Raw genomic sequence first — 57149 nt, forward strand, 5'->3', positions numbered from 1 at the left:
TGGGTCACCACCACCTATACCCTGGAGGCCGGCAGCGACCGGATCGGCCTCGAGACACGGCTCGAGAACGCCGGCGAGGCGCCGCTGACGGCGATCCGATCCGGCTTCACCCTGTGGCCGGATACCGGCTTCCTGTTCGGTGTGCCGGGCCTCGGCGAGGCCAAGGAGAGCGTGGCCGACGAGGCGCTCACCGATCGCATGGTCGCCTATGACCGCGACTGGGCGATCGCCCTGCACGCTCCCTACTTCGATCGCATCAACTACGAAGGCCAGGACATGTACCTCGAGCATGATCTGGCACCGGGCGCGAGCCGCACCTTCACCGGCTCGCTGCAGGTGGTGCCGAAGGGGGACCTGGCGCCGGTGGTGGCCCACGAGATCGAGCGCACGGCGCAGGAAGCCGGGCGGATTGCCGGTACCCTGGACACTGACGACGGCGAGGCTCCGGAAGACGGCCTGGTGATGGTCGAGAAGCAGGGACACCCCTATGCCTGGACCCTGGCCGAGGGTGGCCGGTTCGCGATGGATCTGCCCGTTGGCGACTATCGGGTCTATGCCACGGCCATGGGCCATGCCAACAGCGCACCCCGCGATATCAGCGTGGCCGCCGATGGTGAGCAGTCACTCGCTTTCGAGGGGCTCGAGGGCCCGGGAACCCTGGCCCTCGAGGTGGTCGAGGCCGGCAGCGGCGTGCCGCGGGATGCCCGCCTGACCATCGTCGACGGCCAGCAGCCGCCGGTGGAATTCCTCGGCAAGCAGACCTTCTTCACCGTGCTCGACCCGGCCGGTTCCGCCGAGCTGTCGCTGGCGCCGGGCGACTACCGCCTGGCGGTAAACGCCGGGGCCGGCTTCACTGCCAAGGGCGAGACCCTCGAGGTGAGCCTGGCATCCGGCGAGCGCGTCGAGCGCATCGTCGAGATCGAGCGCCTGGCCGAGCCCAATGGCCGCGGCTGGTATGGCGCCGACCTGCACCATCATGCCAACGTGCTGGAGGGCACTACCCCACCGGAGACCGTGGTGCGCGCCCAGCTCGCCACCGACCTGGACCTGACCTTCGTCAGCGACCATGACTCCACGGCCAATCACGCGACCTTCCAGGCGCTGTCCGACAGCCGCGGCGTGCCCTTCATCCCGTCGGTCGAGATCTCGCCCTCCTGGGGGCACATGAACCCCTTCCCCATCGCCCTGGGCGGTGAACTGAGTGTCGATCCGGGCACCGATGCCGTGCAGGCCATCCTTCAGGATGCCCGTCGCCTGGGGGCCGAGGTGATTCCGATGAACCACCCGTACAACGACTACGGCTACCTGAGCAACCTGTCCAGTGACAAGGTTCCGGGCGGCTTCGCCCCGGGCTTCGATCTGCTCGAGCTCAACGCCGAGGTCGACAACGCCAAGACCGTCGAGAGCGCCCATGCGCTGTGGGATGACGGCACGGCGATCTACTTCACCGCCGGCACCGATACCCACGATGCCTGGAACGACCTGACCGGTCGCATCCGCATGATGGCGCGGGTCCCCGGCGAGTTGTCGCCGCGGGCCTTCGCGCGTGCCCTCAAGCAGGGCCACGGCTATGCCACCCAGGGGCCGCTGCTGTATCCGCAGAACGCGCTGTTCGGTGACACCCTGCGCCTGGCCGGCGACGAGCAGGCGACCTGGCGGGTCGATGTCGCGGCGGTGGACGGTCTGGCCGAGGCGCGCCTGATCGGTCGCGGCGGCGAGGTCGTCGCCACCCGCGAGCTCGACGGCCAGGCCGCCACGCTGGCCTTCCCTCTGGACGCCGAGGTCGACGGCTGGGTGGCCCTGGAGGTCGCGGATGCCGACGGCGACCGGGCGTGGAGCAATCCGCTGTGGATCAAGCGTCAGGACAGCTCGGCCTATCTCTCGGCCGCCGCTGACTGACTCCCCGGTGGGCTCGACGGCGATGCTGAGGCGGGGCCGGCCATCTCGGCCGGGCTCGTCCCGTATCGCTGGCCCCACGCGGCCGCGCCCAGGCGCGGCCGCGTGCCGTTCGGCAGTCGATGCCGCTGACCCGTCAGACGACGCCTGCAGTCTCTCCCATCCCGCACGCCTCAACGTTCCGTCACGCGCACACCGTCACTGAGCCGGTCATTGGGATAGAGCACCACCCGCTCGCCGGCGGCGAGCCCGTCGCGGATCTCCACCTCGAGGCTCGAGCGCTCGCCGACGGTCACGGTCCGTCGGCGCACCTCGCCATCCTCGACGACGAACACCGCCCAGGCGTCGTCCGGGGTGGCAGCGTCCTCCGCTGGGCGAAACAGCGCGCCCTGGGGCAGCTTGAGCACCTCCTCGTCGAACAGGATCACCCGCACGTCGACCCGATAGCCATGGCCAAGCCGCGCCCACCGCTCGGGCGGGTCGGTGAAATCCAGCAGCACGTCGACGCGCTGCTCCTCGATGCCCAGCGCCGAGACCCGGGTGTGGCCCAGCGGCTCGATGCGCCGCACCCGGGCCGCCAGGGGCGGACCGCCCCAGCCGACGATCCGTGCCCGCTGCCCCGCGGCGATGCGTACCGCGTCCTCGGACAGCAGGTCGACGATGATCTCCAGGTCTCGTGGGTCACCGACCTCGAGCAGCGGGGTGCCGGCGTCGACGACCCCGGCGCTCTCCCGCAGCACGCGCAGTACCACGCCATCGACCGGGGCAGTCACCGGCAGGCATTCGCAATGTTCGCTGGCACCGGCGATCTCCTGGCGGGTCAGCAGCCTCGAGCGCGCCTGGGCGAGCTCGTGCTCGCGCATCTCCAGCGCCGCCCGGGTGCGGGCCAGTTCGGCACGGGCCACCCGGTGCGCCCGCTCGGCATCGTCCAGGCTGCGCTGAGCGATACTGCCGGCGCGCCGCAGGCGCCGGGCCCGTGCCAGCTCACTGGTGGCGAAGGCCAGGTCGGCCTCGGCCCGCTCGCGCTCGGCGGCGGCCAGATCCCGGGCCGCCTCGGCGGCCTCGATGGCGGCGCGCTGCTCGGCTTCGCTGCGCACGTCGAGAAAGGCCGGGGTGGCGGGCTCGATGCGTGCCAGTTCGGTGACCTCGGCCTCGACGGGGTCGCCGGCCTCGGTGCCGATGCGCAGCAGGTGCCCGGCCAGCGGCGCGTCCAGGGTGTAGACATCGCGCACCCGGGTCTCGCCCTCCTCGTCGATGGTGACCGTCAGCCGACCCTGCTCGGCGACGGTCAGGTCGACCGGCACCGGCTGGGGGAGCAGGGCATAGCCGAGGCCGGCCACCAGCATCAGGATCAGGCTGCCCCACAGCAGCATTCGCCGTCGCTTGACGTCCATGCACTACTCCCGTGTCTTGAGGACCGCGATCAGGTCCAGATGATCGAGCCGGCGGCGCACGATGGCCGCACAGGTTACCGCCGCGGCCAGGGCGATCAGGCTGGCCTTGGCGTAGGTGGCATTGTTGATCACCAACGGGACCCGGAACAGTTCGGTGGCGAAGGCCGCGGTCAGGTACCAGGCCAGGCCGAAGCCGATCATGCAGCCCAGCGGGATGGCCAGCCAGGTGAGCAGGCCGATCTCGCCGAGCAGCAGGTAGGAGATTTCCCAGCGACTGAAGCCCAGCACCCGCAGGGTGGCGAGTTCCCGGGCGCGCTCGGAGAGGGCGATGCGGATCGCATTGTAGGTCACCCCCGCCGAGAGGGTGGTGGCGAAGGCGATGAAGAAGCCGACGAAGATGTACAGGAATTGGCCCAGGGTCTCGTAGAAGGTGTCGATCGCCGCCTGACGGAACTGGATGGCCGAGACGTCCGGCAGTGTCTTGAGGCGGGCGAGCAGTTCGGCCTGCCGTGCGGGATCGACGGCGATATGCATCCCGCCCACCACCCGGCCGTCGCCCAGGTGGCGGTTGAGGGCCGCGAGGTTCAGGTAGGCCGGGGTGCCGAGGTGGGTCTCGAAGAGCCGCACCACCGGTAGTCGGAGCGTCGGGCGGCGCCCCTCGAGGACTTCCACGGTCACCCGGTCACCGACCCCGGCGTCGAGCCGCTCGGCCAGCGTGCGCGACAGCAGCAGGCCGTCCTCGGCCACCGACACGCGCTGCCCCTGGCTGTCGATGACCGGACTCAGGGTGGCGTCCGTGGGGACCCCGCTGAGCCCCTGGCGCTTGTGGTGCAGCCCGTGGGAGAGGCGGGCGGCGACCCCTCGGAAGGGTTCGGCGGCCAGCACCCCGGGCAGGTCCTCGACCGCTTCGATGCTCGACCAGGGCGTCACCTCATAAAAGCTCAGGGTGGCATCCTGGTGCTGGCCGCCGATGAAGACGCTCTCGACCATCGAGTCGATGGCGTCCAGCCACTGCAGGGCCGTGATCAGCACGGCCACCGACATGGCGAGCCCCAGGCTCGCCATCAGTGCGCGCAGCGGCCAGCGGAGCAGGCGGCGCACGATCATCCGGGTAGGCTCGTCGATCCACCGGGCCATCGCCGAGCGCGACAGCCGGGTACGCTCGTAGACTGGCGGCGAGGGGGGCAGCATCGCCGCCGCCGGGGGCAGGGCGATGGCCTGGCGCACGGCCGAGAGGCTGCCGGCCAGGGCCGCGGCAAGGCTCACCCCGGCGGCGATGACGAAGCTCGCCGGCCCCGGCTGGTAGAGCAGGAAGGGAAAGCGGAAGAAGTCCGCGTACAGGCGAGTGTTCCAGTGCCCGAGCAGGCCGCCGAGCACCGCGCCGAGACTCACGCCGAGGGCGGCGATGACCAGCACCAGCTTGGCGTAGTGGATCCCGATCGCCAGGTCGGTGTAGCCGAAGGCCTTGAGCAGGCCGATCTCGTGACGCTCGGTGGCGATCAGTCGAGCCATCACCATATGGGTCAGGAAGGCGGCCACCGCCAGGAAGATGCTCGGCATGATCCGCGACATGTTGCGCTGCATGGCGATCTCGTTCTGCAGGAACCAGTTGGAGACCTGGTCGGCGCGGGCGATGGCCCCGGTGCCGCCATAGGGGGCGAGCAGGCCATCCAGGCGCAGAATCGCCTCCTCGGCGCGAGTGCCGGTCTCGAGGGTCAGGGCGACGCTGTTGAAGGCGCCCTGCATGTCGTAGGCTGCTTCCAGGGCCGCGCGGTTCAGCCACAGGATGCCGTAGCGGGTATCGTCCGGCATCAGCGCCCCCGGGGCGATGACATAGACATACTCCGGGCTCAGCGCGATGCCGACCACCTGCAGGGTGCGCTGGCGTCCCCGCATCACCGCCACGAAGGTGTCTCCCGGCGCGAGGCCATGGGCCTCGGCGAAGGCCTCGCCGACCACCACCTCGTCGGACCGGTTGGCGGCGGGGCGGCGTCCGGCCCGCAGCGTCAGCACGTTGAGCACCTCGGGGCCGGCCTCGGGCAGCGACAGCAGGCGGGCGGTCACTGGCTCCGCCAGGCCGGGCATGTCGAGGATCGCCCCCTCGCTGATGCCGGTCTCGACCAGGCGCACCCCGGGCAGAGCGGCGATTTCTCGGGCCAGGGCGTCGGGGGCGCGCTTGGCCTGGGCGAAGACATCGGCGAAACGGGAGCGCTCGTAGTAGGCGTGGGTGGTGTCCTCCAGGGCCTCGATGGTGGTCAGCGCCATGACCAGCAGCGCCGTGCCCGAGGTAATCACCAGGGCGATGGCCAGCACCTGGGCGCGCAGCCGCCAGAGGCCGCGCAGGAGCTTGCGGTCCAGGGCGCTCATCGGCTTACCAGACCAGCTCGGCCGGTTCGCGGCGGCTGGCGTTGACCCGGACCTCGACGAGGCGGCCATCGGCGAAGTGCAGGACGCGATGGGCGATGTCGGCGATCACCGCGTTGTGGGTGATCAGCACCGTGGTGGTGCCGAGCGTCCGGTTGACGGTGAGGATCGCCTCCAGCACCAAAATGCCGGTGGCACTGTCCAGGGCACCGGTGGGCTCGTCGCAGAGCAGCAGTGCCGGGCGCTTGGCGATGGCCCGGGCGATCGCCACCCGCTGCTGCTCGCCGCCCGAGAGCTGAGCGGGAAAGTGATCCAGGCGCTCGCCGAGGCCGACCATGTTCAGGGCCTCGGTGGGCGTCATGGGGTCCCGGGCGATCTCGGTGACCAGCGCCACGTTCTCCCGGGCGGTGAGGCTGGGAATCAGGTTGTAGAACTGGAAGACGAAACCGACGTGCTCGCGACGGTAACGGTTCAGGGCGCGCTCGTCGCCGGCGGTGAGGCGTCGGTCATGGAACCACACCTCGCCGCTTGTCGGCACGTCGAGGCCGCCCAGCAGGTTGAGCAGCGTCGACTTGCCGCTACCCGAGGGGCCGAGCAGCACCACCAGCTCGCCCTCGGCGAAGTCCACATCGACGCCGCGCAGCGCCTGGACCTCCACCGCGCCCATGCGGTAGGTCTTGGTCAGGCCGCGGGCCCTGAGCGCCGTCGGCGGGGGGCTGCCGTTCGGGGATGTCGTCACCTGGTCCCTCTCGGTCATGGCTACACGGAAAGGGGGCACCGCGAAGGTGCCCCGCGCCTGCAGTATAGCGATTGGCCCGGACGCGGCCGGCCCGCGGCCCGTCGTTGTCGCCCGAGGGCTTTGCGTTCCGGGCCGGGCTGCCGGACACTGGTCCCCACGCCACCGAGAGTGAAGAGCACCGCTCCCATGCATCAAGTCCACGACGGCGAGCCGCTGTCTATCGGCTTCGTCCTGTTGCGTCGGTTCACCATGCTGCCTTTCGCGGCCTTCGTCGACTGTCTGCGCCTGGCGGCCGACGAAGGCGATCGCAGCCGCCAGCTGCGCTGTCACTGGGTCTTCATGACCAGCGCCGGCCAGGACGCCATCTCCAGCTGCGGGGCGGCCGTCACCCCGTGCACGGCCTTCCGCGACCCGGCCGAGTTCGATTACATCGTGGTCATCGGCGGGGTCCAGGACGAACATGACGCGGTCGACGAGACGGCCATCGCCTATCTGCGCCGGACGGCCGACGCGGGCGTGCCCCTGGTGGGACTCTGTACCGGCGTCTTCGCGCTGATCCAGGCCGGACTGATGAACGGCCGGCGCTGCTGCGTCAGCTGGTACCACCATGGCGACCTCACCCGGCGCTTTCCCGATATCGAGCCGGTGGCCGACCGCCTGTTCATCGATGACGGCGACCTGCTGACCTGTGCGGGGGGCATTGCCTCGGCCGACCTGGCCGCGCACCTGGTGGAGCGTCACCTGGGCAAGGCCTGGGCCATGAAGAGCCTGCATATCATGCTCATCGACGAGGCCCGCCGCGGCGAACATCCCCAGCCTCAGCCAGTGGTCTTCGACAAGGTCGAGGACCGGCTGGTGCGCCGCGCCATCGCCATTCTCGAGCAGCACCTGGGCGAACCGCTCGGCGTGGATGCCCTCGCCGAGCGCCTCGGCACCTCGCGGCGCAATCTGGAGCGGCGTTTCCGCGAGGCACTGGGGGTGGGGCCGCGCAAGTTTGCCCGGGACCTGCGCCTGCGCTACGGCCTGTGGCTGCTGCACTACACCGCCAAGAGCGTCACCGAGATCGGCGAGCGCTGCGGCTTTGCCGATACCGCCCACTTCTCGCGACACTTCCGCGAGACCTTCGGCGCCACCCCGTCGGCGGTGCGCAAGTCGGCGGGGGAGAGCGATGGCGCCGCGGTGGATCCCTTCTTCCTGCATATCAAGGCCCGTCCCGCCAGCCGCTAGGCGGTGGGGCAATCGGCGGGCCAGGGGCCGGCGCTGGGGTGTCGGCCCTTTTTTGGCGTGAGAGTCGGAAAAAATACAAAACCCTCTGAAAATATAATTCCTTTATATACATGATGTTATATTTGAATGTCGCGAACATCATGTGAATGTTGTCGCAAACGTTCAATCTTCATGGGGCGGGATTGGCTATCAATGACAGCCAAGGTGAGAGCGCGGCGGGCAGGACGGACCGGCCAGCCGGCGGGCTGTCTTTTGCGATGATGTCGGTGTCGTTTCCAGGATGCCGCGCGTTTCACTTTTTCTTAACGTTGTGAAGCCAATCCCCAGGGTGACGAGATGAACGCCAACAACCTTACAACGACCGATCCCCAGATCGCCGCCGCCATCGCCGATGAAGTGGCACGCCAGGAAGCCCACATCGAGCTGATCGCCTCGGAGAACTATGCAAGCCCGCAGGTCATGGAAGCCCAGGGGAGCCAGCTCACCAACAAGTATGCCGAGGGCTATCCCGGCAAGCGCTACTATGGCGGCTGCGAGCACGTTGACGTGGTCGAGCAGCTGGCCATCGAGCGCGCCTGTGCCTTGTTCGGCGCCGACTACGCCAACGTCCAGCCCCATTCCGGCGCCCAGGCCAACGCCGCGGCCTTCATGGCCCTGGTCTCGCCGGGCGACACCGTGCTGGGCATGAGCCTGGCCCATGGCGGCCACCTGACCCACGGCGCGGCGCCGAACTTCTCCGGCAAGTACTACCATGCCGTCCAGTACGGCCTGAACCCCGACACCGGCGAGATCGACTACGACGAGGTCGAGCGCCTCGCCCACGAGCACCAGCCCAAGCTGATCATCGCCGGCTTCTCGGCCTACTCCCGGGTCATCAACTGGCGCCGTTTCCGCGACATCGCCGACGCCGTGGGCGCCTGGCTGCTGGTCGACATGGCGCATGTCGCCGGCCTGGTCGCGGCCGGCCACTACCCGAGCCCGCTGCCTCACGCCCATGTGGTCACCACCACCACCCACAAGACCCTGCGCGGCCCCCGCGGCGGCCTGATCCTCTCCGCCAGCGGTGACGAGGCGCTGTACAAGAAGCTCAATGGCGCAGTCTTCCCGGGCCAGCAGGGCGGCCCGCTGATGCATGTCATCGCCGCCAAGGCGGTGGCCTTCCGCGAGGCCATGAGCCAGGACTTCGTGCGCTACCAGGCCCAGGTCATCGACAACGCCCGGGCCATGGCCAGCGTCTTCGTCGCGCGCGGCTTCGACGTGGTCTCCGGCGGTACCGACGACCACCTCTTCCTGGTCTCGCTGATCAAGCAGGGCGTGACCGGCAAGGACGCGGATGCCGCCCTGGGCCGGGCGCATATCACCGTCAACAAGAACGCGGTGCCCAACGACCCCCAGAGCCCCTTCGTGACCTCGGGGCTGCGCATCGGCACCCCGGCGGTGACCACCCGCGGCTTCGGCCAGGCCGACTGCGAGGCCCTGGCCGGCTGGATCTGCGACATCCTCGACGCCCTGGGCGCGGAGGCCGACAGCGCCGCCGTCGAGGCCGAGGTGCGCGGCAAGGTCGCCGAGCTGTGCGGCCGCCACCCGGTCTACGGCCAGGCCGCCGCCGAGATCGGCGAGACTTCCTACGCGTGAGCCCGACCCCGCCGGCAAGTCGGCGGGGCCCTCTGAGGAGATTCCTATGCAACGTTATTCCGGCTTCGGGCTGGTCAAGCACGCGCTGAGCCACCACGAGAACTGGCAGCGCCAGTGGCGCAACCCCACGCCCAAGAAGGCCTACGACGTCATCATCATCGGTGGCGGTGGCCACGGCCTGGGGACCGCCTACTACCTGGCCAAGGAATTCGGCATCAAGAACGTCGCCGTGATCGAGAAGGGCTGGCTGGGCGGCGGTAACACCGCCCGCAACACCACCATCGTGCGCTCCAACTACCTGTGGGACGAAGCCGCGGCCCTCTACGAGCACTCCATGAAGCTGTGGGAGGGCCTGTCCCAGGACCTCAACTACAACGTCATGTTCTCCCAGCGCGGCGTGCTCAACCTGGGTCATACCCTGCAGGACATGCGCGATATCCAGCGCCGGGTCAACGCCAACCGCCTGAACGGCATCGACGGCGAGGTGCTCGACGCCAAGGGCGTCCAGGAACTGGTGCCGATCATGGACTGCTCGAAGAACGCCCGTTACCCGGTGATGGGTGCCTCCTGGCAGCCGCGCGCCGGTGTGGCCCGCCACGATGCCGTGGCCTGGGGCTTCGCCCGTGCCGCCGATGCTCACGGCGTGGACATCCTCCAGCAGACCGAGGTCACCGGTTTCAAGATCCGTGACGGCCAGGTCTACGGGGTGCACACCAACCGCGGCGACATCGAGGCCAAGACCGTCGGCTGCGTGGCCGCCGGCAACTCCGGCGTGCTGGCCGGCATGGCGGGCCTCAAGCTGCCGCTGGAGTCGCATCCGCTGCAGGCGCTGGTCTCCGAGCCGCTCAAGCCGGTGCTCGACACCGTGGTGATGTCCAACCACGTGCACGGCTACATCAGCCAGTCCGACAAGGGCGACCTGGTCATCGGCGCGGGCATCGACGGCTACAACGGCTACGGCCAGCGCGGCAGCTACCCCACCGTGGAGCACACCCTGCAGGCCATCGTGGAGATGTTCCCGATCTTCTCCCGGGTGCGCATGAACCGTCAGTGGGGCGGCATCGTCGACACCTGCCCGGACGCCTGCCCGATCCTCTCCAAGACCCAGGTCAAGGGGCTGTACTTCAACTGTGGCTGGGGCACCGGCGGCTTCAAGGCCACCCCGGGGTCGGCCCACGTGTTCGCCGCCAGCCTCGCCAAGGGCGAGATGCATCCGATCGCCGAGCCGTTCTCCATCGACCGCTTCAACACCGGAGCGCTGGTCGACGAGCACGGCGCCGCCGGCGTGGCCCACTAAGGAGATTCCGCCATGTTCTACATCCACTGTCCCTACTGCGGCGAGCTCCGGGAAGAGGAGGAATTCCATCCCAAGGGCCAGGCGCATATCGCCCGCCCCGCGGATCCCGCGTCCTGCAGCGACGAGGAGTGGGGCGACTACCTGTTCTTCCGCGACAATCCCCGCGGCATCCACCACGAGCTGTGGGTGCACGCCGTGGGCTGCCGCAAGTTCTTCAACATCACCCGTCACACCGTGACCTACGAGATCCTCGAGACCTACAAGATGGGCGAGCAGCCGAGGTTCACCGCCGAGTATCCCGAGGGCCGGCCGTCCCGGGATCGCGTCGAACCGGCACCGCTTCGTGAAGGAGTCCGCGCATGAGTCAGCTCAATCGTCTCGCCCGCGGCGGGCGCATCGACCGCTCCCGCAAGCTGAGCTTCACCTTCAACGGCAAGCGCTATCAGGGCCATGCCGGCGATACCCTGGCATCGGCGCTGCTCGCCAATGGCGTCGACATCGTCAACCGCAGCTTCAAGTACTCGCGTCCCCGCGGCATCGTCGCCGCCGGCGCCGAGGAACCCAATGCGGTGGTCCAGCTCGGCAAGACCGAGGCGGGCCAGGTGCCCAACGTGCGGGCCACCCAGCAGGCGCTGTTCGACGGCCTGGAGGCCTGCAGCACCAACGGCTGGCCGAACGTCCAGCGCGACATGATGAGCCTGGTCGGCAAGCTGGGCGGCAAGTTCATGCCGCCGGGGTTCTACTACAAGACCTTCATGGCCCCGGCCTCCATGTGGATGACCTACGAGAAGGTCATCCGCAAGAGCGCGGGCCTGGGGCGCAGCCCCATGGAGAACGACCCGGACATCTACGATCACCTGCACCAGCATTGCGACGTGCTGGTGGTCGGCGCCGGCCCGGCGGGCCTCGCCGCGGCCCTGGCCGCGGCGCGCAGCGGGGCGCGGGTGATCCTGGTCGACGAGCAGGAGCAGATGGGCGGCTCGCTGCTGGATACCCGCGAGCTGCTCGACGACAAGCCGGCGGACCAGTGGGTCGCCGAGGCCCTGCAGGAGCTGGCCGGCCTGGACAACGTCACCTTGCTGCCGCGCACCACCGCCAACGGCTATCACGACCACCACTTCGTGACCCTCCACGAGCGGCGTACCGAACATCTCGCCGAGACGGCCCCGCTCAAGGACGGCCGTCGCCAGGTGCGCTCGCGCATGCACCGCGTGCGCGCCGGCCGGGTCGTGCTGGCCACCGGCGCCCACGAGCGCCCGCTGGTCTATGGCAACAACGACGTGCCGGGCAACCTGCTGGCCGGCGCGGTCTCGACCTATGTGCGTCGCTATGGCGTCGTGCCGGGCAAGCGGCTGGTGCTCTCCACCAGCAACGACCATGCCTATCGCGCTGCCCTGGACTGGCTGGAGAACGGCTGCGAAGTGGTGGCCATCGCCGACGCCCGTGCCAACCCGGACGGCGAGCTGGTCGAGCAGGCCCGGGCTCAGGGGATCCGCATCATCACCGGCAGTGCGGTGATCGAGGCCAAGGGCGAGAGCCGGGTCAGCGGGGCGCGGGTGGCAAAGGTCGACCTAGATGGCTTCCGGGTGGCCGGTGCCGTCGAGACCCTGGACTGCGACACCATCGCCAGTTCCGGCGGCTACAGCCCGGTCATCCACCTGGCCTCCCACACCGGTGGCCGGCCGACCTGGCGCGACGACATCCTCGGCTTCGTGCCCACCCTGGTGAAGGGCGTGAGTGCGGCCGGCGGTGCCCAGGGCGTCTATGCCACCGGCGAGGTGCTGACCGACGGCGTCGCGGCGGGCCGCCAGGCGGCTGCGGAGGCCGGCTTCGAGGCGGCCTCGGTGAGCCTGCCCCAGGTTGCCGCGCGTCGCGACGGCGCGGCCTGCGCGCTCTACCAGGTGCCCCACGAGAAGCCGACCCTGCGGGCGCCAAAGCAGTTCGTCGACCTGCAGAACGACGTCACTGCGGCGGGCATCGAGGTGGCCACCCGCGAGGGCTTCGAGTCCATCGAGCACGTCAAGCGCTACACCGCCATGGGCTTCGGCACCGACCAGGGCAAGCTCGGCAACATCAATGGCATGGCCATCGCCGCCCGCTTGCTGGGGCGCTCGATCCCCGAGGTCGGCACCACGGTCTTCCGGCCGAACTACACGCCGGTGACCTTCGGCGCCATCGTCGGCCGTCACTGCCGGGAGCTGTTCGATCCCGAGCGCTACACCGCCATGCACCAGTGGCACGTGGAGCACGGCGCCGAGTTCGAGGACGTGGGCCAGTGGAAGCGCCCCTGGTACTTCCCGCGCCAGGTCGACGGCAAGACCGAGAGCATGTTTGATGCGGTGGCCCGGGAGTGCCGGGCGGTGCGCGAGGCGGTGGGTATCCTCGATGCCTCCACCCTGGGCAAGATCGACATCCAGGGTCCGGATGCCCGCGAGTTCCTGGGTCGGGTCTACACCAACAAGTGGGCCAAGCTGGCCCCGGGGCGCGTGCGCTACGGGCTGATGTGCAAGGACGACGGCATGGTGTTCGACGACGGCACCACCAGCTGCCTGGGCGAGAACCACTTCCTGATGACCACCACCACCGGCGGTGCCGCGGGTGTGCTGGAGTGGCTGGAACTGTGGCACCAGACCGAGTGGCCGGAGCTCGACGTCTACTTCACCTCGGTGACCGATCACTGGGCAACCATGACCGTCACCGGACCGGAGGCGCGCAAGCTGATGTCGGAAGTCACCGACATCGACCTGGACAAGGAAGCCTTCAAGTTCATGGACTGGCGCGAGGGCAGCGTGGCCGGCGTGCCGGCGCGGGTGTTCCGGATCTCCTTCACCGGCGAGCTGGCCTACGAGATCAACGTCCAGGCCAACTATGCCCTGCATGTCTGGGAGACGCTGTTCGCCCACGGCGAGAAGTACGGCCTGACGCCCTACGGGACGGAAACGATGCATGTCTTGAGGGCGGAGAAGGGCTTTATCATCGCCGGCCAGGACACCGACGGCTCGGTGACGCCGGAGGACCTGGGCATGCACTGGGCGGTCGGCTACGATAAGCCGTTCTCCTGGATCGGCCAGCGGGCGCTGACCCGGCCGGACACCGCGCGCACCGACCGCAAGCAGCTGGTGGGCCTCAAGCCCAGGAACGCCAAGGTGGTGCTGGAGGAGGGCGCGCAGATCGTCTTCGACCCGAAGCACGCGATCCCCATGCCGATGGTGGGGCACGTGACCTCGAGCTACTACAGCCCGACCCTCGACTCGGGCTTCGCCCTGGCGGTGGTCAAGGGCGGTCAGCAGAAGATGGGCGAGACCGTCTATCTGCCCATGGCCGACGGCCAGGTCCATGAGGCCGAGATCGTCAGCCCCATCTTCCTCGATCCCAAGGGAGAGCGTCAGAATGTCTAACGTCGCAACCTTCGATACCCGCACCGAGGCCAAGATCCCGGTGGAATCGCCGCTGACCTACTCCTACCGCCGCTCGGGGGCCCCGGCCCCCACCGGCAAGAGCCGGGTGGTGCTGCGCGAGCGGCCCTTCCTCGGCCACCTGATCCTGCGCGGTGGCGCCATCGTCCTCGACGAGGCGGTGCGCGAGGTACTCGGCGTCTCGCTGCCCGGCGAGCCCCAGGGCCTGGTGCAGGACGCCGACGGCGAGCGCAGCGTCCAGTGGCTGTCGCCGGACGAATGGCTGGTCATCGTGCCCGGGGGCGAGGAGTTCGAACTCGAGAACCGGCTGCGCGCGGCCCTGGGCGATGCCCACTTCGCCATCAGCAACGCCAGCGGCGGCCAGACCCTGGTCGAGCTCGAGGGCGAGGCCGCCCGGGAGCTGCTGATGAAGTCGGTGATCTACGACGTCCACCCCAGCCACTTCCCGGTGGGCAAGGGCGTGACCACGGTGTTCGCCAAGACCACCGTGATCCTGCGCCGGCCGGCCGAGGACCGCTGGGAACTGGTGGTACGCCGTAGCTTCGCCGACTACACCTATCGCTGGCTGCTCGACGCCGGCGAGGAGTACGGCATCGGCGTCGAGCGCTGATCCCGGCCTCTTCCCTCACGCGCGTTTCCAGGCCGGGGCTTGCCCCGGCCTGCTTCGTCAGGAGACATCCCATGAGCCCCATGAATCGTAGTGTCGATATGAGCGCCGATACCTGGATCCTCACGGCCCAGTGTCCCAGCCGGCTGGGCACCGTGGACGTGGTCACGCGCTTCCTCAAGGAGAGCCGCTGCTACATCACCGAGCAGCAGTCCTTCGACGACCGCCATGCCGAGCGCTTCTTCATCCGCACGGAGTTTTTCCCCCAGGACCCCGGGTTCGATGCCGAGGCCTTCCAGGCCGCCTTCGCCGCCCGGGCGGAGGAGTTCGAGATGGACTTCGAGCTGACCGCCCCGGACGCGCGGATGCCGGTGGTGATCATGGTTTCCAAGGCCGACCACTGCCTGAACGACCTGCTGTATCGCTACCGTACCGGTCAGCTGCCCATCGACATCCGCGCGGTGGTTTCCAACCACCCGGACCTCGAGGCCCTGGCCAGCTGGCATGGTCTGGCCTATTACCATTTCCCGATCACCGCGGACACCAAGGCCGAGCAGGAGGCCCGGGTCTGGGAGGTGATCGAGGAGAGCGGCGCCGAGCTGGTGATCCTGGCCCGCTACATGCAGGTGCTGTCCAGCGAGATGTGCGAGAAACTCGCCGGCCGGGCCATCAATATCCACCACTCGCTGCTGCCCGGCTTCAAGGGCGCCAAGCCCTACCACCAGGCCTACGAGAAGGGGGTCAAGCTGGTCGGGGCCACCGCCCACTACATCAACGACGACCTCGACGAGGGGCCGATCATCTCCCAGGGCGTGGAAGCCGTCAGCCATGCCGACTACCCGGAGGACCTGGTCGCCAAGGGACGTGATATCGAGTGTCTGACCCTGGCCAGGGCAGTGGCCTACCACGTCGAGCGGCGCGTCTTCCTGCACAAGCGCCGTACGGTAGTGTTCAGCCGCTAGACAGCGGGAGTCGGCGGGAGGCCTGCTGGCCCCTGCCGCCCGCCGCCAGGCGGGGGCCACCAAGCGGCATGCAGCTAGGGGCTGGCCCGGCGGCCGCGCACGGTCATGACGACGCCGGCGATGGCGATGGCCATGCCGGCCAGCGAGATGGCCGGGAGCCGCTCATCGAACAGCCACCAGGCCTCCAGGGCGGTGGCCGGTGGCACCAGGTAGAAGAGGCTGGCCACCCGGGAGGCCTCGCCGCGCTCGATCAGGGTCATCAGCAGCAGGATGGCGCTGATCGACAGCACCAGTACCAGCCAACCCAGCGTCAGCAGGAAGGTTGGTGTCCAGTCGATCGTCCGGGTCTCGAACATCAGGGCACCCAGCCCCAGTACCGCGCCGGCGCCCAGATACTGTGCCACGGTCCCCCCCAGCAGCGGCATGCCGGCGCAAAAGCGCTTCTGGTAGAGCGTGCCCAGCGAGATGCCCACCAGCGCCACCACCACGGCCCCCAGCGCCGTGACTCCGAAGCCCTGGAAGAGGGTGGCTCCCGGGTCCAGCTTGCCGCCCAGCACCAGGGCGACCCCGACCAGCCCTACCAGCAGTCCCAGCCACTGTCGCGGGGCCAGTCGCTCGCCCAGCAGCGGTCCCGAGAGGGCCGCCGTCAGCAGGGGCTGCAGGCCCACCAGCAGCGAGGCCAACCCCGCCGGCATGCCCAGCTCGATGCCGTAGAAGACCCCGCCCAGGTAGGCGCCATGCACCAGCAGGCCGGACACGGCGGCATGCCCCCAGAGCACAGGGCCACGCGGCCAGTCGCCGCCCAGCAGCATGACCAGCGGCACCAGCAGCAGCAGTGTCAGGACGAAGCGCACGGTCAGGAAGGTGAAGGGTTCGGCATAGGGCAGGCCGAACTTGGCCCCGATGAAGCCGGTGCTCCACAGGACGACGAACAGCAGGGGCATGGCGGCCAGCCAGGCTCGCCGGTGACGTTCCATTGTCATGAGAGGCACTTGGCGCTAAGGGCGAGGGAGCATCATCGCGGACTTTCCCGCCCAATGCCAACCCGGGGCATTGTTCAATGGTCGTAGATTTTGCGCTCCGCCAGATTGGTCAGACCATCGGTTCCCGCCTGGGGAACAAAGGGTTATCAGTTTTCACAATAAGGTAAGACCAATTATGCCAATGGCCATGCGTTGAAAGTATGTATTGGCCAGTTCGAGGGTTTTCGCTACTTTTATTCGTGGAAGAGATTTCCAAAGACATGGAGTGTGCTGTCCATGCCATATGCGAGCCGACGTCATATTGGTCGGTCAACTTGTCCAGTGGCATGGAGTGAGACCAGGAGTGACTACAACAAGACCCCGTCGGCGCTTGGTGCGAGACGGGCACAACACCAACGAGGAGTCCTCGCCATGCAAGACGACAAGCAGCTCTCGCGCACCCCGTCCGATGTCGAACCGTCGGTCTCCGACGCCGGTTTCCGGACCCCCAGTCGTCGCAACTTCCTGAAGGCCGCCGCCGTCGGCTCCGCGGCGGCCGTGGCGACCCCCTGGGTGGGCAATGTCCAGGCCCAGCAGGGGATTCGCATCCGCATGCAGTCCTCCTGGCCGCCGGGCACCCCGGGCTATCGCATCTTCGAGGAATGGGCCAAGGGGGTGGCGGAGGCGACCAGCGGCGAGGTCAGCATCGAGCCCTTCCCGGCAGGCGCCGTAGCCGGGGCCTTCGAGGTCGCCGATGCCGTGCGCAACGGGGTGCTCGACGGCCAGAACTGGTTCACCGTTTACTGGCCGGGCAAGATGCCGGCGGGGGTCTTCCTGACGGCCTACCCGATGGGCCTGTCCCTGCCGCACCAATGGGACGTGATGTTCGGCGCCTACGGCGGCTTCGGCCTTGCCAAGGACCTGTATCGCAAGCAGGGCCAGGAGCTGCTGGGCTATGTCCACCATGACATGAACCTGATCCACTCCAAGAAGCCGCTACGCAGCTTCGATGACTTCCAGGGCGTCAAGCTGCGCATGCCCGGCGGTATCGTCGCCGAGACCTTCGCAGCTGCCGGGGCCCGCACCACCCTCTTGCCGGGCTCCGAGGTATATCCTGCGCTGGAAAAGGGCACCATCGATGCCGCCGACTACACCGGCGCGGCCAACAACTACGAGCTGGGTTTCTGGCAGGTTGCCGACTACATCATCATGGGGCCGCCTTCCACCCCCTGCCTGCACCAGGCCGTCGACCTCATGGATATCTCGGTCAACCGTCGCGTCTTCGAGCGCATGTCGCCGCAGACTCAGGATCTCATGCATGACCTGGTGGCGGCCTACTCCCGCGAGCATTACGCGGCGATCCAGAAGGCCAATGCCGAGGCCTGGCCCAAGTACCGCGAGAAGGGCATCGAGATCATCCATCTCTCCGAGGAGGATGCCGACCGCTTCCGCGAGGTTGCCGTGCCGCTGTGGTTCAAGTGGGCCAACAAGGATCCCGATGCCGCCCGGCTGTTCAAGGCGCATCTGGACACCATGATGGACCCCGCGATTGCCCTGATCACCGAAGAGGACATCAAGGACTACGAGCTCAATCTGTAAGTCTTTCGCGCCCGCCCGGGACCAGAGCCGCGGGGCTCTGGTCTGCGGGCCGGGCGCCATTAACCCGTCATCCCGATCCCCTCGACGCATTGTTCCGTTGCCATCACCCCCGGCTGATGGTGCTGCGGAGGAGTCCCCATGAATCTCGAGATCAATTTTGTCCTGCCGCACTGGTTGTACTGGTCGGTGCTGCTGTTGCTTCCCCTGCTGGTGATGTTCTTCGTCGAGCGCAGCTTCCGGCGCGGGGGAATCGTCGACGGCGGCGATACCGCCGAGGTGCCGGCCGGCGAGGAGCCGGCCGTCGTCGCGGAGGCCCCGGGCAACCTCTTCACTGCCATTGTCGACCGTATCTCAGGGTTCGCCGGTCGCTATGTGGCCTACTGGGCTCTGATTGCCCCCTTCGCCTTCACCTACGAGGTGGTGGTGCGCTATGCCTTCAACTCGCCGACCAACTGGGTCCACGAGTCGATGACGCTGATGTTCGGCATGCAGTACCTGCTCGCCGGGGCCTTCGCCCTGCGCGAAGGAGGGCATGTCCGCGTGGACATCCTCTATAGCCGAGCCAGGCCGCTCAACAAGGCTGCCCTCGACCTGGTGACCTCGGTGTTCTTCTTCATCTTCACCATCGCCCTGATGGTCACCGGCTGGAAGTTCTTCTCGCAGTCGGTCAGCGATGCAGTCTTCTTCGGCTCCAGCTATGCCAATGAGGTGTCCTTCACCGAATGGGCGGTGCAGTACTACCCGGTCAAGTTCATGCTCTTCTTCGGCGCGGTGCTGCTGCTGCTGCAGGGGATCGGCCAGCTGATCCGGGACTTCCAGGTGTACCGCCAGCACTGGCAGGCGGACAATGGCGGTCGCGCCTTCGCCATGGTGTTGCTGGGCCTTGGGGTGGTGCTCGCCGGCTGGACCCTGTTCGAGATGGTCAACGTCGCCGTGACCGATTACGACAGCCTGGCGGGCAGTCTCGAGAACAGCCTGTACGGCATGAGCATCGGTGGCCTGACGCTGGTGATGTTCGGTTCCCTGATGGTGGTGCTGGTGGCCGGCCTGCCGCTGGCCTTCGTCACCGGCGGCCTGGGCGTGGTGTTCCTCTACCTGGTGGGCGACCAGGCGATGCTCAACCTGATGCCATCGCGCATCTTCCCGATGATGACCAACTACCAGCTCTCGGCCATCCCGCTGTTCATTTTCATGGCTTCGGTGCTGGAGAAGGCCGGCATCATCGAGGAGCTCTTCGATGTCGTCTACAAGTGGATGGGCGGGCTTCGGGCGGGGTTGGCAATCGCCACCATCATCGCCTCCACACTGCTCGCCGCCATGGTCGGCGTCATCGGCGCCGCGGTGGTGACCATGGGCCTGATCGCGTTGCCGGCGATGCTCAAGCGCCACTACAACCCGGAGATCGCGATCGGCTCGATCATGGCCGGCGGCACCCTGGGCATCCTGATCCCGCCGTCGATACTGGCCATCATCTATGGCGTCATCGCCCAGCAGTCGGTAGGGGAGCTGTATCTCGGTTCACTGATACCCGGCCTGCTGCTGGCCACGATGTACGGCCTCTACTGCTGGCTTCGCGGTACCCTGAACATCCGCATGGCTCCGCCGATGCCCGAGGAGGACCGGGTTGGCATGGGCGAGAAGCTGCGGCTGCTGCGCAACATGCTGGCGCCCATCGTGCTGGTGCTGCTGGTGCTGGGGATCATCTTCACCGGGGTGGCGACTCCCGTGGAAGCGGCCGGCATCGGGACCTTCGGTGCCCTGGTGGTGGCGGCGATGCACCGCCGCCTGACCTGGCCCAACCTGCATGCCGCCTGCATGACCACCCTGGTCGCCACCGCGATGGTGATGTGGATCATCTTCGGCGCCAGCATCTTCGTCGGTTTCTATATCCTCCAGGGCGGCCAGCAGTTCGTGCAGGACCTGATCACCGGTGCCGGTCTCGGTCCCTATGCGGTCCTTGGGGTGATGATGGTGCTGCTCGTCGCCCTGGGCATGTTCCTGGACTGGGTGGGCATCCTGCTGCTGGCGGTGCCGATCTTCGTGCCGCTGATCCAGGGCCTGAGCTTCGACGGTGTGTTCGGGCTGCCCGGCGTGGCTCCTGCCGACGTCTCGCTGTGGTTCGGTGTCATCTACCTGGTGAACATGCAGATGTCCTTCCTCAGCCCGCCGTTCGGCTATGCGCTGTTCTACATCAAGGGGGTGTGCCCGCCACACATCACCATGGCGCAGATCTTCAAGTCGTCCTTCCCGTTCCTGGGCATCCAGGCCCTGGGGTTGATCCTGGTCATCCTCTTTCCGGCCCTGGTGACCTGGCTGCCGAACCTCGCCTACGGCTAGTCGGCGGCCCCGTCACGGCCCACAACGCTCCCGAGGGGGAGCGTTGTCTTTTCAAACTGTTACACGATCATGGTGAACCCTCGGGGGCAATACCCGTCACAGGGAGGCATTCACCGACGCATCCCAACGTATTTTTGGAGGTATTCATGCAACGATTCACCGCCCTGTTCTCTGCGGCCCTGCTCAGTGCCGGCCTGATGGGCTCCATGGCCCATGCCCAGGAAGACACCGCCGCTGCCGCCGAGCAGGCGCCGGCCGAGGCCCAGGCGCAGAACTTCTCCGACGCCCAGCTGCAGAAGTTCGCGGATGCCTCCAAGGAAATCGCCGTGATCTCCCAGGACTACACCAAGCAGCTGCAGGAAGCCGAGGGCGACGAGGCCCAGCAAGAGGTGCGCCAGGAAGCCAATGACAAGATGGTCGAGGCAGTGGAAAACAGCGGTCTCGAGGTGGATACCTTCAATGCCATCGGTCAGGCGATCCAGCAGGACCCCGAGCTGATGCAGCGCGTGCAGAAGATGGCTCAGGGCAGCGCCGAAGGCCAGGGATCCTGAGACGAGCCACCTGGCTCGCTGTAGTCTTCAAGAAGGCCACCCCCGGGTGGCCTTCTTCGTGTCAGGGACTGTCCGAGGGAGAGACGCGCCTCGGGCCGGGCCCGAGGCGCGTCGCCAGCCGACCAGGGTATGGGGTGGACTCCCACCCACCCACACCGGTGCTGCCGCATCACACAGGTGGGGGAGGGGGAGCGGTACAGGGCGGAAGACCATAGGCTGTGGGACACCATGGCCGCCGCACCTTCCCGATCAACAGGAAATATCTATTACCTTGACAGTACAGTTCGCGGTCACCTGACGGTCAGGCCAACTGACGCCTTGCCGCGCGTGTCGTATTCAAAAGCAGACAGGCGATGGTCATCGGGCCCACGCCGCCCGGCACCGGGGTGATGGCCCCCGCAATCTCGGAGACCGAGTCAAACGCGACGTCACCCACGAGCTTTCGTTTGCCATCCACTTCGATGGCATTGATGCCAACATCGATGACCGTGGCACCAGGCCTGATCCAGTCAGCATTAATGAGCTCCATGCGGCCAGCGGCGGCTATCACAATGTCGGCGTTACGACACAGCGACTCGATGTCCTTCGTGCGTGAATGCGCAATAGTGACGGTACAGTTTGCCTGTAGCAGCAGCGCTGCCATCGGCTTGCCGACGATGTTGGAGCGACCCACCACCACGGCATTCTTGCCGCTCAGGTCCGGGTGGACCTGACGCAGCATGATCATGCAACCCTGGGGCGTGCACGGTACCAGCGATGCCTGCCCGGCAGCGAGTGCCCCGACATTGACCGGGTGGAAGCCATCGACATCCTTGGCCGGGTTGATGGCGGCGATCACCTGTTCCTCGTCGAGGTGCGACGGCAGCGGCAGCTGCACCAGGATGCCGTGCACCTGAGGGTCATTGTTCAGCTGATCGATCAGCTGATTCAGGTCACCCTGGGTGGTTGCGGTGCCGAGGCGGTGTTCAATGGAGCCCATCCCCGTCTCTTTCGCCCGCTTCACCTTGTTCCTCACGTACACCTGGCTGGCGGGATCCTCACCCACCAGCACCACCGCGAGCGTCGGCACTACGTCATGCTCGGCCCTGAGCTGCTCGACTTCGGAGGCAACCTCCTGGAGCACCTGGTTAGAGAGCTGTTTTCCATCGATTAATTGAGCCATGGTCGCCTCCGCTCCTACTTGAAAATGACGGTCTTGTTGCCAGACAGGAAGACCCGGTGCTCGGCGTGAAGTTTCACTGCGCGTGCCAGCGCGACCGTTTCGGTGTCCCGGCCCAGGGCAACCAGCTCTTCCGGGTAGTAGGCGTGATTCACGGGTTGGACGGACTGCTCGATGATCGGACCTTCATCCAGGTCGGCAGTCACATAGTGTGCGGTGGCCCCGATAAGCTTGACGCCGCGCTCGAACGCTTGGTGATAAGGTTTGGCGCCCTTGAAGCCGGGCAGGAAGGAGTGATGGATATTGATGGCGCGCCCATGCAGCTTCTCGCAGAGATTGTCGGACAACACTTGCATGTAACGCGCGAGCACCACCAGCTCGGTTCCGGTCTCGTTGACGATGTTGAGTAGCTCGGCTTCCTTCTCCGGCTTGGTCTCCTTCGTCACCGGGAGGTAGACGAAGCGAATGCCTTCGCGCTCGGCGATCGGTCGAAGGTCCAGATGATTGGATACCACCGCGGCGATCTCGATGTTCAGCTCACCCTTGCGATGACGATAGAGAAGATCGACGAGACAGTGGTCGAATCGAGATACCATGATCAAGACCTTGGTCGGGCGGTGGGCATCATGCATGGCCCACTCCAGGCTAAACCTTTCTGCGATATCCACAAAGCCGGAACGCAGCTCTTCAAAAGAGTGGCAAGAGTCCGGAAGGATGCTGAAAACGCTCCTCATGAAGAACTGGCCAGTGACCTTGTCGTCGAATTGTGCCAGCTCGACGATGTTGCAGCCACGATCCGACAGGTAAGAGGTGATGCCGGAAACGATGCCGGGGCCGGTTTCGCAGCTGACGGTAAGGACGAATTGATTGTTCTTTTCCAGGGAAGTGTTCATGGCAGGAAGCCCTATGTGGTAATGGTTGTTTTCCGATGCTCTAGACAGTCACCTCAGCCCGCTTATCTGATCGCAAGGGCCTTGGAGTCAATTGCTTGGCATGTCGTTAGGTTTGTCATTCGCAAGTGCACGTCCACCCTCATGCGTAGTCCCTCTCGAGAGTGGGTTCGCTGAAGGGGGGCCATGGCTCACGATCGCCCAGCACTCCGGATCTCTCGATGATGTCTGCGACGGAGGATTCCTGGCGATGGGCCATGACGTGTACGCCACTGACTCCCTCGATCTCTCGCAGTTGCTGGATCAGTTCGATGCAGATGTTTCGGCCTTCCGCCTTCTGATCCTTGGCACCTTCCAGTCGCTTGATGATGTCATCCGGAATGTGAATCCCCGGGACATTCCTGCGCATCCAGTCCGCCGTTCTTGCCGAGGCCAGCGGTCCCACCCCGGGCAGGATGAAACACTTATCCAGCAACCCTAGATCCCTGGAACGGGCCATGAACGTCCGGAAACGTGGCAGGTCGAAACAGTACTGTGTCTGTATGAACTGCGCGCCCGCCGCAATCTTCTTCGCTAACCGATGAGGGCGGAAATCGTAGGGCGGCACGAACGGGTTTTCTGCCGCACCGAGAAAAACCCTCGGTGGATCACTGAGCTTTCTCCCGCTGGCGAAGACATGCTTGTCTCGTAACCTGGCGACCGTCTCCAGCAACGACATGGAGTCGAGATCGAAGACCGGCTTGGCTTCCGGATGATCTCCCACCTGTACACCATCCCCCGTCAAGCAGAGGATGTTGTTGATGCCCAGTGCTGCCCCTCCCAGCACATCCCCTTGAATGGCAATCCGGTTCCTGTCCCGGCAGGAGATCTGCATCACCGTTTCATAGCCCATTCGTGACAGCAGCGCACACATCGCCACGCTAGACATATGACAGTTGGCCCCGGAGCCATCGGTGGCGTTCATGCTGTCCACGTAACCGTCGAATACACGGGCCCGGGCGTAGACTTCTTCCGGGTTCGCCGCATCGGGTGGCGCGAGTTCGGCGGTGACGGCAAAGTGCCCGGACCTCAGCACACGCTCCAGCCGCCCGGCGGAGCTATAGCCCAGTGTATCGGATGCCAGGTTGCCATGATCGGCCCCAACGATAATGCTCACTTTGAAGCCTCCTTATGCCCTGCCTTTTGATCCGATGCCCCACGGGCCACGCGCAGCCAGGACGAGCTCCCTTTCAGGCGGTGATCCACCGGAAGTTGCACCACCTGAATCGTGTCGCCCCCTTTCATCTTCTGACTTCCCTCCCAAGCTTCGACCCAGACACAACGCTTCTCGGGGTAAACTTCGCAATTCCCGTTCTGCATGACGCCTCCACAGGGACCATTGCGCATGGTCTTGGGGCAGTTCATGGAACAGGACATGCCGGTAGAACTGAGGATGCACTGACCACACATCTGGCAGTCGAACAGCAGCCCCTTGCTGAGCTTCTCCAGCTTGCCCATTGGCTTTTCTGCACGCTGGTAGCCTACCGACTTCCACAGCGGATGCAGCTTGACGATCACCGGTTCGAATGCTCGATAGGTGAGCTCAAACAATCTCGCGTGCCGTGCGGCCCATAGACGAACGGAATACACAAGCCTCTCCTGCCACGGCACACCACCGTGGAGCCAATCGTTGCTTCCTGGATTCACGAGACATCTCTTGAAAATCGTTCGCCATGAATCAGCCAAGATCTGGATGGCTTCATCAAAGAGGTGCCATTTGACGAGGCATCCCATTGACGGTCATCGATTTTCCACTAGCTCCCATGAATCCAGGCATTGTTAGGGAAATCGACAGCTGTGATGGCCCGCGATCGATTCTAGAGCGTCTCGACCGGCGATCCCGGGCCACCATTCCCCACGTCGCAGTGCTTGCGCACTGCCCCCAGCCCCTTGTGCAATAGGCCGGCGTTCAAGCGGATGCCGCGATCTTCTTCTTGGGGTCGAAGAACGGCTTTTCGACCACCACAGCCTTCGCCGGACCCGACAGAGTTTGCACTTCCAGCTCGGTTCCGAGCTGAGCATGTTCAATGCCCACCATGGCCAGCGCAATATTCTGTTCCAGGCGCGGGGAATAGATCGCAGACGTCACCTTGCCGACGGTCTCGCCTTGATGGCTAAGCGGCCAGAAGGAGGTGTTCGGTCCCTTGAGGGGCGCCCCGTCGATGCGTAGGCCGACCTGCTTGCGGCTCACGCCGTTCTCACGGATACGCTTAAGCGCGGCCTTGCCGATGAAATCGGCCTCCATGTCCGGTTTCACCAGACGATCCATCCCCAGTTCGTAAGGGTTGGTACCGATGTCCGCATCGGCGTGATAGGAGAGCATGCCACCTTCGATGCGGCGGATGGAGGAGGTATGACCGGGCTTCAGACCGAAGGGTAGACCTGCCGCCATGATTTTCTCCCACAGCTCGTCGCCGCGGGAGCCGTCTTGAAGATACAGCTCGTAGCCCAGCTCGCTCGACCACCCGGTGCGCGAGACGATCAGCGGAATACCGTCGAGCTCGAGCTCGCGAAGCCAGTAGTAGCGCAGATCCATGATGTCGTCTCCGAAGAGACTCTTCATGATCTCGCCTGATTGCGGACCTTGCAGCTGCAAGGGGGAAACATCGGGTTCGCGGATGGTGACATCGAGCCCGGAGTTGAGCGCGACTCCCTGTGCCCACAGCAGGATGTCGCTGTCAGCCAGTGAGATCCAGAAATGATTCTCTGCCAGACGCAGCAGGATGGGGTCATTCAGGATACCACCGTCGGCATTGGTGATCAGGATGTACTTGCACTGACCGGCAGCCATCTCCGACAGGTCGCGCGGGGTCAGGCTCTGCATAAACTTCGCCGCATCGGGGCCGGTGATTTCCACTTGACGCTCAGCGGCCACATCGCAGAGGATCGCATCGTTAACGAGGTTCCAGAAGTTCTGTTCCGGATCTCCGAACTCGCGCGGGATATACATGTGGTTGTATACTGAAAATGCTGTTGCGCCCCAACGTACTGTCGCGTCAAAGTAGGGAGACTTGCGGATCTGGGTGCCGAATCCAAACTCAGCTTTTTTTTCCATTTGGACTACATTGCTGGGCGAAACGTTTGTCATGCTGATCACCTTTGTTGTGATATAGAATTCATTGTGCTGCGCGAACTCATTTATTCGGCACGGCTCACTATAGCCCCACATGACCTTGGAACGCGGCCTAAAAGCACGCCAAAACTAGCATGAACAGGCCAATTATTGGCGGTGCGCAGACCGTTTGGTCCGGCGCCGGCGAAAGCCTGCCGCGCCCCCGGCGGAACCCGCCCGCGTGACCAGCCGCCACCCGCAGGGAGTGACAAGCGAGGGCCACCCGAGCGCGCCCGAGCCGCGCCGCGACAGGCCACGGCTGTCGGGGATATCCCGACAGGCCAGCTCTCGCCCACCGGGGCGCGACCTGGACCCCGGCGAGGAGCAGGGCGGGATCGCAGAGGCCCCGCTCAGGAGTGGGGGCTGGGAGGGTAGTGCAAGCGATACGGCCCCACCGGGTGCGGAAGGGCTGGCGGAGGCACGTGGCCGCCGGGCTTACGGCCTAGAGCCGGAGGCCCACGAGAGGAGGTGGGCGGGGCGGCCAGACCGGTTACCCGTGGGCACAGGCTGGACGACGACAGGTGGCCATGAACCGAATCAGGTGCCTGCTTAGTTATCAGGGTCGGTAATCAGATTGGCCAGGTTGACTTGAGTCGACTTGATCTCTCGGGTGGCGATGTACGTCATGTAGCGCTCAATCCCCAACTCCGCTGAAAGCAGTTGATCCATTACGTGCTGAAAAGCGGAAAGGCTGGGAGTCACGACTTTCAATACGTAATCCATTCCTCCTCCCGTGGCCATGCATTCGACGATCTCATCAACTTGATCGACATATTCCATAAAGCGGTCGAAATTCGCTTTGCTATGTTCCTTGAGTGAAACGGTAACAATCACCTTCGTGGCATTCGCGATTTTATCGAGCGCGATATCCGCGTGATACCCACGTATCAGGCCGGCATCCTTTAACCGGGTGAACCGAATCCAGCATGGCGTCGGGGAAAGGCTGACCAGCTCTGACAACTTGGTTTTGCTGAGCTGCCCGTGCTGTTGCAACGCGCGAAGAATGCGGATATCCGCAGCATCAACAGCAATTTTCCTCTTTTTCTCAGCCTTCATTGTAATCCTCAAGGGTGTGACTGATTCAGGAGTGAGGCGTAACATTTCTTGGTGCTATACATGGCGTGTGGAGATCTAGCCACAGGCGATGTTGCGATTGACAAAATAGAATAACCGCAACCATCCAGGGGCGGTCCGTGGGTCATCTGTCGCTAGCTTCCGAAATGGTCAGGCATAAGGGGGAGGCAGGCCAGCGACGGACAACCACAGCAGACGCTGCTATCAGCCGGCTCAAGGGAAACAATATCATATTGACGTGCGCCGTAAAGCACGAATCCCATGGCGAGAAGTCCGGCCGGGATTGCGGCATGCCGCCCTGGGACAGGCAACAGGACGCGCAGCTGGGGAAGGTCACCGAGCGATGCCTGCCTTGATGAAAGGGCAAGGATCCGCGGAAAGGACGTGATCGGATGTTCCGTGCCCATGCCTGCATCCTGTCCGGGGTGCGATGTGGCGGCGGAGTCGGGGGCCGCACTCTGCATCAACTCCTTGTCGGATATGACGTTGTTCCATCTGAATGACTTCGCATCGAGGATACCTGCCCGCCAAGTGCTTGCTGACGTTGCAGAGCGTGATGGTCACCATGTGTACCAGTGGGTGAGAAGGCGGTGAACGGCCCGGGGAAGTGGAGCAACTGCTGTCGCTAGCCTTGGGCGTTTCCTCATCCGCTATATCCCGCAGGTGGACATCATCAAGTCCATTCGAGCTGTTAGAAATATTGAGTGCCTGGGCGCGCAGTGGTTGGTTTGATTCTCGGCACGCTTGGAAACCGGTCGGCAGCCTGCCAGCGCAAGCGGCTCGACTGGATGGACCATCGGGTTCATGTGATCCAGCTGTGGGCCTATTCACCCGAGTTGAGTCTTATCGAAATCGTCTGGTGGCAAGTCAATGATGCCTGGTGGCTGATTGAAGCGACAGCCTGCGAGAGCTTTGCTCACTTGACCCGTACGGTAAAGTGGCTCCTGACCATCTGCGATGGCAAGACATATGCGATCCCTCTTGCGTAGGTGCTTAGATGCTGTGTGGCTGATGACGACGCATCTCGTTCAGGAAGCGGAGCTCCTTGATTCGATGCTTGCAGGCTGGTGTTTGCCTAAAGTCGTGCCTCTGCTGCCTCTCGGCGAGTGGGGAAATGTGCCAGAATTATTCTAGAGCCTGGTGGCTGATTACTGGAGATATGATAGCAGGAGCAAGAAGGTTCAGCACTGGAGTAGAAAAACCCGGCACAGACAACCATGCCGGGCTTGTCATGAAAGTGACACTATGCCGGTGACAAGAAAGGAAACAGAAAAATGTAGTGCTGCTAATCCTCAGGGATGGGCTGGCCAGAGATTTTTGACTGTCGGCCTAGCTCCGCCATGAGATTAATTGCTGTATCCAATCCGCGTCGAGCGTTCTCATCATTATTCAATCGCCTGATGCTTTTCCATAGCGTCGGGGGAACTTCTCCCTCTCCCGCTTGAACGGATGCATATTGCAAGGCATTCGTGATCGTCCAAACACCCCCGATGCTTTCCTCGTAGAGTGTCATGAGTTTCTGCACCATGGCATCATCTGTCATTTCAATGACATCGGATACTGCGGCCAGCAAGTCCACTATATTATGCAATCGGCGACCTTGAAGTAAGGGCGAAATTTTTTCTATTAAGTCGGCAACGCCTTCTAAAGTGGCTTGATTTTGCAAGGCAGGAGAAGATTCAACCACCTTCGCAAGTGACTGTATGGATGCAGTCGCACTTTCATTGCTCATATATGCCTCCCTTGTTTAAATCAAGCCGCGAGCTACGGACCAATACACGCCACGATTAAAACCCTTTCGCATGAGGCCGCCAATTTTGGTTGGTGGTGTTGGTTTGACATCCTCATCATAGTCGTACCAGAGTGGCATGCCTGCCTCCATACCCATTTGAGCAATGGCTTGTACTTTGCCATCGTATTCATCGACTGTTTTTCCTGTGCGCATCAAGCCTGCAATGTTGTTGCAAATAACCGGGGACTGGTTGTGACAACTCCCCCCGGCTTTGCTGATGGGCAAATCAACAGTGTCGCCCATTATGAACACGTTCTCAAAGCCTTCAAGTTGCAGTGACTGGCGATCGGTAGGTAACCAGCCTTCATTATTAGGTGACTGTGAAAAACCCGAGTCAAGTACTGCATCTACAGCACGAATGGGTGGAGTCTGCATCAAGATATCAAAATTTTCTTCTGCACCTTCTTCTGAAATAGCCACATTCCTTTCAGGATCGACGCTGGCCAAGGTAAAGCCTCGCTTATGCTTGATATTTTTTGAGTCAAATATCGATGGCAATACCTCGCCGGTTCTCTCCTGCAGGAACAGACAATTACGAGTTAGCTGCGCAATGGTTGGATACGTGTACACGATCTCAACTTTATCACGCACGCCTCGTTGGCGTAAGAATTCATCCAGCATCAATGTGGTTTCTATCGGCGCAATACCGCACTGATGGGGTACGTTTGGCGTTTTGGGAAATGTCACACCAATAAAGATACGACCTTTTTCGATGGTCGAGATTTTGTCAAACAGTTTACGCGCCGGAGCATGCTGGTAGAAGTGATCTCCCGCTTCCTTCAAACCTTCTATACGCTCCGGGGCGGGGATACAACCTGTGGAGACCACCAAGTAGTCGTAATCATGCACATCGCCTGAACGCATTTTCAAGCGACTGCTTTTAAATTCAAACCCCTCGACTCTGTCCAGTACAAAATTGATTTCTGGGCGCAGCAGCGATGCCTGAGGGCGCCTTAGCTCATCCTTGAAGAATTTGCCAAATGCCACATACATGAATGCTGGCTTGTAGTAATGCCAATAGCTGTCAGAAATCAAGGTGATGCGTGCCTTTCCGCCATTGATCTCGGGATAGATCTTTCGGACCAGGTTGTTGGCGGTCATTGTTCCGCCAATACCACCACCAACGACAATGATATTCTTTACCATGTTATTCCTCCTGATACACTCTTGCCTACGCCAAGCGTCCTGGGACTGTTTTTCAAACCTTGCTTGTAAGCGTTATCCCCCCATGCTCAACAGCTCTCTCAAGGCATGAAATGGCAGCAAGGCAACTGCATGGCGTGACGGCATGGCTGCTGCATTTTGCAACATCATTAAATCTGGCCAGATCAGCGATTCGGCCTCCGGTGGTTTTTCCTTCAGGATCTGCTCTATCTGCTGCTCAATGTCAGAGAGTTCCTTCATGCCTAGGCCAATGGCTCGTTCAGCAACGAGTGCCGTAGTGGCTTGTGCCAGTGAGCAGGCGCGAACCCGATATCCAATCTCCTGGATAATGCCATCATCAATTACTGCATCAATGGTGACGCTATCCTGGCTTTCTGACTGACTTGTGAGGGTGATCGTGCGAACCGTACTGCCTTGGAGTCGTCGGTCACGACGCACTCGAGAAGCATATTGTCTAAGCTGAACAATGAAGTCGGGCCGCGCTATATCACCATACATGCTTTCCAATCTACACCCCGCGAAACAGTGAATACGACTTCACAAAAAACCAGTCCCTAAGCCTGCTTGCCTCATTACGGTGATCGCCGCGTGAGGGCAGACCTTCTCGGCGATACCTGCCCAGTGATTGCCGCTATCAGTCTGAATGGCGCGTAACTGATAGCCTGTAACTCTAGCTCCTGGCATCTCTAGTTCTTCATTACATCATGCGGATTTGGATTGATCGGTCGGTTTCCCCACGGAGGTTCCGATCAGGAAGATCATCGCATGAAGTTGGCCTCGTTCTGGTAAGTAAAGTGTTCCTGGCCGCCGCTGGCGGCCTAAGAGGGTTTCCACCGTGACCAGCGAGTGGAGTGGATCCTGTCAATCGACATTGGCAAGGCATATGCAATTCCTTTCTCATGGATGCTTGCTTGCCCTAGGCCGATGATGCAAGGGACATTTCCTTGGCTGCGTGGCTTCTGCGCTTTTTCTGGGCGTCGATCAACACATCTCTCAGCAACTCTTCGGCACTGGGATGGTAGATGGGCATCTCCAGCACCTGCTCTGCCGTCATGCCATGTGTGATGGCCAGGGCAAGCAGGTGTGCCAGGTGCTCGGCCTGGTATCCCAGCAACTCGGCGCCCAGGATGGCGCCGCTTCGGGCGTCCAGATAGACCTGAATATGCCCTTGCACCTTGTTCCAGACCACATGGCGGGGGCTGGCAAACGGCAGCTCGCCAATGACAATCTCCCGGCCTTGAAGTCGCTGGAAGCTCTGTCCGACGATGGCGATCTGAGGATCGGTGAAGAACACCATCAATGGCGGTCTGCGCGCTGCGGGCGCCGCGTCCGGGTAGTTCAGCGCATTGTCGGCGGCGATACGGCCCTCGTCGTAGGCTTCATGCCACACCGGTAGGTGATCGGTCGCATCGCCGGCAATAAAGATGGGATGGTGAGAGCAGCGCATCGTCTGCGGATCGAACCGTATCGCACCAGTGTCGCTGGACTCCACGTCGGCATGCTCCATGCCCAGGCGGTCCACGTTGGACACCCTCCCCGTGGCGACCAGAACCCTGTCGAACACCTTAGTGACCCGCTCGCCATTCGACTGCTCATACTCGATCCAGGCGCCTTCAGCGTCCTCCCATGTGCTCCGTACCTGGCCGCTGGCGTGGATATCCAGTTCGGTGGCGAGGACATCGAGCGCTTGCCGCTGCATGGCGGGGTGGGTGAGGGCGTTGATCTTCCCGGAGCGGCCGTAAATGGTCGTCGCGACGCCCAGTCGATGGAGTGCCTGGCCCAGTTCCAGCGCAATCACTCCCATGCCGATCACGGCTATCGAGCGGGGCAGGTCTTCCAGCTCAAATACCGTATCGCTGGTGAGGACGCGGGCCATCACAGGCTCGAACACCTCGCTGATCGCGGGCCTGGAGCCGCAGGCGAGGATGAACTTCTTCGCATTGACCTCGATCCCTTCGCCCACCATGAGGCGGCCCGGCCCGATAAACCTGGCGCGCCCCTCAAGCTTGTGATGGGCCGGAATCTTGTCGACGTAGCCGAGATTGCGGGCGACAAATCGATCATCTCGCTCTCGGCGCAACCGTTCCAGGACTTTGCGGCCCTCCACGCGGCCCGAGGCAGGCACCCCGAAAAAATCGCTGGTCTGCAAGTGGTGGGCATGATCGGCCGCTGTGATCAGCAGTTTGCTGGGCATGCAGCCGACCCGTGCACAGGTGGTGCCGTAGGGGCCGTCCTGGATCATCACCAGGCTGTCGGTCTGGCGGCTGATCCTCGAATAGGCGCCCAGTCCGCTGGTGCCGGCGCCGATGATCGCGTATTCAACATTCATGGTCTTCATGGCAGACTCGCTCCTGCGCCCACGCTGCGAATGGGCATTCATGCTGTTGTTGGTGACCGGCGATTGGCCGGCTCGGCCAATCGCCGGTGGAAAGCGTTAAAACGAGGTCAGGTATTGCCGAAGTCGGCGGCCTTTTCCTCGATATGTATAGGCTCCTCGGGTTCCTCCCCGACATGTTCGGCCTGCGCTTTCTTGCTGCGCTTTTCGATGATGAGATAGAGGATGATCCCGACACCCAGTCCCCAGGCGGCGCCGTAGACCGCCAGCACGACCCCCATGGTGCCGGCGACCCCCATGGCGGTGGCGTTCTTGACCTGCTCTACCCCCACACTGATGCACAGGTAGCCGGTGATCAGCAGGGTGATGGACAGGGCGATCGGCAGCACCGGCTTGAACAGGGTGACCAGGGGCAGCAGGAACAAGGCAAGAAAGCCGACGATCCAGAACACTCCCGCGCCGCTGTAGATGGTGTCCATGGCCGAGCGACCGTAGCGGTAGCGCTCGGCGATGGTGGCCATGGCACCGGTGAACAGCGGGCCGGCGAGGCCAGGGTAGGGGGCGAACAGGCTGTGAAGGAGGTTGCGGATGCCAGTGATGATGTGCACCCGGTCGACATTGACTTCGATCTTCTCGTCGGGGCGCAGGTGATCCACCCGATCGAGCAGACTCTGGCCAACGATGATGTCACCGAAGGCGATGATATAGGCGATGATCGCGGTGGGAATCGCCATCCACAGGATGTCCAGGCCGGGGAAACCCACCGTGAACGGCAGGTAGTTCCACATCTCGCCGAAGGCGGGAGCGGAAAGGCCGAACTCGATGTCGGGCAGCGGATACTCGCCGATCAACCAGCCGATCCCCATGGCGATCAGGGTCCCGGGGACCATGCCGTAGCTCGAGATGATCTTGGCCCAGCGGTGCTTCTCGATCAGATCGCGGAAGGAGAGGGAGAATAGCATGTAGGCGGTGACGGCAAAGCCGATGCTCAGCGCCCAGGGGGTATTGGCCAGGCGGCCGCCCTCGGAGATCTCACCGGTAATGGCAGCGATGCCGGCGCCGATCAGGATGCCTGCCTTCATGGAGCTTGGGAAGAGGTTGACCAGCTTGGTGCCCAGGCGGGTGATGCCGAGGAAGAAGAAGATGAACGTCATCACCAGTTGCAGCCCCACCAAGGCCCGGATGGCCTCGGGACCAGGTTCGAATTGACCGATGAACAACAGGACCACCGGGATGGCGGGGGTAATCCAGCCGGGGACGAAGGGACTTCCCAGCAGATTGGGCAGCATAAAGCCGACACCGCAGACGACAACGAACGCCAGGGCCACCTCGTAGGGCAGAGCCAGGTATTTCTCCAGTAGCGGGATCATGGCCATGGCGACCACGAACATGATCAAGGCCTGGACGGTTTCCGCGGTTTCCCAGCGATAGTGGATGAAGGGTAGACGGATCTTGAAAGGGCCAGCCGACCAATAGGGATGTTCCTCTCCGTACTTGCGACTAATCAAAGACATCATGGACTCCTCGCCTTTTTATAGATTGTTTTGTTTTTGCGGATGTTCCTTGTTGAGTGGGAGTTTCGGGGTTGCTTGATTGCTGATCAAGTCCATCGGGCTGGTGGTTTGATATTAAATGCTCGTGCTGTTTTAATAGCCATGGCTCAAATGGCGTCACGCCAAATGCAGGCTATCCGGAGCCCCATGAGGGGGTAAAGTGATCGTTCCTAAGCATTTGGGTTATTTTTTGTCATTCAGCCCTGCCTTGCTGCCCTCGTCGACCTATCGTATGTTGCTGACCTTTCTCCGATGGCGGGCCTGGCGGCTGGCTTTCACATTAGCTGGACTAACCCTCCTGGTTAGCAATCGTCGTTTTACGGATGTTTCTCGGATCACTTAGGCTGCGGCTATGCTCAGGAGGTTTGTCTATGTCAGTTCATCAGTCCGTCATTCGTTGGCAGCGCGCCCCTCACGAAACCGATGCAAGCACCTACTCGCGTAATCATCGAGTTACGCTGAACGGTGGCCAGCAGGTTGATGTGTCCGCATCGGTTGAATTCAAAGGTGACCCAAGCTGCGCCGATCCGGAGCAAATGCTGATCAGTGCGGTATCAAGTTGCCATATGCTTTTTTTTCTGGCCATCGCCGATTATCAGGGTTATCAAGTCGAATCCTATGAAGACGACCCGGTTGGTCATTTGGAACGCAACGATAAAAAGGGGATGGAGGTGACGCGTATTGAACTGTCACCGCGCATCACCTTCGGTGGTGATAAAATGCCCGATCAGAAAGCGATATCCAGAATGCACGCAGGTGCCCATAGGAACTGTTTTATTCGGAACTCGATCACCGCCGAGGTGACGATCAACCACCTTTAATCAGCCACCTCTGTCGGGAGGCATATATGAATCTCAGTAAAACAACGGACGACATCCTGCTCAGGGAAGATAAGGACGGAGCCGTCTATCTCACGCTGAATCGCCCGGACAAGTTCAATACCTTGTCCGAAGCGATGCTGAGCGAGTTGCAGCGGGAGCTGGATGCGATCGCTGCCGACTCCACTGTCCGCTGTGTCGTGATCGGCGGCAACGGGCGGGGGTTTTGCGCCGGTCACGACCTGCGAGAAATGCGTGCCAATCCCGACAAGGCCTATTATCAGGAGTTGTTTCGCAACTGCAGCCGGGTGATGCAGAGCGTCGTCGCCCTGCCGGTTCCGGTCATCGCCAAAGTCCAGGGCATGGCCACGGCGGCGGGGTGCCAACTGGTGGCCAGCTGTGATCTGGCCATCGCCAGCCAATCGGCCAGCTTCGCGGTATCGGGCATCAACGTGGGCCTGTTCTGCTCGACCCCCGCCGTCGCGCTGGCACGCAGCATCTCTCCCAAGCGGGCGTTCGACATGCTGGTGTCAGGCAATTTCATCGATGCGGATACGGCGTTGGAGTGGGGACTGCTGAGTGCGGTCACCGATGACGACGACCTGGACGCCGCCGTGGCAGACAAGGTGGAGCAGATCCTGAGCAAGAGTCCGGCGGCAGTGCGCTTTGGAAAGTCCATGTTCCATCCTCAGCGTCAGATGGCGTTGGCCGATGCCTACGACTTCGCCGGTAATGTGATGGCCGAAAACATGATGAGTCCTGATGCAAGCGAGGGGATCGATGCCTTCCTCGGCAAGCGTCAACCCACCTGGGAGCAGCCAGGCCACTAGTGCCCACTGCGCGCGAGAGATGACCGCAGCGGATCCTCTGCAGCGGATCCTCTGGCGGCATGGCCGTCGATACGCGTGGTGATGGCCGAACAGCTAATGACTTGTCCCGCCGCCGTGGCGGTTGAAAGGCAGGGTTATGAACCCTTCCCTAAAATAACAGGGGTTGATCCATGAATGATATTTGCCATTTCAATGAGGCTCTCGAGAAAACGGCGGCGAATCATGTTGCGCTGTCCCCCTTGAGCTTCATCAAACGGGCTGCCGCTGTTTATCCCGACAGGACGGCGCTGATCTACAACGAGACGCGGTACACCTGGCAGCAGACCTATGGCCGCTGTTGTCGGCTGGCCGCCCTGCTGACACATTTCGGCATCACCCGGGGAGATACGGTGGCCGTCATGTTGCCGAACGTTCCGGCCATGTACGAAGCGCACTTCGGGGTGCCCATGGTGGGAGCGGTGTTGAACGCGATCAACATTCGCCTGGATCCGGAAGCGGTAGCCTTTATCCTCGATCATAGCCGCTCACGCTTGCTGTTGGTGGACCCCGAGTACGCCGACGTGGTTGACAAGGCCCTGGCAAGGTTGGAAGGGCCTGCGCCCAGGGTGATCAACGTGTCTGACCCGAGCCAGGGCGTAGAGCGCTTCATCGGCGACCTGGAGTACGAGGCGTTGCTGGCCGAGCAGCCGGAGCGGGATGACTGGCAGCTACCGGCCGACGAGTGGGACGCGATTGCGCTGGGTTACACGTCCGGCACCACCGGCAACCCGAAGGGGGTCGTCACCCACCATCGGGGCGCGTACCTGAATGCAGTCAGCAACGTGCTGTCCTGGACGCTACCTGCCGAGGTGGTCTACCTCTGGACGCTGCCGATGTTTCACTGCAACGGCTGGTGCTTCCCGTGGACGCTGGCGGCGATCGGCGGGACCAATATCTGCCTGCGGCGCGTGGATCCCGAGCATATCCTCACGCTGATCAGGCAGCACGGCGTCAGCCATTACTGCGGTGCGCCCATCGTCCACTCAATGATCGCTGATGCTGCGGTGGCCGCGCAGGAGCCGATCGAGCACAAGGTCTCTGGGCTGATCGCCGGCGCGGCGCCGCCGGCGTCGGTGCTGGAGCGGATGGAGACCATTGGCGTCGAGCTTACCCACGTCTACGGCCTGACCGAGACCTATGGCCCCGCCTCAGTGTGCGCCAAGCAGGATGGCTGGGATCAACGCCCCCTGGATGAGCGGGTCCGGCTCAATGGACGCCAGGGCGTGGCCTATCCACTGCAAGAAAGCATGGCGGTGCTCGATCCGGTCACGCTGCAGGCCGTTCCCGCCGATGGCGAGACGGTCGGCGAGATCATGTTCCGAGGCAATATCGTCATGAAGGGCTATCTGCGCAACGAAGCCGCCACCAGTGAAGCCTTTGCCGGCGGCTGGTTTCACTCCGGTGACCTGGCAGTGATGGAGCCGGACGGCTACATCAAGATTCGCGACCGGCTCAAGGACGTCATTATCTCGGGGGGAGAAAACATCTCCTCACTGGAGGTGGAGGATATCATCCAGCGGCACGACGAGGTCGAACTCGTGGCGGTCGTGGCGATGGCGGATGCCAAGTGGGGCGAAGTTCCCGCCGCCTTCGTCCAGCTGCGTCCCGGCAGCGAGCTGAGCGAAGACGCATTGATCAGCTTCTGCCGGGAGAATATCAGCCGCTTCAAGGTGCCCAAGAAGATCATCTTCGGCCGACTGCCAACCACCTCGACGGGGAAAATCCAGAAGTTCCAGTTGCGACATCAGCTCGAGACAAGCCTGTCGGCTTGAGTGGTTCGGGCAAGAAGGAGGGGACAGTCGCGTGGTGGCGCCCTGGCTTTTAGAATGGCAGCGATTATAGTGGCCGTTAAACGGGTCACTCGATCGTGCCGGTGGCTCACCACCATTTGCGAGTATTGGAAATGTCACGACTTCCGCCCCTGATCTCCCTGTCCTATTTCGAGGTCGCCGCACGAACCAAGAGTTTCGCCGCGGCCGCCAAGGAGCTCAACGTGACACCGGCGGCGATCAGCCACCAGATCAAGGCGCTTGAGGAGTATCTTGGTGTTGAGCTGTTTGTCCGCCACCACCGGCGTGTCAGCCTGACCCCGGCCGCGCGGGTGGCTCTGCCGGAGCTGCATGAGGGGTTTCAGACGCTGAACCGCGCGGTGGATAAGATCCGCTCCTACGGCGAAGAGCGCCTGATCGTCACCGTTTGTGCTGAACCCCTGTTCGCCACCAAATGGATCGTGCCACGCCTGCACCGTTTCTACGCCGTTTGCCCAGACGCCGAAGTGCGGTTGCAGGCGAGCCTGCATACAGTGGACCGTGCCCGTGATAGCACCTTCGGCGTGGCCGATCTCAAGCGCGCCGGCATCGATGTTTCCGTGCGCCTTGGCTACGGCCAGTACCTGGACTTGGAGTCCCAACGGCTAATGGGCCTGGATCTGGTACCCATCTGCATACCGGAACTGGCCGCCACCGTGGACGGTGTCGACGCCCTGGGCGGGCAGCCGTTGCTGTGTGACAGCACCCTGACTCGCTTCAACGAGCCCTGCGACTGGAAAGAATGGTTCAAGCAGCAGGGATGTGAAATCGGCGCACTACGCGAGCGACGATTCGGCAACGGACTTCTGGCGCTGGAAGCGGCCTTGGCCGGACAGGGCGTCCTGCTCGGCAGTCGGGACCTGCACCAGGCGGAGCTGAGGGCGGGGAAGCTGGAGTTGGTCAGTGATAGACCGCTGAACTGTGAACAGGCGTACTACGTGGTCAGTGCGGGCCCGGGCCAGGAGCGATCGATCGCCGGACAGTTTCGTGAATGGTTGCTGGATGAGGCGAACAAGCCTGCCTGAGCTTTGCCTGAAGAGTCGGCGAGGATGGCCAGGGCTAGGCCCGCTCCCGGCGGGGCAACGCATTTCCCACTGCCATGTGGGGCACAAGGCAAGAATCGGCTCAAAGTACTCGTTTACACCGCGTAAACTCCGTCTTTTCGTCGATTGCTAACGCTGTATGGGCAAGTGCAGGCAGTATTCAGACACAGCGTAAGTCCTGAGATCCACCAATCAGCGCCTATATGACCTCTTGCTGGCTGGCAATGCCCCGGGCGGAGCAATGCGACAGGTTGGCTTGCCTGGTTGCGGCCTCGAGACATTCGCGCGTGGCATCCTGATCAACCCTTGCGTCGGGGGCCCGGCTCCCGCCGAGGTCCGCAGACGGCAATTGACTCGCTCGCCGACATTCGGACGCGGCCAGGTTCTGATCGGACCGACCAGGGGGCGGGCGATGCCGGTGGCAGGGAGCATGCCCATAAAATGAGCTGCTCGACCGTGGCGGGCAGCCGGGGGGGGGCTTGGCTGCTGGCAGCGTCGGACGCCGCAGGTAGACCGCTCCGTCCAAATGCGGATCGCACGGTTGCGACAAGGGCTATCATGAGGCGGACATCGCCAGCGCTGACGCCGAGGCCACGTGCCCGTCAGCGGTGCGTGAAGGCGCAGTACGGGCGCTCCTGCTCCCCCTCGTCATGGCCAGCTGCGTGGCCCCGGCTCGGCCCGCGTCCGGCTTTACAGCAGGGGTGGGCCATTCCAGACTGGGCGCAACCAAACGCGCGGGAGCAAGGGCATGGACGTGGAACTGCTGGAGATTCGCCAGCACCTGGGGCGCTTCCCCCCCTTCGAGGGGCTCTCCGACGAGTTGCTGGACGAGGTGGCGAGTCAGGTCGAGGTGGCCTACTTCAAAGCGGGCAAGGACATCCTCACCCTGGGGCAGGAGCTGCACGAGCTGTGCTATATCCGCAGCGGTGCCGTGGAGGTCTACCGGCGTGGCGGCGAACTCCACAACCGGCTCGGCGAGGGCGACATCTTCGGCCAGTTCAGCCTGTTGCGCCATCGGCGCATCCGCTACCCGGCCAGGGCCATGGAAGATACCCTCATCTACTTCATTCCCGAGGCGGTCTTCCATCATCTCTGCGAGGCGGACGATCACTTCGGCGATTTCGTCGAGCTGCAACGGCCGCGCCTCGAGACTGCCGTGGAGCAGCAGAAGAAGAACAACGACATGATGATCACCCGGGTGCGCAAGCTGGTCAGCCGCTATCCGGTCCTGGTCGAGGCCTCCACCACGGTGCAGGAGGCCGCCCGCCAGATCACCGACTACCAGGCCTCGGCGGTGCTGGTGCTGGATACCCCGAATGACAATCCGCGCTATACCTTTCGCGACAGCGAGGATCGCGCCTGGCAGGTCCGCGGCATCCTCACCGACAGCGACTTCCGGACCCGGGTGGTGGCCGAGGGGCGGCCGCCAGACACGCCGGTGGGCGAGGTGGTGGCCGATCGGGTGATCGCCGTTCAGTCCGACGAGTCAGTGCACGAAGCCATGCTGTGCATGCTGCGCAACAACATCCACCACCTGCCGGTGATGCATCGCCGCCGCCCCGTGGGCATCGTTCACCTGTCCGACATCATCCGCTACGAGACCCAGAGCAGTCTCTACCTGGTCAGCAATATCTTCCATCAGCCCACCGCGGAAGGGCTGGCGCGGCTGGCCCCGGATGTCGATGCCGCCTTTGTCCGCATGGTCGAGGAGGGGGCCGATTCCCGAATGGTGGGCAGTGCGCTGTCCACCATCGGGCGCAGCTTTACCCGCCGGCTGCTGGAGCTGGCCGAGGAGACCCTGGGCCCGCCCCCGGTGTCCTACTGCTTCATGGCGCTGGGCTCGATGGCCCGCAACGAGCAATCCATCGTCACCGACCAGGACAATGCCCTGGTGCTCGCCGACGACTTCGATCCCGGCCAGCACGATGACTACTTCCGCGAGATGGCCAAGATCGTCAGCGATGGCCTCGACGCCTGTGGCTACCCCTACTGCAAGGGCGACATCATGGCCACCAACGAGCGTTGGCGCCAGCCGCTGTCGGTATGGAAGCGCTACTTCACCGAATGGATCGAGCAGCCCAATCCCGAACGGTTGCTGCATAGCTCGATCTTCTTCGACCTGGACACGGTGTACGGCGAGAACGTGCTGGTCGAGCAGCTGCAGGACCTGGTGGCCGAGAAGGCCGCCAGCCATCCGCTATTCCTGGCGGCCATGGCGCGCAATGCCCTGAACCGGACGCCGCCACTCGGGTTCTTCCGGACCTTCGTGATGGAGAAGGACGGCAAGCACAACAACTCCATCAACCTCAAGCGGCGCGGTACCGCGCCCATGGTCGACCTGATCCGGGTACATGCGCTGGCCTGTGGCTCCAATGCCCAGAACTCCTTCGACCGCCTCGACGACATCGATCGAACCCAGCTGCTCGCCCCCGGGGTCAGCGACCGGCTACGCTATGCCCTGGAGTTTCTGTCGATGTCGCGCATACGGCACCAGGTCATCGACATCGAGCATGAGCAGACGCCGGACAACAATATCGAGCCGGAGAACGTCTCCAGCTCCGAGCGCCATAACCTCAAGGATGCCTTCCAGGTGCTGAGCAACGCCCAGAAGTTCCTCAAGTTCCGCTACCCGATGCCCTCCAGGGCCAAGTGAGCGGGGCCTCTGGATGCTGACACGCCCGCGCAGGACGCAGGTTCCCGACTGGACGAGCTATCTGGCGAGCCGGGCCGGAGCGGCCCGGGACCGGCGTCTGGCACGCTTCTTCGCTGCCGGCGCGCCGGCGCCGGAGACCCCCATCGCCGAGGCGCCGATGGTGGCGCTGGACATGGAGACCACGGGCCTCGACGCCCGGCGCAACTCCATCGTCAGTATCGGGCTGGTGCCCTTCACGCTGGAGCGTAGCTTTCTCCGCGAGCGCCGCTACTGGGTCGTGCGGCCGCGGCGGACCCTGAGCGCCGAGTCGGTGACCTTTCATCACATCACCCACGCCGATATCGCCGGAGCTCCGGAGCTCGACGACATCCTGGAGGACCTGCTGGATGCCCTGGCCGGCCGACTCGTGGTGGTGCACTACCGGCATATCGAGCGCCCCTTTCTGGATGTGGCCGTCAAGGCGCGGCTCGGTGAGGGGGTGATGTTTCCGATGATCGACACCATGTCCCTCGAAGCGCGTATCCACCGCCAGTCGCTGCTGGCCCGCTTCAAGCGCTGGATCGGGCGCCCCCCGGCCTCCATCCGCCTTTACGACAGCCGGGCCCGCTACGGTCTCCCCCCCTATCAGGGGCACCATGCGCTGACCGATGCCCTGGCCACCGCGGAACTGCTGCAGGCCCAGATCGCCCACCATTACCTCCCCGACACGCCCGTCGGGGCGCTGTGGAGCTGACTCAGAAATCGATGCCGCGGCGCGCCTCGAGGCCGGCATTGAAGCCGTGACGCACCTCCTGCATCTCGGTGACGGTGTCGGCCATGGCCAGCAGGTCCCGGTGCGCGTTGCGACCGGTGACGATCACCGTCTGCTCGGCCGGCCGTTGTTCCAGCGCGCGAGTGACCGTGGCGATATCCAGGTAGCCGAACTTGAGCATATAGGTGATCTCGTCGAGCACCACCAGGTAGACCTCGGGGTCGGCCAGCATGCGCTCGGCCTCGGCCCAGACCGCTCGGCAGGCCTGGGTGTCGGCCTCGCGGTTCTGGGTCTCCCAGGTGAAGCCGGTGGCCATGATCGCCACTTCCAGGTTGGGGTCCTCGGCCAGTCGCTCGCGTTCGCCGCACTCCCAGACGCCCTTGATGAACTGCACAACCCCCACCCGGTAGCCGTAGCCCAGGGCGCGGGTCACGGTGCCCCAGGCGGCGGTGGTCTTGCCCTTGCCATTGCCGGTGAACACCAGCAGCTGGCCGCGCTGCTCGGTGGCCCGGGCCACCTTGTCGTCGACGTGGGTCTTGAGTTTCTGCATGGCCTGGCGGTGGCGCGTCTCGCGGTCGCTCATCTCGACTCCGGGTGCGATACATGGAGGGGGCAGCTTACGCCAGCCGGCCCGAGTCGTCAGCCGGCACCTGCCGGCGGGACAGCAAGACCGTGGTGACGCGCTCGCGGCCATGGCCCACCGGGTCGCGGAGATCCGCCCGCGGTCGGGACCAGGCGTCCAGGGCGAAGCGGGCATCGGCCACCCTCGGGCGTCATGAGAAGGAAGAGACTCCAGCCGCGGAGGCGCTCGGCGATGCTCCGCAGAGCGCCCATGCGGACGAGGCCCGGCAGCCAATGGCCGCCGCCGGAGATTGAGGGAAGTAAGGGAATGTGCAGTGCATAACTGAAAATATTTCATGGAACGAGGCGCTGACAGGCGGCCACCGGCTCGCCAGAATCCGGGACAGGCCTACCGGAGTGAGTCGATCCCTGCATGATCCTGCGTCCCGCGGAGACCCGCGATCTCTCCGCCCTCTACCGTCTCGAGCAGGTTGCCTTCAGCGGCGACCGCTTCAGCCGGCGCCAGCTCTGGCACCTGCTCAACCGCGCCAATGCCCTGACCCTGGTGGCCGAGGCGGCCGACGGCCGGCTGCAGGGGTATGGCACCCTGCTATTTCGCCATGGCAGTGGCCGCGCGCGGCTGTACTCCTTCTGCGTGCATCCCGAGGCGCGTGGCAATGGCCTGGGGCGTCGCATGCTGCAGTGGCTCGAGGACGCGGCCGGCCGGCACTGCTGCGACTGGCTGGTGCTGGAAGTGCGGGCCGACAATGCCCCGGCCCTGGCGCTGTACCGCAGCATGGGCTTCGCTCCCGCGGAGTGGCTGGGAGACTACTACGAGGACGGCTGCGCCGGCTGGCGCATGGTCAAGCCGCTGGGCCTGGCCCAGGCAGGCTAGCGGCCCCCCGATGGGGCGATGTCGAGGAGCGGTCAAGCCAGTCGCGAGAGGCGCGGACCGCTAGGCGACGGTGCGCCAGGCCCTTAGAATGGCCACACCTCCACACAATGGGAAGTCGCCATGCCCTCCTTCGACATCGTCTCCGAATTCGACAAGCATGAAGCCAGCAACGCCGTCGACCAGGCCAACCGCGAGCTGCAGGGTCGCTTCGATTTCAAGGGCGTCACCGCGGGCTTCGAACTCAGCGGCGAGACCGTTGCCCTGGAGGCCGAAGTGGACTTCCAGCTGCGCCAGATGCTGGATGTGCTGCGCAACAAGCTGATCGCCAGGGGGATCGACCCGCGCTGCATGGATGTTCAGGAGCCGGAGCTCTCCGGCGTCCGCGCCCGCCAGACGGTCGTGCTCAAGCAGGGCCTGGAGCAGAAGGAGGCCAAGGACATCGTCAAGCGCATCAAGGACACCAAGCTCAAGGTCCAGGCCCAGATTCAGGGCGAGCAGGTCCGCGTCACCGGCAAGAAGCGCGATGATCTACAGCGCGTCATGGCCCTGTTGAAGGGCGACGAGGGGCCCGACCTGGCCCTGCAGTTCAACAACTTCCGCGACTGACCGGAGCAGGGGTTGACCCAGGGCAAGGTCGTGGCACGCGGCCTTGAAAACCCCGCCATCGCCACCAATTCTGTTAGTGCCGCAAGGCAATCGTCGCTTTGTTCTCTGCGTCATGCTTAACGAGGAGGTGGCGTATGGACCTGCAGAAATTCTCACCCTGGAACTGGTTTCGCAGCGAGGGCCATGATGCACCGCCCGCCGGCGAGGCCCGTGGCGGCGAACTGGCACCGCTCACCAACATGCATCAGGAGCTCGACCGCTGGATGGATGGCATGATGCGCCAGTTCGGCATGCCTTCCCCGGCCACGCGGTTTGGCGAGATGCCCGAATTGCTGCGTCCTCGGCTGGATATCGCCGAGCGCGACAATGACTACCGGATTACCGTCGAGGTGCCGGGCGTCGAGGAGAAGGACATCAAGCTGAGCCTGGACGACAATCGCCTGGTCATCGAGGGCGAGAAGCGCCAGGAGACCACCAGCAAGGAGGATCGCTACCAGCGCGTGGAGCGCTCCTACGGCAGCTTCCGCCGGCTGCTCGACCTGCCCTCCGACGCCAGGATCGAGGGTATCGAGGCGACCTTCGAAAAGGGCGTGCTCACCATCATCGTGCCCCGCAGCGGCGAGGCCGCGTCCTCCCGTCGAGAGATTCCCATCAACGGCTGAGGCCCCAGGCGGGCGCCGCCGGCACCAGCCGGTACCCTCGACGGCGAATAGCCCCGGCCTGCCATGACCATTGATGAAGGTCATTGGCAGGCGGTGGGGCGATGCGCTTCAATGAGGGTGTCGCGCCTTCGCCGCCACAGGGAGTGAGCGCCCGATGTCCCATGCACGCCGTGCCGCTTTCATGTCCTTGGCCGGAATCAGCTTCCTGCTGGGCGTGATCGGCGCTTTTCTGCCCCTGTTGCCCACCACCTGCTTCATGCTGCTGGCAGTCTGGTCGGCCTCCAAGGGTTCGCCGCGCTTCGCCGGCTGGATCCGTCGCCACCCTCGCTTCGGGCCGGCCGTGTTGGCCTGGGAGGGAGAGCGGGCGATTCCCCGCCATGCCAAGTGGCTGGCCGGTGCCATGCTGGTCGTCTCCATGCTGGTGCTGGGCCTCACCGTCGGCCCCCTGTGGCTGAAGCTGGGACTGATCGGCGGGCTCTCGCTGGTAGGCCTGTGGATCGCCACTCGGCCGGAGCCTGTCGCCGGGTCTTGAGGCTCCGCCGCCGCCACTTTGAGGTCCGGGCTGGGAGCGCCGTACAATGGCCGGCAATTCTCGACAGGAGCCATCCTCGATGTCCGAACCGCAACCGATCTACCTGAGCGACTACCGTCCTCCCGCCTACCGGGTCACCCACACCGAGCTGACCTTTGACCTCGACCCCGCCGCCACCCGCGTCAAGGCCCGTCTGCACCTCGAGCGTCACCCCGAGCGGCAGGCCGGGGAGCCGCTGGAGCTCGACGGCGAGCAGCTCGCCCTCAAGGCCATCGCCATCGACGGCCAGTCGCTGGGGGAGGACGAGTATACGCTCACCGAGCGTGGCCTGCGGGTGGAGCAGGTGCCGGAACGCTTCCGGCTGGATACCGAGGTGGAGATCGCCCCCAAGGACAACACGGCCCTCGAGGGGCTCTACCAGTCGAGCGGCATGTTCTGCACCCAGTGCGAGGCCGAGGGCTTTCGCCGCATCACCTTCTATCCCGACCGCCCGGACGTCATGGCCACCTTCTCGACCACGGTGATCGGCGATGCCGCGAGCCTGCCGGTGCTGCTGTCCAACGGCAATCCGGTGGAGCGGGGCAGCCTGCCCGGCGAGCGCCACTTCGTGACCTGGGAGGATCCCCATCCCAAGCCCAGCTACCTGTTCGCCCTGGTGGCCGGGGACCTGCGCAAGGTGGAGGACCGGTTCACCACCCTGAGTGGCCGCGAGGTCACCCTGCAGATCTGGGTCGAGGAAGAGAACCTGGGCAAGACCGATCACGCCATGGCCTCGCTGAAGCGTGCCATGCGCTGGGACGAGGAGACCTATGGTCGGGAATACGACCTCGACCTGTTCATGATCGTCGCGGTCAACGACTTCAACATGGGGGCCATGGAGAACAAGGGACTCAACATCTTCAACTCGGCGGCAGTGCTGACCCATCCCCACACCGCCACCGATGCCGCCTTCCAGCGGGTCGAAGGCATCGTGGCCCACGAGTACTTCCATAACTGGTCGGGCAACCGGGTGACCTGCCGCGACTGGTTCCAGCTATCGCTCAAGGAGGGCTTCACCGTCTTCCGCGACCAGTGCTTCTCCGCGGACACCAACTCGGCGCCGGTGAAGCGCATCGAGGAGGTCTCCTTCTTCCGCACCGCCCAGTTCGCCGAGGATGCCGGGCCCACCGCCCATCCGGTGCGGCCGGACCACTACATCGAGATCGGCAACTTCTACACCCTGACCATCTACGAAAAGGGCGCCGAGATCGTTCGCATGCTGCGCAACCTGGTGGGCTGGGAAGCCTTCCGGCGCGGCGCCGACCGCTACTTCGCGCGTTTCGACGGCCAGGCGGTGACCATCGAGGACTTCGTGGGCTGCATGGCGGAGGCCTCCGGCCAGGACCTCGACCAGTTCTTGCGCTGGTACTCCCAGGCCGGCACCCCGGAGATCGATGCCCACGGCGAGTACGACTACGCCAACGGGGTCTATCGGCTGGTGCTGCGCCAGCGCACCCCGGCCACGCCGGGCCAGCCCGACAAGCAGGCGCTGCACATCCCGATCCGCCTGGGCCTGGTCGGTACCAAGACAGGGCGCGACCTGGCGCTGACCCTGGACGGCGAGGCGCTGGGGCGTGATGCGGTGATCCACCTGCGCGAGGACGAGCAGGAATTCGTCTTCACCGACGTGGAGGAGGCCCCGGTGCCGTCGCTGCTGCGTGGCTTCTCGGCGCCGGTCAAGCTGCACTACCCCTACTCCCGCGAGGACCTGGCCTTCCTGCTGGCCCACGACAGCGACGGCTTCAACCGCTGGGATGCCGGCCAGCGCCTGGCGCTGCTGGCCCTCGACGACCTGATCGCCGCCCATCGCAACGGTGTGGAGAAGGTCATGGACCCGCGGGTGGTGGAGGCCTTCCGCGCCCTGCTCGATACCGATACCGACGACAAGGCGGTGCTCGCGGAGATGCTGACCCTGCCGTCCGAGGCCTATATCGCCGAGCAGCAGCCGCTGGTCGACGTCGATGCCATTCACGCGGCCCGTCTCTTCGTCAAGCAGTCCCTGGCGCTGGCGCTGCGCGACGACTTCCTGCGGGTCTACGAGGCCAACCGTCTCGATGCGCCCTACGCGCCGGAGCCCGAGCAGATCGGCGCGCGCAGCCTGAAGAACGTGGCCCTGTCCTACCTGATGAGCATCGAGGACGAGGAGGGCATCGAGCTGGCCCGTCACCAGTTCGAGGCGGACCACAACATGACCGACGTGCGCCAGGCCCTGACCCTGCTGACCCACAGCAGCCGCGGCGACCTCGCGGACCCGGCGTTGCGGGCCTTCGGCGAGAAGTGGGCCCACGACCCCCTGGTCATGGACCAGTGGTTCAGCATCCAGGTGACGCGCCCGCAGTCGGATGCCCTGGATCGGGTCAAGTTCCTGATGGACCACCCGGCGTTCTCGCTGACCAACCCCAACAAGGTACGGGCGCTGATCGGCGCCTTCGCCCAGAACCGGGTCAACTTCCACCGCCTCGACGGCGAGGGCTATCGGCTGCTCGCCGACGTGGTCATCGAGCTCAACCGGCTGAACCCGGAGATCGCCGCCCGGCTGGTCACGCCGCTGACCCGCTGGCAGCGCTTCGACGAGGCTCGACAGGCCCTGATGAAGGCCGAACTCGAGCGCATCCGCGGCGAGGAGCTCTCGCCCAATGTCTTCGAGGTGATCGAGAAGGCGCTGGCCTGATCGTCGCTGCCATTGCCGGAACGAAGGCGCCGCCCCAGAGGGGCGGCGCCTTCGTCTTTGTAGGCATTCGCGTCGCTGTGTGGCGCGTGCAGGGGCCGCGAGCGAAGATAGGGGGCAGGCTGAACGATTGCTGCCGGAGCGGAGCCACCGGCGTGCAGCAGCAAAGCCTGGTCCGACTAGTTGATCAGCCAGCTCAGTACGGTTGCCCCCAGGAAGGCCCAGATCAGTGCGACGATGATGGCCTGGCGCATGATCGCGCGGACGGCCTTCCACAGCAGCCACAAGCCAAAGGCCAGCACCAGCAGGCTGAGCAGCGAGGGGGCGATGCCGAGGGTGTCGGAGGTGCCCTGGATGAAGCCGCTCACGGCATCGTCGAGGCCGCCGAAGAAGCCGAGGAGGGCGTCGACAAGGTAGTGGATGAACTGGCCGAAGGCCTGGCCGATGAAGTCGAAGGCGTCTTGCATGGAGTCTGGGTTCCTGTGGCAGCAGGAGGCCGGCGGCAGGTGGCCGCCGGCCCGGGGATCTCGGCTCAAGTATCGCGACAAGGCCTCTTGCAAGGCAAGCCGGGCTCAGCCCAGCTGGCTGGTCCGCGAGGCGATGCCGGCCTCTTCCGCGGCGCTGTCGGCGAGCGCCCGGCCCGCCTCGTCGTAGACGTGGAAGACCGCGTGGGCGCCGAGCTCGCGGATCGGCTCGATCTCCTCGGGGAACTCCACCACCGCGGTGATCCGCCCCTGGAAGCGGCGTGAGCGCAGCTGCTTGAGGGCGAAGAGGTTACCGGCATGGTGCGGCATGGCCAGCACCACCATGCGCACGTCCGGCGACATCAGCAGCTTGTCCCAGAAGTCGGAATCCACGGCATCCCCCTCCAGCACGTTGAAGCCGCGGGCGGTGAGACGCTTGACGCTCTTGGGATTGCTGTCGATGCCCAGCACCTGCAGCCCGTATTCCTTCTGCAGGCGGCGATAGACGCTGCGCCCGATGCGGCCCATGCCCAGCACCACCGCCTCGGCATCGCCGACCTCGATGGGCCGGTCGCTGGGCGAGAGCTCGCTGATGTCGATGGCCGGCAGGCGCGGCTCCACCCAGCGGTACACCCGCTCGCTGAAGCCGTTGAGGATCGCCGAGGCGCCAAAGCTCAAGGCCACCGCCAGCGACAGCACCACCAGCCAGCTCGCCGGCAGCCAGCCGTTGCTGGCGGCGATGGCCCCCACGATCAGGCCGAATTCCGAATAGTTGGTCAGGCTCAGCGTCGACAGCACCGAAGTGCGGTGACGCATGCGAAAGCGCAGGAAGACCCACTGGTAGAGCAGGCTCTTGAGCGGCAGCAGTACCACCAGCACCACGGCGATGCCGAACAGTTCCCAGCTGGGCATGGCGGTCAGGCCGAGGCTCAGGAAGAAGCCCACCAGCAGCAGTTCCTTGAGGCTGAACATCGAGCGAGCCAGGGTCTGGGCGGCGGGATGGGGGGCAAGCAGCAGGCCGATGATCAGGGCGCCGAGGTCCCCCTTGACGCCCAGCGACTCGAACAGCGCATAGCCCAGCACCAGGGCCAGCAGCATGCCGAACAGCATCTGCATCTCGCCGTGCCCCAGGCGGTCGAGAAGGGCGCGCAGGGCCGGTGCCAGGGGAATCAGCAGCACCAGGCCCAGGGCCCAGGGGCTGGGCAGTTCTCCGGTGGAGGCGGTGAGGAAGACCACCGCGAAGATGTCCTGCATGATCAGCACGCCGATGGCCAGGCGCCCATAGGCGGTTTGGGTCTCGCTGCGCTTTTCCAGTACCTTGACCACGAACACCGTGCTGGAGAAGGACAGCGCGAAGCCGAGCAGGGCCAGGGTCTGCCAGCCAGTGTCCGCCAGCAGCGGCAGGCCCAGCCACTTGAGCAGCGAGAACAGCCCCACCATCGACAGCGTCGAGGCGAGCATGTGCAGCGAGGCGCCGCCCCAGACGTCGTTGCGCAGCAGGGTGCGGATGTCCAGCTTGAGGCCGATGCTGAACAGCAGCAGCGTGACCCCCACCCCGGCCAGCATGTCGAGGAGCGGCGTCACCTCATATCCCAGGGCGTTGAGCACGAAGCCGCCGGCCAGGAACCCCACCAGGGGTGGCAGACGAAGGCTCATGGCGGTCAGGCCGCCGAGGAAGGCCGCGAGAATGAAGGCCGGATCGATCATTACGTCTCCCTGTGCCGGATATCCGGGAAGACACCTAGTGTAAGGAAGTCATAAAGTGAATGGCATTCATCTTTTCATCGTGCCCGCCTCGCGTGAAGCGCGCATGACCGCGGCAGGGCGCCAGGGAGTGGCAACGCCATGGCCACACTGATCCTCAATGGCAAGACGGCTCAGGTGCCTGTGGTGCGCGAGGCGGTCTTCGCCTGTCGCGACGCGGGGCTGGCCCTGGAAGTCTGGGTCACCTGGGAGGCCGGCGATGCCACTCGCCTGGCCGAGTGGGCCGGCCAGGCAGGCGTCGACCGGGTGGTCGCCGGAGGCGGCGATGGCACCGTCAACGAGGTGGCCAATGGCCTCATGCGCCTGCCACAAGGGCGGCGACCGGCCTTGGGCATCCTGCCGCTGGGCAGCGCCAACGACCTGGCAACCGCCCTGGGGCTGCCGCTGGAGGCCGATGAAGCGCTGCGGATGGCGCTGCAGGAGGCGGCGCGGCCCATCGACGTGCCGCGCCTGGATGGCCGGCACTTCCTCAACATGGCCACCGGCGGCTTCGGTGCCGAAGTGACTTCCTCGACGCCCAAGAGCCTCAAGCGCCTGCTGGGCGGCGGCGCCTACTCGCTGATCGGCGCGCTCAAGGCCTGGCAGTACCACCCCTATCCGGGAGTGCTGCGCTGGGCCGATGGCGACCGCCAGGCCTCGCTGTTCGTGCTGGCCATGGGCAACGGGACCCGTTCCGGTGGTGGCCAGCGACTGACTCCCCAGGCGAGGATCGATGATGGCCTGCTGGACGTGCTGATACTGCGCGACTTCCGCTCGCTGCATGACATGTGGCGTATGCGCCAGGAACTGGAGTCGCGACCCGCACAGGGGGACTTCGTCGAGACCTTGCGCACCCCCTGGCTGAGCTTCGAGGGCCAGCGGTCGCTGCCGTTGACGCTGGATGGAGAGCCTCTCAAGCGACAGGGTTTCCGGGTCGAGGTCGACCCGGCCGCGCTCGACCTGGTGGTGCCCGCGGACTGCCCGCTACTTGCCGGGTAGCGGCCGGCGCTCCGCCCGCGGGGGCGGCACTGATAAAGGGGGGCAGCGTGCCCAGGCTTGGCCCTCGCCTTGTTCGCTTGTGCCCCGCTGCCACTCGCCTCAGGGGCCGCTGGCCAGCCGCCGAGCATCGCGGCATCATGAAGGCTCCGTCCATCGCTATTCGGAGATCGTGCCATGCTGACTCCCTTCCATCTCGCCGTGCAGGTGCGTGACCTGGGCGAGGCCCGCCACTTCTATGGCGCGCTGCTGGGCTGCGACGAGGGACGCTCGAGCGATACCTGGGTCGACTTCAACCTGTTCGGACACCAGTTCGTCTGCCACCTCAACCCGGCCCTCGGCGAGCTGCCACGGGACGATCATCGCAACCCCGTCGATGGCCATGGGGTGCCGGTGCCGCACTTCGGCGTGGTGCTGGAGATGGCCGACTGGGAGGCGCTGGTCGACCGCCTGACCGCGGCGGGTGTCCGCTTCGAGATCGAGCCGTACATCCGTTTCCGTGGCGAGCCCGGCGAGCAGGCCACGATGTTCTTCCGTGACCCCAGCGGCAACGCCCTCGAGTTCAAGGCCTTCCGGGATATCCAGGGACAGCTGTTCGCCCGCTGAACTCGCCTTGCGGTGGCAGTGTCGCTTTGGTGCAACGACGTTCCACCCAAGGAGAGAAGGATGGCCATGAAACCCTGGATGCCGGTTGTCCTGGCATTGGCAGTCGGTCTTGCCGCTTGCGGCGATGACGAGAACGCGCCCGCCGAAGAGTCGAGTGCGAGCCCGGCTGAGTCCACCGATGCCGCCCCGGCCGACGGCGAGGCGCCAGGCGGCATGGCGACCGAGCCTGAGGCCGAGGCGGCGAGCGCCCCGGCGACCGAGCCTGAAGGCGAGGCGGTGGACGAGGCCGCGATGCAGGCAGAGGAGGCGAGCGACGAGGCCAGCCTGGACGACGCGCCGGCCACCGACACTCTGAGCGAGGACGCCGCGCTGCCTGGCGAGTCCACCAGCGCCGAGGTGGACGACATCATCCGCGAGACCGAGCGCCGCTTCGAGGAAGCCAGCAAGAAGATCGACGAACAGTTCGAGCAGGCCGAGCACGAGTCGCCCGAGCCGGCATCAGGGGCCGAGGCCACGGCGGACCTCGAGACGACCCTCGACGAGGACGTCTCGACGCCGGTCAGCGAGCCGAGCCTTCAGGGCAGCTCGGATCCCGAGGTCGAGGCGATCCTCGAGGAGACCGAGCGGCGCTTCGAAGAGGCCAGCAAGAAGATCGACGAGCAGTTCGAGCAGGCCGAACTGGAGGTGCCCAGCGAGATCCGCGAGGCCACCGACGTCGAGGACGCCGCGCCGCGGGATGACGGGACGAGCCCCGATGGGGAGAGCGCCACCGAGGCGTCGGCGCCCTGAGCGGCCGCCCATGAAAAAGGCCCGCCGATGGCGGGCCTTTCCTGGGCTGCCGATGCTGGAGATCGGCGCCGGGTGTCAACGCGGTCTCACGACCTCAGTCGGTGACCCGGATGTTGGAGGCCTGAAGGCCCTTCTTGCCCTGGGTAACCTCGAAGGTGACCTTCTGGCCGTCCTGCAGGGACTTGAAGCCTTCAGCCTGAATCTCGGAGAAGTGAGCGAACAGATCATCACCGCCGTCGTCCGGAGAGATGAAGCCATAGCCCTTGGTGTCGTTGAACCACTTGACAGTGCCAGTTGCCATTGTCGATTTCCTTAACTAACTAGATGATGGTGCTGGGCCGGCCCGGTCGGGGACCGCACCGCGAGCCCGTAGTGCGTGGGCAAGACAAGGAAGAAGTGCGCACCGGGTGTATCGAAGGAATCGAAGTACAACTGACGACTTTTCTGCTTGCTGACCAACGCAGCGGATAGTGCATCAGCGCCAGGGTTGCGTCAACCGAGTGCCGCAGGGAGACTGGTGCTTCCGCCCGCAAGGTCACTGTAGATCGAAAGCCCCTGGTCGTCCAGCGACCCGGGGAGACCGGAACGGCATAAGACGAGACTCGACATGACCCACACCCGCATCGCTTCCCAGGACACCCACAGCAAGGTGGTCGGCTATCTGCTGTGGCTCTTCGGCTTCCTCGGCGCCCACCGTTTCTACTACGGCAAGCCGGTCACCGGCACCCTCTGGTTCTTCACACTGGGACTGCTCGGCATCGGCTGGCTGATCGACCTGTTCCTGATCCCGTCCATGGATCGCCAGGCGGACCTGCGCTTCCAGTCCGGACCGACCAACTACACCCTGGCCTGGCTGCTGCTGACCTTCCTCGGCGTCTTCGGCATCCACCGCTTCTACCTCGGCAAGTGGCTCACCGGCCTCGTCTATCTGTGCACCCTGGGGCTGTTCGGCCTGGGGGTGCTCTATGACTTCTGGACCCTCAACGACCAGATCTCCATGCGCCATGCCAAGCGTGGCATCTTCAACGACTGAGGATTCCGGCGATGCTGCTCGACGCCCAGTTCTGGCCGTTCCTGGTGGCCATCACCCTGCTCAGTATCACGCCGGGGGTGGACACCCTGCTGGTGATTCGCAATACCGCCCGGGGCGGGCTGGGGGACGGCGTGCTGACCAGCCTGGGAATCTGCAGCGGCCTGTTCGTGCATGCCGCCGTCTCGGCGCTGGGCATCTCGCTGATCCTGCTGCAGTCGGCCTGGGCCTTCGGGGTGCTCAAGCTCGCCGGGGCCGGCTACCTGATCTGGCTGGGACTGGGCGCCCTGCGGGCGGCGCGGCGCGGCCAGGGCCTGCCGGTGGCGGGAGTCGTCGGCGAGGCCGCCCGGGTGCCGGCCAGGCGGTCGCTGCGCGAGGGGCTGCTGTCCAACGTGCTCAACCCCAAGACGGTGGTCTTCTACATGGCCTTCCTGCCCCAGTTCATTGCCCCGGGGGATCCGGCGCTGGCCAAGTCGCTGTGGCTGGCGGGGATCCATTTCCTGGTCGCCAACCTGTGGCAGGTCGCCGTGGCGGTGCTGGTGGGGCGCGCCGGGCGCTGGCTGGCGAGCGCGGCCTTTTCCCGCTGGCTCAATGCGGTGACCGGCGGAGTCCTGATGGCCTTCGGGGTCAAGCTGGCGCTGACCCGCACCCCCGGCTGATCGTGATCAGGGACAAGGGACAAGGGACAAGGGACAAGGAGTTAGGAGCTAGGGGCCGCGAGGCAGCAGCATCTTGCTCGCAACTCGCAACTCGCAACTCGCAACTCGCAACTCGCAACTCGCAACTCGCAACTCGCAACTCGCAACTCGCAACTCGCAACTCGCACCTCGCACCTCGCCCCTCGTCCCACGGAACCTAGTTGCGGGCCAGCAACGAACCGTCGTAGCGCATGTTCTGCTCCGCCGGCGTCAGCAGGGAGATCCCCTGGGTCGCGCCGCCCTGGGCCAGGCTGGCGAAGATCACCCGGTACGTCAGCACCGCCTGCACATAGTGGCGCGTCTCGCGGAAGGGAATGCTCTCGACGAACAGGTCGAAGGCCTCCGGGGCTTGCTCGAGCCAGCGGTCGACCCGGTGCGGGCCGGCATTGTAGGCGGCGGTGGCGGCCAGGCGATTGCCCCGGTAGCGGTCGAGCATCTCGCCGATGTAGGTGCTGCCCAGGCGGATGTTCACGGCGGGATCCAGCACGCCGTAGGGCCCCGGGTCGTCGAGGCCCAGTTGGCGGCTGACCTGGGCGGCGGTGGCCGGCATCAGCTGCATCAGGCCCCGGGCGCCGGCCGGGGAGAGCGCCTCGGGGTTGTAGGCGCTCTCGCGGCGAGCGATGCCCATCAGCAGGTAGGGATCGACGCCGGTGACCTCGCCCCAGCGCAGGAAGTGGTCGCGGTAGGCTTCGGGAAAGCGCCAGTCCAGGGCATCCCACAGTTCCGCGGCGATGGTGGTCTGCACCAGGCGGGCATGCCAGCCTTCCCGCTGGGCGTAGCCGGCCATGGCCCGGGCCTCCTGCGGCGAGGCATTCGCCGCGGCGTGGTACCATTCGCTGGCGGCCAGTCCCGGCTCGCCGAGCCGCAGCAGGGCCTCGGTGCGACGCACCGCGGGGCTCTCGGCGATGGCCTGGCGCTGTGCCGGTGCGATGCTGGTCGATGCCATCTTCAGCGCATACGGCTGGCCAAGCCGGTCGGCAGCGGCGAAGCCGTAGAAGTCGCGCTCGCCGGCGGCCCGCCGATAGGCCGCCTGGGCGGTGGCGTCATCGCCGCGCTGCTCGTGGGCGCGGGCCAGCCAGTATTGCCAGCGGGCCTCGTCGCGTTCCGCCTCGGGGAGCCGGCCGATCCAGTCGGTCACGCCCGCCCAGTCGCGGTCGGCCAGCGCCACCCGGGTGCGCAGCTCGAACAGGTCAGTGTCGGCCAGTCGCGGCAGGACGCCGTCGACCCAGGCGCGGTTCTGGTCGATGTCGCGGACCAGGGAGTAGAACGCCAGGTCGTGCTCGATGGCGTCGCGATGCGCCTCGTTGATCGTCAGGCTCGGCGACACCTTGCGCCAGGCCTCCAGGGCCGCCTCGGTGTCGGCGCGGGTGAAACCATGCATGGCGGCGGCGAACAGCGCCCCGCTGCCCTGGCAGTCGGGGCCGATGCAAGCGGGCACCCGGGTGATCGCCGCATAGTCCTGCTGCAGGCGTTCCATGGCCGCCCGGCCATTGTCCCAGTCGTCGCCCAGCATGCGGCCCAGGTAGCGGGCCAGCCCGGTCTCCCCCGCCTGCCAGGCCAGCATCAGGCGCTCCCAGGTCGCCACCGGGCCGATCTCGCCCCGGGCCCGCAGGGTGGCGAAGAGGGGGTCGCAGGCATCCGGCTGGGAGCGGCCGACCGCCCACAGCCGACGGCCGCCCTCGGCGGCCGCCTGGGGCGCCTCGTCCAGCAGGGCGGTATAGTAATGGCACTGGCGTGCGGTCCCCGACGGCTCGCCATCGGCCACGGCGAGCAGGTGCCGGTAGCGGCCGGCCTCGCCATAGGCCGAGATGGCCTGGCCGCGCATCCAGCCCGCCAGAGGCGAGTCGGCATGGCGCTCGAGGAAGGTCAGCACCTCGCCGGGCTCGGCGGCGGGCAGGCGTGCCTTGAGGCGGTGGTAGTCGACATAGCCGGCCAGGACATGATCATCGATGGCGGCGCGGTCGATGGCTTCCCAGCGGTGCTGGCGCGCCGCCTGGAGCGCATCGCGCATGGCCCGGTCACCGGGCTCGGCGTGAACGACCGCGGGCAGGCAGAGCAGGGCGGCGGTCAGCAGGGACTTCCAGGGAACAAGGGGGAACCTTGGCATCGTGGCGCCTCATTGGTTGTGCTGGCGTGGACCGGTGGAGAGGGCCACCATGGTCGCCCATGGCGGGAGGCTTGAGTAGTGTCGTCGCTCGCCGACGCCCCCGAGGCGCCGCGACTCTCTTATCGTTTAGCGGCAATCCCCGTTGCCGGCAAGGAGGACGAGATGGCAGGTTTCAATGGTCTGGCGCTGTTCCAGCGCCTCAAGCACCGCTCCCGGGCGCTGGGACAGATGCGCCGCGCCCTGCGCCTGTTCGGCCCGATGCTGGGCGACGTGCTCCGCGGCCGCTACCGGCCGGTGCCCTGGTCGGCACTGCTGTGGATGCTCGCGGCCCTGGCCTACCTGTTCTCGCCGCTGGACCTGATTCCCGATGTCCTGCTGCTGCTGGGCCTGGCGGACGACGTGGTGGTGGTCGGCTGGCTGCTGACCCGGGTCGACCGCGCCCTGGCCGACTATCGCGCCTGGAAGGAGGGCGACGACGCGGCCACGCCCTGATGCATTGCCAGGGCGAGGCGTTCAGGCTAGATTGAGTCAAACGTTTGACTTGATGCCGATCCCGGCCGACGAGGTACCCCATGCCCCCCGGATTCTCCCCCGGTGCCGCTGACTGGCAGCGCGCCCTGGCGCGTTTCGTGACGGTGATCCCCCATACCCGTGAACTCGGCCTCGAGGTCCTCGACGCCGGCCCCGAGGGGGTGCGCCTCCACCTG

At 64.8% G+C, this 57149-nt stretch carries 50 protein-coding genes (2 of these 50 cut by a window edge); 29 read left to right on the top strand and 21 right to left on the bottom strand.

What is annotated here, in order from left to right; genetic code table 11:
- Positions 1-1899, top strand: partial view of a CehA/McbA family metallohydrolase gene (locus EKG36_RS09945; RefSeq protein ID WP_126483605.1) — the 3' portion only. 387 nt of this gene lie to the left of the window's left edge; only the last 1899 of its 2286 coding nucleotides appear in the window; its start codon lies off the left edge, out of view; its stop codon occupies positions 1897-1899.
- 170 nt (positions 1900-2069) lie between these two features.
- Here the strand turns inward: EKG36_RS09945 and EKG36_RS09950 are convergent, their stop codons facing one another.
- The 3 genes from EKG36_RS09950 to EKG36_RS09960 are packed head-to-tail and all read right to left on the bottom strand — an operon-like array spanning position 2070 to position 6393.
- Positions 2070-3290, bottom strand: coding sequence for an efflux RND transporter periplasmic adaptor subunit (locus EKG36_RS09950; RefSeq protein ID WP_126483607.1), 1221 nt, complete (start codon positions 3288-3290; stop codon positions 2070-2072).
- A gap of 3 nt (positions 3291-3293) precedes the next feature.
- Positions 3294-5657 carry an ABC transporter permease gene (locus tag EKG36_RS09955; protein ID WP_126483609.1) on the bottom strand — a complete coding sequence of 788 codons (2364 nt, stop codon included), beginning with the start codon at positions 5655-5657 and terminating at the stop codon, positions 3294-3296.
- A gap of 4 nt (positions 5658-5661) precedes the next feature.
- Complete coding sequence (locus tag EKG36_RS09960; RefSeq protein WP_246007480.1) at positions 5662-6393, bottom strand: ABC transporter ATP-binding protein; 732 nt, start codon at positions 6391-6393, stop codon at positions 5662-5664.
- Positions 6394-6579: 186 nt separating this feature from the next.
- Here EKG36_RS09960 and EKG36_RS09965 point away from each other — a divergent pair, with 186 nt between their 5' ends.
- The 7 genes from EKG36_RS09965 to purU (EKG36_RS09995) all read left to right on the top strand — a co-directional run bounded on the left by EKG36_RS09965 (position 6580) and on the right by purU (EKG36_RS09995) (position 15537).
- On the top strand, positions 6580-7620 hold the full coding sequence (locus EKG36_RS09965; RefSeq protein ID WP_126483613.1) for a GlxA family transcriptional regulator: 1041 nt from the start codon (positions 6580-6582) through the stop codon (positions 7618-7620).
- A gap of 336 nt (positions 7621-7956) precedes the next feature.
- Positions 7957-9255, top strand: coding sequence for a serine hydroxymethyltransferase (glyA, locus tag EKG36_RS09970; protein WP_126483615.1), 1299 nt, complete (start codon positions 7957-7959; stop codon positions 9253-9255).
- Between the two features lie 46 nt (positions 9256-9301).
- On the top strand, positions 9302-10552 hold the full coding sequence (locus EKG36_RS09975) for a sarcosine oxidase subunit beta family protein (protein WP_126483617.1): 1251 nt from the start codon (positions 9302-9304) through the stop codon (positions 10550-10552).
- Between the two features lie 12 nt (positions 10553-10564).
- On the top strand, positions 10565-10915 hold the full coding sequence (locus EKG36_RS09980; protein WP_126483619.1) for a sarcosine oxidase subunit delta: 351 nt from the start codon (positions 10565-10567) through the stop codon (positions 10913-10915).
- Positions 10912-13950 (top strand): sarcosine oxidase subunit alpha family protein, encoded by a 3039-nt coding sequence (locus tag EKG36_RS09985; protein ID WP_126483621.1) that lies wholly within the window; start codon positions 10912-10914, stop codon positions 13948-13950. Before EKG36_RS09980 ends, EKG36_RS09985 begins: the two co-directional genes overlap by 4 nt.
- Complete coding sequence (locus tag EKG36_RS09990) at positions 13943-14578, top strand: sarcosine oxidase subunit gamma (protein WP_126483623.1); 636 nt, start codon at positions 13943-13945, stop codon at positions 14576-14578. Before EKG36_RS09985 ends, EKG36_RS09990 begins: the two co-directional genes overlap by 8 nt.
- A 71-nt stretch (positions 14579-14649) precedes the next feature.
- The gene (gene purU / locus EKG36_RS09995) at positions 14650-15537 is read left to right on the top strand and encodes a formyltetrahydrofolate deformylase (protein WP_246007481.1); all 888 of its coding nucleotides are present in this window, start codon (positions 14650-14652) and stop codon (positions 15535-15537) included.
- Positions 15538-15611: 74 nt separating this feature from the next.
- On the opposite strand, the gene EKG36_RS10000 is transcribed toward purU (EKG36_RS09995), so the two are convergent.
- A complete protein-coding gene (locus EKG36_RS10000; RefSeq protein ID WP_126483625.1) occupies positions 15612-16520 on the bottom strand; it encodes a DMT family transporter in 909 nt (302 codons plus the stop codon).
- 411 nt (positions 16521-16931) lie between these two features.
- Here EKG36_RS10000 and dctP point away from each other — a divergent pair, with 411 nt between their 5' ends.
- The 3 genes from dctP (at position 16932) to EKG36_RS10015 (ending at position 20986) form a co-directional block, all read left to right on the top strand.
- On the top strand, positions 16932-18098 hold the full coding sequence (dctP, locus tag EKG36_RS10005; protein ID WP_126483627.1) for a TRAP transporter substrate-binding protein DctP: 1167 nt from the start codon (positions 16932-16934) through the stop codon (positions 18096-18098).
- A gap of 138 nt (positions 18099-18236) precedes the next feature.
- Complete coding sequence (locus EKG36_RS10010) at positions 18237-20435, top strand: TRAP transporter large permease subunit (RefSeq protein WP_126483629.1); 2199 nt, start codon at positions 18237-18239, stop codon at positions 20433-20435.
- 146 nt (positions 20436-20581) lie between these two features.
- Positions 20582-20986 (top strand): DUF4168 domain-containing protein, encoded by a 405-nt coding sequence (locus tag EKG36_RS10015; protein WP_126483631.1) that lies wholly within the window; start codon positions 20582-20584, stop codon positions 20984-20986.
- A gap of 301 nt (positions 20987-21287) precedes the next feature.
- On the opposite strand, the gene folD is transcribed toward EKG36_RS10015, so the two are convergent.
- The 11 genes from folD to EKG36_RS10070 form a co-directional block, all read right to left on the bottom strand.
- The gene (gene folD / locus EKG36_RS10020; protein WP_126483633.1) at positions 21288-22148 is read right to left on the bottom strand and encodes a bifunctional methylenetetrahydrofolate dehydrogenase/methenyltetrahydrofolate cyclohydrolase FolD; all 861 of its coding nucleotides are present in this window, start codon (positions 22146-22148) and stop codon (positions 21288-21290) included.
- Positions 22149-22162: 14 nt separating this feature from the next.
- Positions 22163-23038: a formyltetrahydrofolate deformylase gene (gene purU / locus EKG36_RS10025; protein ID WP_126483635.1), complete on the bottom strand. Its 876-nt coding sequence runs from the start codon at positions 23036-23038 to the stop codon at positions 22163-22165.
- Positions 23039-23177: 139 nt separating this feature from the next.
- On the bottom strand, positions 23178-24191 hold the full coding sequence (locus EKG36_RS10030; RefSeq protein ID WP_185827529.1) for a methylenetetrahydrofolate reductase: 1014 nt from the start codon (positions 24189-24191) through the stop codon (positions 23178-23180).
- Positions 24188-24664 (bottom strand): methylenetetrahydrofolate reductase C-terminal domain-containing protein, encoded by a 477-nt coding sequence (locus tag EKG36_RS10035; protein ID WP_126483637.1) that lies wholly within the window; start codon positions 24662-24664, stop codon positions 24188-24190. The genes EKG36_RS10030 and EKG36_RS10035 overlap by 4 nt, the downstream gene beginning before the upstream one ends.
- A 319-nt stretch (positions 24665-24983) precedes the next feature.
- Positions 24984-26162, bottom strand: a complete 1179-nt coding sequence (locus EKG36_RS10040) for a glycine cleavage T C-terminal barrel domain-containing protein (RefSeq protein ID WP_246007482.1) — start codon at positions 26160-26162, stop codon at positions 24984-24986.
- Between the two features lie 573 nt (positions 26163-26735).
- Entirely contained in the window at positions 26736-27242 is a 507-nt protein-coding gene (locus EKG36_RS10045) for an Lrp/AsnC family transcriptional regulator (RefSeq protein WP_126483639.1), read from the bottom strand.
- Between the two features lie 1303 nt (positions 27243-28545).
- Positions 28546-28992 carry a hypothetical protein gene (locus EKG36_RS10050; RefSeq protein WP_221766068.1) on the bottom strand — a complete coding sequence of 149 codons (447 nt, stop codon included), beginning with the start codon at positions 28990-28992 and terminating at the stop codon, positions 28546-28548.
- A 15-nt stretch (positions 28993-29007) separates the two neighbouring features.
- Positions 29008-30198: an NAD(P)/FAD-dependent oxidoreductase gene (locus EKG36_RS10055; protein WP_126483641.1), complete on the bottom strand. Its 1191-nt coding sequence runs from the start codon at positions 30196-30198 to the stop codon at positions 29008-29010.
- Between the two features lie 72 nt (positions 30199-30270).
- A complete protein-coding gene (locus tag EKG36_RS10060) occupies positions 30271-30714 on the bottom strand; it encodes an iron-sulfur cluster assembly scaffold protein (RefSeq protein ID WP_126483643.1) in 444 nt (147 codons plus the stop codon).
- A 418-nt stretch (positions 30715-31132) separates the two neighbouring features.
- On the bottom strand, positions 31133-32554 hold the full coding sequence (locus tag EKG36_RS10065; RefSeq protein ID WP_185827530.1) for a dihydrolipoyl dehydrogenase: 1422 nt from the start codon (positions 32552-32554) through the stop codon (positions 31133-31135).
- Between the two features lie 107 nt (positions 32555-32661).
- Positions 32662-34065 carry a solute carrier family 23 protein gene (locus EKG36_RS10070; RefSeq protein ID WP_126483730.1) on the bottom strand — a complete coding sequence of 468 codons (1404 nt, stop codon included), beginning with the start codon at positions 34063-34065 and terminating at the stop codon, positions 32662-32664.
- 410 nt (positions 34066-34475) lie between these two features.
- Between EKG36_RS10070 and EKG36_RS10075 the strand changes: the two genes are divergently transcribed.
- The 6 genes from EKG36_RS10075 to EKG36_RS10100 all read left to right on the top strand — a co-directional run bounded on the left by EKG36_RS10075 (position 34476) and on the right by EKG36_RS10100 (position 42028).
- The gene (locus tag EKG36_RS10075; protein WP_126483647.1) at positions 34476-34925 is read left to right on the top strand and encodes an OsmC family protein; all 450 of its coding nucleotides are present in this window, start codon (positions 34476-34478) and stop codon (positions 34923-34925) included.
- 26 nt (positions 34926-34951) lie between these two features.
- Positions 34952-35752, top strand: coding sequence for an enoyl-CoA hydratase (locus EKG36_RS10080; RefSeq protein ID WP_126483649.1), 801 nt, complete (start codon positions 34952-34954; stop codon positions 35750-35752).
- A 170-nt stretch (positions 35753-35922) separates the two neighbouring features.
- Positions 35923-37563: an acyl-CoA synthetase gene (locus EKG36_RS10085; protein WP_126483651.1), complete on the top strand. Its 1641-nt coding sequence runs from the start codon at positions 35923-35925 to the stop codon at positions 37561-37563.
- Positions 37564-37694: 131 nt separating this feature from the next.
- Positions 37695-38624: a LysR family transcriptional regulator gene (locus tag EKG36_RS10090; protein WP_126483653.1), complete on the top strand. Its 930-nt coding sequence runs from the start codon at positions 37695-37697 to the stop codon at positions 38622-38624.
- Positions 38625-39390: 766 nt separating this feature from the next.
- Positions 39391-41295, top strand: coding sequence for a DUF294 nucleotidyltransferase-like domain-containing protein (locus EKG36_RS10095; protein ID WP_126483655.1), 1905 nt, complete (start codon positions 39391-39393; stop codon positions 41293-41295).
- Positions 41296-41308: 13 nt separating this feature from the next.
- Entirely contained in the window at positions 41309-42028 is a 720-nt protein-coding gene (locus tag EKG36_RS10100) for a 3'-5' exonuclease (RefSeq protein WP_126483657.1), read from the top strand.
- Position 42029: 1 nt separating this feature from the next.
- Here the strand turns inward: EKG36_RS10100 and cobO are convergent, their stop codons facing one another.
- Both cobO and EKG36_RS20470 read right to left on the bottom strand, forming a co-directional pair.
- Entirely contained in the window at positions 42030-42629 is a 600-nt protein-coding gene (gene cobO, locus EKG36_RS10105) for a cob(I)yrinic acid a,c-diamide adenosyltransferase (protein ID WP_126483659.1), read from the bottom strand.
- Positions 42630-42663: 34 nt separating this feature from the next.
- Positions 42664-42810, bottom strand: a complete 147-nt coding sequence (locus EKG36_RS20470; protein WP_185827531.1) for a hypothetical protein — start codon at positions 42808-42810, stop codon at positions 42664-42666.
- Positions 42811-43040: 230 nt separating this feature from the next.
- Between EKG36_RS20470 and EKG36_RS10110 the strand changes: the two genes are divergently transcribed.
- From EKG36_RS10110 to pepN, 5 genes are all read left to right on the top strand, one after another.
- Positions 43041-43502 carry a GNAT family N-acetyltransferase gene (locus EKG36_RS10110; RefSeq protein ID WP_126483661.1) on the top strand — a complete coding sequence of 154 codons (462 nt, stop codon included), beginning with the start codon at positions 43041-43043 and terminating at the stop codon, positions 43500-43502.
- A gap of 120 nt (positions 43503-43622) precedes the next feature.
- A complete protein-coding gene (locus tag EKG36_RS10115; protein WP_126483663.1) occupies positions 43623-44108 on the top strand; it encodes a YajQ family cyclic di-GMP-binding protein in 486 nt (161 codons plus the stop codon).
- A gap of 134 nt (positions 44109-44242) precedes the next feature.
- Positions 44243-44770 carry an Hsp20/alpha crystallin family protein gene (locus EKG36_RS10120; protein ID WP_126483665.1) on the top strand — a complete coding sequence of 176 codons (528 nt, stop codon included), beginning with the start codon at positions 44243-44245 and terminating at the stop codon, positions 44768-44770.
- Positions 44771-44924: 154 nt separating this feature from the next.
- Positions 44925-45302 carry a YbaN family protein gene (locus tag EKG36_RS10125; protein ID WP_126483667.1) on the top strand — a complete coding sequence of 126 codons (378 nt, stop codon included), beginning with the start codon at positions 44925-44927 and terminating at the stop codon, positions 45300-45302.
- Between the two features lie 79 nt (positions 45303-45381).
- On the top strand, positions 45382-48012 hold the full coding sequence (gene pepN / locus EKG36_RS10130) for an aminopeptidase N (RefSeq protein ID WP_126483669.1): 2631 nt from the start codon (positions 45382-45384) through the stop codon (positions 48010-48012).
- A 176-nt stretch (positions 48013-48188) separates the two neighbouring features.
- Here the strand turns inward: pepN and EKG36_RS10135 are convergent, their stop codons facing one another.
- Both EKG36_RS10135 and EKG36_RS10140 read right to left on the bottom strand, forming a co-directional pair.
- Positions 48189-48476 carry a hypothetical protein gene (locus EKG36_RS10135; RefSeq protein WP_126483671.1) on the bottom strand — a complete coding sequence of 96 codons (288 nt, stop codon included), beginning with the start codon at positions 48474-48476 and terminating at the stop codon, positions 48189-48191.
- A gap of 105 nt (positions 48477-48581) precedes the next feature.
- Complete coding sequence (locus EKG36_RS10140; RefSeq protein WP_185827532.1) at positions 48582-50180, bottom strand: cation:proton antiporter family protein; 1599 nt, start codon at positions 50178-50180, stop codon at positions 48582-48584.
- 138 nt (positions 50181-50318) lie between these two features.
- Here EKG36_RS10140 and yegS point away from each other — a divergent pair, with 138 nt between their 5' ends.
- The 3 genes from yegS to EKG36_RS10155 all read left to right on the top strand — a co-directional run bounded on the left by yegS (position 50319) and on the right by EKG36_RS10155 (position 52607).
- The gene (gene yegS / locus EKG36_RS10145; RefSeq protein ID WP_126483673.1) at positions 50319-51215 is read left to right on the top strand and encodes a lipid kinase YegS; all 897 of its coding nucleotides are present in this window, start codon (positions 50319-50321) and stop codon (positions 51213-51215) included.
- Positions 51216-51389: 174 nt separating this feature from the next.
- Positions 51390-51818: a VOC family protein gene (locus EKG36_RS10150; RefSeq protein WP_126483675.1), complete on the top strand. Its 429-nt coding sequence runs from the start codon at positions 51390-51392 to the stop codon at positions 51816-51818.
- A gap of 60 nt (positions 51819-51878) precedes the next feature.
- Complete coding sequence (locus EKG36_RS10155; protein WP_126483677.1) at positions 51879-52607, top strand: hypothetical protein; 729 nt, start codon at positions 51879-51881, stop codon at positions 52605-52607.
- A gap of 94 nt (positions 52608-52701) precedes the next feature.
- Here the strand turns inward: EKG36_RS10155 and EKG36_RS10160 are convergent, their stop codons facing one another.
- Positions 52702-52908, bottom strand: a complete 207-nt coding sequence (locus tag EKG36_RS10160) for a cold-shock protein (RefSeq protein ID WP_126483679.1) — start codon at positions 52906-52908, stop codon at positions 52702-52704.
- Positions 52909-53214: 306 nt separating this feature from the next.
- Between EKG36_RS10160 and EKG36_RS10165 the strand changes: the two genes are divergently transcribed.
- Entirely contained in the window at positions 53215-53640 is a 426-nt protein-coding gene (locus EKG36_RS10165) for an NINE protein (protein ID WP_185827533.1), read from the top strand.
- An 11-nt stretch (positions 53641-53651) separates the two neighbouring features.
- Positions 53652-54296, top strand: a complete 645-nt coding sequence (locus EKG36_RS10170) for a LysE family translocator (protein ID WP_126483681.1) — start codon at positions 53652-53654, stop codon at positions 54294-54296.
- Between the two features lie 196 nt (positions 54297-54492).
- Here the strand turns inward: EKG36_RS10170 and EKG36_RS10175 are convergent, their stop codons facing one another.
- The gene (locus EKG36_RS10175) at positions 54493-56442 is read right to left on the bottom strand and encodes a transglycosylase SLT domain-containing protein (RefSeq protein ID WP_126483683.1); all 1950 of its coding nucleotides are present in this window, start codon (positions 56440-56442) and stop codon (positions 54493-54495) included.
- A gap of 162 nt (positions 56443-56604) precedes the next feature.
- On the opposite strand from EKG36_RS10175, the gene EKG36_RS10180 reads away from it, so the two are divergent.
- A complete protein-coding gene (locus EKG36_RS10180; protein WP_126483685.1) occupies positions 56605-56934 on the top strand; it encodes a YkvA family protein in 330 nt (109 codons plus the stop codon).
- A gap of 80 nt (positions 56935-57014) precedes the next feature.
- Positions 57015-57149: the 5' end (the start) of a PaaI family thioesterase gene (locus EKG36_RS10185; protein ID WP_126483687.1), read on the top strand. 363 nt of this gene lie beyond the right edge of the window; the window shows 135 of its 498 coding nt (coding positions 1-135); its start codon is at positions 57015-57017; the stop codon falls past the right edge of the window.

Source organism: Halomonas nitroreducens, assembly GCF_003966155.1.
GTDB lineage: Bacteria > Pseudomonadota > Gammaproteobacteria > Pseudomonadales > Halomonadaceae > Halomonas > Halomonas nitroreducens.

What these genes read in the sequence shown, in the direction of transcription:
- EKG36_RS10045 (WP_126483639.1), bottom strand. Translation starts at nt 27,242, where the DNA reads ATGAAGGCTGAGAAAAAGAGGAAAATTGCTGTTGATGCTGCGGATATC.
- EKG36_RS10090 (WP_126483653.1), top strand. Translation starts at nt 37,695, where the DNA reads ATGTCACGACTTCCGCCCCTGATCTCCCTGTCCTATTTCGAGGTCGCC.
- EKG36_RS10065 (WP_185827530.1), bottom strand. Translation starts at nt 32,554, where the DNA reads ATGAAGACCATGAATGTTGAATACGCGATCATCGGCGCCGGCACCAGC.
- folD (WP_126483633.1), bottom strand. Translation starts at nt 22,148, where the DNA reads ATGGCTCAATTAATCGATGGAAAACAGCTCTCTAACCAGGTGCTCCAG.
- EKG36_RS09990 (WP_126483623.1), top strand. Translation starts at nt 13,943, where the DNA reads ATGTCTAACGTCGCAACCTTCGATACCCGCACCGAGGCCAAGATCCCG.
- EKG36_RS10095 (WP_126483655.1), top strand. Translation starts at nt 39,391, where the DNA reads ATGGACGTGGAACTGCTGGAGATTCGCCAGCACCTGGGGCGCTTCCCC.
- EKG36_RS10015 (WP_126483631.1), top strand. Translation starts at nt 20,582, where the DNA reads ATGCAACGATTCACCGCCCTGTTCTCTGCGGCCCTGCTCAGTGCCGGC.
- EKG36_RS10085 (WP_126483651.1), top strand. Translation starts at nt 35,923, where the DNA reads ATGAATGATATTTGCCATTTCAATGAGGCTCTCGAGAAAACGGCGGCG.
- purU (WP_126483635.1), bottom strand. Translation starts at nt 23,038, where the DNA reads ATGAACACTTCCCTGGAAAAGAACAATCAATTCGTCCTTACCGTCAGC.
- EKG36_RS10000 (WP_126483625.1), bottom strand. Translation starts at nt 16,520, where the DNA reads ATGACAATGGAACGTCACCGGCGAGCCTGGCTGGCCGCCATGCCCCTG.
- EKG36_RS09980 (WP_126483619.1), top strand. Translation starts at nt 10,565, where the DNA reads ATGTTCTACATCCACTGTCCCTACTGCGGCGAGCTCCGGGAAGAGGAG.
- EKG36_RS10180 (WP_126483685.1), top strand. Translation starts at nt 56,605, where the DNA reads ATGGCAGGTTTCAATGGTCTGGCGCTGTTCCAGCGCCTCAAGCACCGC.
- EKG36_RS10155 (WP_126483677.1), top strand. Translation starts at nt 51,879, where the DNA reads ATGGCCATGAAACCCTGGATGCCGGTTGTCCTGGCATTGGCAGTCGGT.
- EKG36_RS09985 (WP_126483621.1), top strand. Translation starts at nt 10,912, where the DNA reads ATGAGTCAGCTCAATCGTCTCGCCCGCGGCGGGCGCATCGACCGCTCC.
- EKG36_RS10055 (WP_126483641.1), bottom strand. Translation starts at nt 30,198, where the DNA reads ATGGTAAAGAATATCATTGTCGTTGGTGGTGGTATTGGCGGAACAATG.
- EKG36_RS10140 (WP_185827532.1), bottom strand. Translation starts at nt 50,180, where the DNA reads ATGATCGATCCGGCCTTCATTCTCGCGGCCTTCCTCGGCGGCCTGACC.
- EKG36_RS10125 (WP_126483667.1), top strand. Translation starts at nt 44,925, where the DNA reads ATGTCCCATGCACGCCGTGCCGCTTTCATGTCCTTGGCCGGAATCAGC.
- EKG36_RS09950 (WP_126483607.1), bottom strand. Translation starts at nt 3,290, where the DNA reads ATGGACGTCAAGCGACGGCGAATGCTGCTGTGGGGCAGCCTGATCCTG.
- EKG36_RS10050 (WP_221766068.1), bottom strand. Translation starts at nt 28,992, where the DNA reads ATGAGCAATGAAAGTGCGACTGCATCCATACAGTCACTTGCGAAGGTG.
- EKG36_RS10115 (WP_126483663.1), top strand. Translation starts at nt 43,623, where the DNA reads ATGCCCTCCTTCGACATCGTCTCCGAATTCGACAAGCATGAAGCCAGC.
- EKG36_RS10160 (WP_126483679.1), bottom strand. Translation starts at nt 52,908, where the DNA reads ATGGCAACTGGCACTGTCAAGTGGTTCAACGACACCAAGGGCTATGGC.
- EKG36_RS10175 (WP_126483683.1), bottom strand. Translation starts at nt 56,442, where the DNA reads ATGCCAAGGTTCCCCCTTGTTCCCTGGAAGTCCCTGCTGACCGCCGCC.
- EKG36_RS10010 (WP_126483629.1), top strand. Translation starts at nt 18,237, where the DNA reads ATGAATCTCGAGATCAATTTTGTCCTGCCGCACTGGTTGTACTGGTCG.
- EKG36_RS10135 (WP_126483671.1), bottom strand. Translation starts at nt 48,476, where the DNA reads ATGCAAGACGCCTTCGACTTCATCGGCCAGGCCTTCGGCCAGTTCATC.
- EKG36_RS09975 (WP_126483617.1), top strand. Translation starts at nt 9,302, where the DNA reads ATGCAACGTTATTCCGGCTTCGGGCTGGTCAAGCACGCGCTGAGCCAC.
- yegS (WP_126483673.1), top strand. Translation starts at nt 50,319, where the DNA reads ATGGCCACACTGATCCTCAATGGCAAGACGGCTCAGGTGCCTGTGGTG.
- EKG36_RS10100 (WP_126483657.1), top strand. Translation starts at nt 41,309, where the DNA reads ATGCTGACACGCCCGCGCAGGACGCAGGTTCCCGACTGGACGAGCTAT.
- EKG36_RS09965 (WP_126483613.1), top strand. Translation starts at nt 6,580, where the DNA reads ATGCATCAAGTCCACGACGGCGAGCCGCTGTCTATCGGCTTCGTCCTG.
- EKG36_RS10070 (WP_126483730.1), bottom strand. Translation starts at nt 34,065, where the DNA reads ATGTCTTTGATTAGTCGCAAGTACGGAGAGGAACATCCCTATTGGTCG.
- EKG36_RS10110 (WP_126483661.1), top strand. Translation starts at nt 43,041, where the DNA reads ATGATCCTGCGTCCCGCGGAGACCCGCGATCTCTCCGCCCTCTACCGT.
- EKG36_RS10040 (WP_246007482.1), bottom strand. Translation starts at nt 26,162, where the DNA reads ATGACAAACGTTTCGCCCAGCAATGTAGTCCAAATGGAAAAAAAAGCT.
- EKG36_RS10170 (WP_126483681.1), top strand. Translation starts at nt 53,652, where the DNA reads ATGCTGCTCGACGCCCAGTTCTGGCCGTTCCTGGTGGCCATCACCCTG.
- cobO (WP_126483659.1), bottom strand. Translation starts at nt 42,629, where the DNA reads ATGAGCGACCGCGAGACGCGCCACCGCCAGGCCATGCAGAAACTCAAG.
- EKG36_RS10150 (WP_126483675.1), top strand. Translation starts at nt 51,390, where the DNA reads ATGCTGACTCCCTTCCATCTCGCCGTGCAGGTGCGTGACCTGGGCGAG.
- glyA (WP_126483615.1), top strand. Translation starts at nt 7,957, where the DNA reads ATGAACGCCAACAACCTTACAACGACCGATCCCCAGATCGCCGCCGCC.
- EKG36_RS10075 (WP_126483647.1), top strand. Translation starts at nt 34,476, where the DNA reads ATGTCAGTTCATCAGTCCGTCATTCGTTGGCAGCGCGCCCCTCACGAA.
- EKG36_RS10120 (WP_126483665.1), top strand. Translation starts at nt 44,243, where the DNA reads ATGGACCTGCAGAAATTCTCACCCTGGAACTGGTTTCGCAGCGAGGGC.
- EKG36_RS10165 (WP_185827533.1), top strand. Translation starts at nt 53,215, where the DNA reads ATGACCCACACCCGCATCGCTTCCCAGGACACCCACAGCAAGGTGGTC.
- pepN (WP_126483669.1), top strand. Translation starts at nt 45,382, where the DNA reads ATGTCCGAACCGCAACCGATCTACCTGAGCGACTACCGTCCTCCCGCC.
- EKG36_RS10060 (WP_126483643.1), bottom strand. Translation starts at nt 30,714, where the DNA reads ATGTATGGTGATATAGCGCGGCCCGACTTCATTGTTCAGCTTAGACAA.
- EKG36_RS10080 (WP_126483649.1), top strand. Translation starts at nt 34,952, where the DNA reads ATGAATCTCAGTAAAACAACGGACGACATCCTGCTCAGGGAAGATAAG.
- EKG36_RS09955 (WP_126483609.1), bottom strand. Translation starts at nt 5,657, where the DNA reads ATGAGCGCCCTGGACCGCAAGCTCCTGCGCGGCCTCTGGCGGCTGCGC.
- dctP (WP_126483627.1), top strand. Translation starts at nt 16,932, where the DNA reads ATGCAAGACGACAAGCAGCTCTCGCGCACCCCGTCCGATGTCGAACCG.
- purU (WP_246007481.1), top strand. Translation starts at nt 14,650, where the DNA reads ATGAGCCCCATGAATCGTAGTGTCGATATGAGCGCCGATACCTGGATC.